General features: G+C 64.8%; 55 protein-coding genes and 1 pseudogene (1 of these 56 cut by a window edge). 23 read left to right on the top strand and 33 right to left on the bottom strand.

Going from position 1 to position 54,955, the window contains the following annotated elements; genetic code table 11:
* The 5 genes from VA602_RS01440 to VA602_RS01420 form a co-directional block, all read right to left on the bottom strand.
* Window positions 1-972: the 5' portion of an ABC transporter substrate-binding protein gene (locus VA602_RS01440; protein ID WP_065862624.1), read on the bottom strand. 96 nt of this gene lie to the left of the window's left edge; the window shows 972 of its 1,068 coding nt (coding positions 1-972); it begins with the start codon at window positions 970-972; the stop codon falls past the left edge of the window.
* Between the two features lie 20 nt (window positions 973-992).
* Entirely contained in the window at window positions 993-2,141 is a 1,149-nt protein-coding gene (locus VA602_RS01435; protein ID WP_323452283.1) for an LLM class flavin-dependent oxidoreductase, read from the bottom strand.
* A 206-nt stretch (window positions 2,142-2,347) separates the two neighbouring features.
* Entirely contained in the window at window positions 2,348-4,192 is a 1,845-nt protein-coding gene (locus tag VA602_RS01430; RefSeq protein WP_323452282.1) for an ABC transporter ATP-binding protein, read from the bottom strand.
* On the bottom strand, window positions 4,185-5,960 hold the full coding sequence (locus VA602_RS01425; RefSeq protein WP_323452281.1) for an ABC transporter ATP-binding protein: 1,776 nt from the start codon (window positions 5,958-5,960) through the stop codon (window positions 4,185-4,187). Before VA602_RS01425 ends, VA602_RS01430 begins: the two co-directional genes overlap by 8 nt.
* Before the next feature lie 70 nt (window positions 5,961-6,030).
* Window positions 6,031-7,248 (bottom strand): acyl-CoA dehydrogenase family protein, encoded by a 1,218-nt coding sequence (locus tag VA602_RS01420; protein WP_323452280.1) that lies wholly within the window; start codon window positions 7,246-7,248, stop codon window positions 6,031-6,033.
* 411 nt (window positions 7,249-7,659) lie between these two features.
* Between VA602_RS01420 and VA602_RS01415 the strand changes: the two genes are divergently transcribed.
* The 10 genes from VA602_RS01415 to VA602_RS01370 all read left to right on the top strand — a co-directional run bounded on the left by VA602_RS01415 (window position 7,660) and on the right by VA602_RS01370 (window position 19,701).
* Window positions 7,660-8,715, top strand: a complete 1,056-nt coding sequence (locus tag VA602_RS01415; RefSeq protein ID WP_125929672.1) for an ABC transporter substrate-binding protein — start codon at window positions 7,660-7,662, stop codon at window positions 8,713-8,715.
* Between the two features lie 15 nt (window positions 8,716-8,730).
* Window positions 8,731-9,453, top strand: a complete 723-nt coding sequence (locus tag VA602_RS01410) for a class II aldolase/adducin family protein (RefSeq protein ID WP_323452279.1) — start codon at window positions 8,731-8,733, stop codon at window positions 9,451-9,453.
* Between the two features lie 30 nt (window positions 9,454-9,483).
* Complete coding sequence (locus VA602_RS01405; protein ID WP_323452278.1) at window positions 9,484-10,671, top strand: LLM class flavin-dependent oxidoreductase; 1,188 nt, start codon at window positions 9,484-9,486, stop codon at window positions 10,669-10,671.
* 10 nt (window positions 10,672-10,681) lie between these two features.
* Window positions 10,682-12,250 carry an ABC transporter substrate-binding protein gene (locus VA602_RS01400; RefSeq protein ID WP_323452277.1) on the top strand — a complete coding sequence of 523 codons (1,569 nt, stop codon included), beginning with the start codon at window positions 10,682-10,684 and terminating at the stop codon, window positions 12,248-12,250.
* Window positions 12,243-13,322 carry an ABC transporter permease gene (locus tag VA602_RS01395; RefSeq protein ID WP_323452276.1) on the top strand — a complete coding sequence of 360 codons (1,080 nt, stop codon included), beginning with the start codon at window positions 12,243-12,245 and terminating at the stop codon, window positions 13,320-13,322. The genes VA602_RS01400 and VA602_RS01395 overlap by 8 nt, the downstream gene beginning before the upstream one ends.
* A complete protein-coding gene (locus VA602_RS01390) occupies window positions 13,315-14,142 on the top strand; it encodes an ABC transporter permease (protein ID WP_054891482.1) in 828 nt (275 codons plus the stop codon). The genes VA602_RS01395 and VA602_RS01390 overlap by 8 nt, the downstream gene beginning before the upstream one ends.
* Window positions 14,139-15,923 (top strand): ABC transporter ATP-binding protein, encoded by a 1,785-nt coding sequence (locus VA602_RS01385; RefSeq protein ID WP_323452275.1) that lies wholly within the window; start codon window positions 14,139-14,141, stop codon window positions 15,921-15,923. The genes VA602_RS01390 and VA602_RS01385 overlap by 4 nt, the downstream gene beginning before the upstream one ends.
* 206 nt (window positions 15,924-16,129) lie before the next feature.
* Window positions 16,130-17,629: a glycine betaine/L-proline transporter ProP gene (gene proP / locus VA602_RS01380; protein WP_323452274.1), complete on the top strand. Its 1,500-nt coding sequence runs from the start codon at window positions 16,130-16,132 to the stop codon at window positions 17,627-17,629.
* A gap of 126 nt (window positions 17,630-17,755) precedes the next feature.
* Window positions 17,756-18,592, top strand: a complete 837-nt coding sequence (locus VA602_RS01375) for a hypothetical protein (RefSeq protein ID WP_407682489.1) — start codon at window positions 17,756-17,758, stop codon at window positions 18,590-18,592.
* Window positions 18,593-18,756: 164 nt separating this feature from the next.
* Window positions 18,757-19,701 (top strand): ABC transporter substrate-binding protein, encoded by a 945-nt coding sequence (locus tag VA602_RS01370; RefSeq protein WP_323452272.1) that lies wholly within the window; start codon window positions 18,757-18,759, stop codon window positions 19,699-19,701.
* A gap of 15 nt (window positions 19,702-19,716) precedes the next feature.
* Here the strand turns inward: VA602_RS01370 and VA602_RS01365 are convergent, their stop codons facing one another.
* Together VA602_RS01365 and VA602_RS01360 are read right to left on the bottom strand one after the other, a co-directional pair.
* A complete protein-coding gene (locus VA602_RS01365) occupies window positions 19,717-20,421 on the bottom strand; it encodes an SDR family oxidoreductase (protein ID WP_054891477.1) in 705 nt (234 codons plus the stop codon).
* A gap of 109 nt (window positions 20,422-20,530) precedes the next feature.
* The gene (locus tag VA602_RS01360; protein WP_153773890.1) at window positions 20,531-21,424 is read right to left on the bottom strand and encodes a LysR substrate-binding domain-containing protein; all 894 of its coding nucleotides are present in this window, start codon (window positions 21,422-21,424) and stop codon (window positions 20,531-20,533) included.
* Between the two features lie 113 nt (window positions 21,425-21,537).
* Here VA602_RS01360 and VA602_RS01355 point away from each other — a divergent pair, with 113 nt between their 5' ends.
* Window positions 21,538-21,849 (top strand): c-type cytochrome, encoded by a 312-nt coding sequence (locus tag VA602_RS01355; protein ID WP_323452271.1) that lies wholly within the window; start codon window positions 21,538-21,540, stop codon window positions 21,847-21,849.
* 134 nt (window positions 21,850-21,983) lie between these two features.
* Here the strand turns inward: VA602_RS01355 and VA602_RS01350 are convergent, their stop codons facing one another.
* A complete protein-coding gene (locus VA602_RS01350; RefSeq protein WP_323452270.1) occupies window positions 21,984-22,616 on the bottom strand; it encodes a LysR substrate-binding domain-containing protein in 633 nt (210 codons plus the stop codon).
* Window positions 22,617-22,651: 35 nt separating this feature from the next.
* Window positions 22,652-23,206: pseudogene (locus VA602_RS01345) on the bottom strand (class I tRNA ligase family protein); the annotation flags it as partial.
* 19 nt (window positions 23,207-23,225) lie between these two features.
* Here VA602_RS01345 and VA602_RS01340 point away from each other — a divergent pair.
* Window positions 23,226-23,321, top strand: a complete 96-nt coding sequence (locus tag VA602_RS01340) for a hypothetical protein (RefSeq protein WP_323452269.1) — start codon at window positions 23,226-23,228, stop codon at window positions 23,319-23,321.
* 6 nt (window positions 23,322-23,327) lie between these two features.
* On the opposite strand, the gene VA602_RS01335 is transcribed toward VA602_RS01340, so the two are convergent.
* Window positions 23,328-23,681 (bottom strand): VOC family protein, encoded by a 354-nt coding sequence (locus VA602_RS01335; protein ID WP_323452268.1) that lies wholly within the window; start codon window positions 23,679-23,681, stop codon window positions 23,328-23,330.
* 183 nt (window positions 23,682-23,864) lie between these two features.
* Between VA602_RS01335 and VA602_RS01330 the strand changes: the two genes are divergently transcribed.
* A complete protein-coding gene (locus VA602_RS01330; RefSeq protein WP_323452267.1) occupies window positions 23,865-24,344 on the top strand; it encodes an isochorismatase family protein in 480 nt (159 codons plus the stop codon).
* 26 nt (window positions 24,345-24,370) lie between these two features.
* On the opposite strand, the gene VA602_RS01325 is transcribed toward VA602_RS01330, so the two are convergent.
* Window positions 24,371-24,838, bottom strand: coding sequence for a RidA family protein (locus VA602_RS01325; RefSeq protein ID WP_323452266.1), 468 nt, complete (start codon window positions 24,836-24,838; stop codon window positions 24,371-24,373).
* 69 nt (window positions 24,839-24,907) lie between these two features.
* Window positions 24,908-26,179 carry a beta-ketoacyl-ACP synthase II gene (gene fabF, locus VA602_RS01320; protein ID WP_323452265.1) on the bottom strand — a complete coding sequence of 424 codons (1,272 nt, stop codon included), beginning with the start codon at window positions 26,177-26,179 and terminating at the stop codon, window positions 24,908-24,910.
* Window positions 26,180-26,291: 112 nt separating this feature from the next.
* On the opposite strand from fabF, the gene VA602_RS01315 reads away from it, so the two are divergent.
* Entirely contained in the window at window positions 26,292-26,780 is a 489-nt protein-coding gene (locus VA602_RS01315; RefSeq protein ID WP_323452264.1) for a winged helix-turn-helix transcriptional regulator, read from the top strand.
* Here the strand turns inward: VA602_RS01315 and VA602_RS01310 are convergent, their stop codons facing one another.
* From VA602_RS01310 to VA602_RS01285, 6 genes are all read right to left on the bottom strand, one after another.
* On the bottom strand, window positions 26,781-27,032 hold the full coding sequence (locus VA602_RS01310) for a hypothetical protein (RefSeq protein ID WP_054891461.1): 252 nt from the start codon (window positions 27,030-27,032) through the stop codon (window positions 26,781-26,783). It abuts the gene before it with no gap.
* 117 nt (window positions 27,033-27,149) lie between these two features.
* A complete protein-coding gene (locus tag VA602_RS01305) occupies window positions 27,150-27,893 on the bottom strand; it encodes an ABC transporter ATP-binding protein (RefSeq protein WP_054891460.1) in 744 nt (247 codons plus the stop codon).
* Window positions 27,894-27,897: 4 nt separating this feature from the next.
* Entirely contained in the window at window positions 27,898-28,728 is an 831-nt protein-coding gene (locus tag VA602_RS01300) for an ABC transporter permease (protein ID WP_153773882.1), read from the bottom strand.
* Complete coding sequence (locus VA602_RS01295; protein WP_323452263.1) at window positions 28,725-29,714, bottom strand: aliphatic sulfonate ABC transporter substrate-binding protein; 990 nt, start codon at window positions 29,712-29,714, stop codon at window positions 28,725-28,727. Before VA602_RS01295 ends, VA602_RS01300 begins: the two co-directional genes overlap by 4 nt.
* Window positions 29,715-30,036: 322 nt before the next feature.
* Window positions 30,037-30,450 carry a GFA family protein gene (locus tag VA602_RS01290; RefSeq protein WP_125929690.1) on the bottom strand — a complete coding sequence of 138 codons (414 nt, stop codon included), beginning with the start codon at window positions 30,448-30,450 and terminating at the stop codon, window positions 30,037-30,039.
* A 99-nt stretch (window positions 30,451-30,549) separates the two neighbouring features.
* On the bottom strand, window positions 30,550-30,780 hold the full coding sequence (locus VA602_RS01285) for a carbon-nitrogen hydrolase family protein (protein WP_323452262.1): 231 nt from the start codon (window positions 30,778-30,780) through the stop codon (window positions 30,550-30,552).
* 234 nt (window positions 30,781-31,014) lie between these two features.
* Between VA602_RS01285 and VA602_RS01280 the strand changes: the two genes are divergently transcribed.
* From VA602_RS01280 to VA602_RS01265, 4 genes are all read left to right on the top strand, one after another.
* Window positions 31,015-31,833 carry a substrate-binding periplasmic protein gene (locus VA602_RS01280; protein ID WP_323452261.1) on the top strand — a complete coding sequence of 273 codons (819 nt, stop codon included), beginning with the start codon at window positions 31,015-31,017 and terminating at the stop codon, window positions 31,831-31,833.
* Window positions 31,834-31,918: 85 nt separating this feature from the next.
* On the top strand, window positions 31,919-34,108 hold the full coding sequence (locus VA602_RS01275) for an OsmC domain/YcaO domain-containing protein (protein WP_125929693.1): 2,190 nt from the start codon (window positions 31,919-31,921) through the stop codon (window positions 34,106-34,108).
* A gap of 165 nt (window positions 34,109-34,273) precedes the next feature.
* Entirely contained in the window at window positions 34,274-34,672 is a 399-nt protein-coding gene (locus VA602_RS01270) for an NUDIX domain-containing protein (RefSeq protein WP_054891454.1), read from the top strand.
* A 95-nt stretch (window positions 34,673-34,767) separates the two neighbouring features.
* The gene (locus VA602_RS01265) at window positions 34,768-35,625 is read left to right on the top strand and encodes a LysR family transcriptional regulator (protein WP_323452260.1); all 858 of its coding nucleotides are present in this window, start codon (window positions 34,768-34,770) and stop codon (window positions 35,623-35,625) included.
* Between the two features lie 12 nt (window positions 35,626-35,637).
* Here VA602_RS01265 and VA602_RS01260 read toward each other — a convergent pair whose 3' ends face one another.
* On the bottom strand, window positions 35,638-37,107 hold the full coding sequence (locus tag VA602_RS01260; protein ID WP_323452259.1) for an MFS transporter: 1,470 nt from the start codon (window positions 37,105-37,107) through the stop codon (window positions 35,638-35,640).
* A gap of 150 nt (window positions 37,108-37,257) precedes the next feature.
* Between VA602_RS01260 and VA602_RS01255 the strand changes: the two genes are divergently transcribed.
* The gene (locus VA602_RS01255) at window positions 37,258-37,770 is read left to right on the top strand and encodes a nuclear transport factor 2 family protein (protein ID WP_323452258.1); all 513 of its coding nucleotides are present in this window, start codon (window positions 37,258-37,260) and stop codon (window positions 37,768-37,770) included.
* A 121-nt stretch (window positions 37,771-37,891) separates the two neighbouring features.
* Here VA602_RS01255 and VA602_RS01250 read toward each other — a convergent pair whose 3' ends face one another.
* The gene (locus VA602_RS01250) at window positions 37,892-38,059 is read right to left on the bottom strand and encodes a DUF2986 domain-containing protein (protein WP_323452257.1); all 168 of its coding nucleotides are present in this window, start codon (window positions 38,057-38,059) and stop codon (window positions 37,892-37,894) included.
* Window positions 38,060-38,133: 74 nt separating this feature from the next.
* Window positions 38,134-39,390: a D-amino acid dehydrogenase gene (locus VA602_RS01245; protein ID WP_323452256.1), complete on the bottom strand. Its 1,257-nt coding sequence runs from the start codon at window positions 39,388-39,390 to the stop codon at window positions 38,134-38,136.
* A 102-nt stretch (window positions 39,391-39,492) separates the two neighbouring features.
* Between VA602_RS01245 and VA602_RS01240 the strand changes: the two genes are divergently transcribed.
* Window positions 39,493-40,362: a LysR family transcriptional regulator gene (locus VA602_RS01240; protein WP_323452255.1), complete on the top strand. Its 870-nt coding sequence runs from the start codon at window positions 39,493-39,495 to the stop codon at window positions 40,360-40,362.
* Between the two features lie 42 nt (window positions 40,363-40,404).
* On the opposite strand, the gene VA602_RS01235 is transcribed toward VA602_RS01240, so the two are convergent.
* The 6 genes from VA602_RS01235 to VA602_RS01210 form a co-directional block, all read right to left on the bottom strand.
* Entirely contained in the window at window positions 40,405-40,860 is a 456-nt protein-coding gene (locus VA602_RS01235) for a GNAT family N-acetyltransferase (RefSeq protein ID WP_323452254.1), read from the bottom strand.
* A 69-nt stretch (window positions 40,861-40,929) separates the two neighbouring features.
* Window positions 40,930-42,204: a PDDEXK-like family protein gene (locus tag VA602_RS01230; protein WP_323452253.1), complete on the bottom strand. Its 1,275-nt coding sequence runs from the start codon at window positions 42,202-42,204 to the stop codon at window positions 40,930-40,932.
* 40 nt (window positions 42,205-42,244) lie between these two features.
* Window positions 42,245-42,847, bottom strand: a complete 603-nt coding sequence (locus VA602_RS01225) for a hypothetical protein (RefSeq protein ID WP_186707750.1) — start codon at window positions 42,845-42,847, stop codon at window positions 42,245-42,247.
* A gap of 258 nt (window positions 42,848-43,105) precedes the next feature.
* Window positions 43,106-43,414, bottom strand: a complete 309-nt coding sequence (locus VA602_RS01220; RefSeq protein ID WP_323452252.1) for a hypothetical protein — start codon at window positions 43,412-43,414, stop codon at window positions 43,106-43,108.
* A 350-nt stretch (window positions 43,415-43,764) separates the two neighbouring features.
* The gene (locus VA602_RS01215; RefSeq protein WP_323452251.1) at window positions 43,765-44,742 is read right to left on the bottom strand and encodes a D-2-hydroxyacid dehydrogenase family protein; all 978 of its coding nucleotides are present in this window, start codon (window positions 44,740-44,742) and stop codon (window positions 43,765-43,767) included.
* Between the two features lie 70 nt (window positions 44,743-44,812).
* Window positions 44,813-45,217, bottom strand: a complete 405-nt coding sequence (locus VA602_RS01210; RefSeq protein WP_323452250.1) for an ACT domain-containing protein — start codon at window positions 45,215-45,217, stop codon at window positions 44,813-44,815.
* 181 nt (window positions 45,218-45,398) lie between these two features.
* Between VA602_RS01210 and VA602_RS01205 the strand changes: the two genes are divergently transcribed.
* Complete coding sequence (locus tag VA602_RS01205) at window positions 45,399-45,854, top strand: VOC family protein (protein ID WP_323452249.1); 456 nt, start codon at window positions 45,399-45,401, stop codon at window positions 45,852-45,854.
* Window positions 45,855-45,875: 21 nt separating this feature from the next.
* Here the strand turns inward: VA602_RS01205 and VA602_RS01200 are convergent, their stop codons facing one another.
* Window positions 45,876-46,763 (bottom strand): NAD(P)/FAD-dependent oxidoreductase, encoded by an 888-nt coding sequence (locus tag VA602_RS01200; protein ID WP_323452248.1) that lies wholly within the window; start codon window positions 46,761-46,763, stop codon window positions 45,876-45,878.
* 121 nt (window positions 46,764-46,884) lie between these two features.
* On the opposite strand from VA602_RS01200, the gene VA602_RS01195 reads away from it, so the two are divergent.
* Window positions 46,885-47,331, top strand: coding sequence for an Rrf2 family transcriptional regulator (locus tag VA602_RS01195; RefSeq protein WP_323452247.1), 447 nt, complete (start codon window positions 46,885-46,887; stop codon window positions 47,329-47,331).
* Window positions 47,332-47,361: 30 nt separating this feature from the next.
* Here VA602_RS01195 and VA602_RS01190 read toward each other — a convergent pair whose 3' ends face one another.
* The 4 genes from VA602_RS01190 to VA602_RS01175 all read right to left on the bottom strand — a co-directional run bounded on the left by VA602_RS01190 (window position 47,362) and on the right by VA602_RS01175 (window position 52,525).
* A complete protein-coding gene (locus VA602_RS01190; RefSeq protein ID WP_323452246.1) occupies window positions 47,362-48,612 on the bottom strand; it encodes an OprD family porin in 1,251 nt (416 codons plus the stop codon).
* A gap of 60 nt (window positions 48,613-48,672) precedes the next feature.
* Window positions 48,673-49,977 (bottom strand): CitMHS family transporter, encoded by a 1,305-nt coding sequence (locus VA602_RS01185; RefSeq protein ID WP_054891438.1) that lies wholly within the window; start codon window positions 49,975-49,977, stop codon window positions 48,673-48,675.
* Window positions 49,978-50,072: 95 nt separating this feature from the next.
* A complete protein-coding gene (dctA, locus tag VA602_RS01180; protein WP_323452245.1) occupies window positions 50,073-51,389 on the bottom strand; it encodes a C4-dicarboxylate transporter DctA in 1,317 nt (438 codons plus the stop codon).
* A 56-nt stretch (window positions 51,390-51,445) separates the two neighbouring features.
* On the bottom strand, window positions 51,446-52,525 hold the full coding sequence (locus VA602_RS01175) for a 4-oxalomesaconate tautomerase (protein ID WP_082430640.1): 1,080 nt from the start codon (window positions 52,523-52,525) through the stop codon (window positions 51,446-51,448).
* A 147-nt stretch (window positions 52,526-52,672) separates the two neighbouring features.
* Between VA602_RS01175 and VA602_RS01170 the strand changes: the two genes are divergently transcribed.
* The gene (locus VA602_RS01170; protein WP_054891435.1) at window positions 52,673-53,566 is read left to right on the top strand and encodes a LysR family transcriptional regulator; all 894 of its coding nucleotides are present in this window, start codon (window positions 52,673-52,675) and stop codon (window positions 53,564-53,566) included.
* A 36-nt stretch (window positions 53,567-53,602) separates the two neighbouring features.
* Here the strand turns inward: VA602_RS01170 and VA602_RS01165 are convergent, their stop codons facing one another.
* Window positions 53,603-54,538: a cyclase family protein gene (locus tag VA602_RS01165; protein WP_323452244.1), complete on the bottom strand. Its 936-nt coding sequence runs from the start codon at window positions 54,536-54,538 to the stop codon at window positions 53,603-53,605.
* Between the last annotated feature and the right edge of the window lie 417 nt (window positions 54,539-54,955).

Genomic DNA, 54,955 nt, shown 5'->3' with positions numbered 1-54,955 from the left:
GGGGATGAAGCGCCAGCGCTTGAGGAAGTGGACGAAGTCCTGCAGGGCGGCGAGGGCCTGCTCGTCCAGGGCTGTACGCAGGCGCAGGTGGGCATCGTTGCCATAGGCGACGCTGACCCAGTACTCGCTGCTGTTGGTTTCGCGGGCCAGGTAGCGGCGGGTTTCGTCAGGGTGTCGCTGGGCCCAGTCTTCGGCGCGCAACACGGCGGCGAGGATCGTACGGGCGACCTGCGGATGCTGGGCGAGCAGGTGGCTGTCCACCGCCAGGGTGCGCGGGGTGCCGTTGTTGCTGCGCACCAGCGGGTCGGGATGGGCACCGGTGTCGATCACCGTGTGCAGGCCAAAGGCATGGGCCAACTGTACGGCGCTGGCACCCTTGAGGAAGATCGCGTCGACCTCGCCACGCAGTAGCCCGGCCAACTCCAGATTGCGTCCGGCCGTCTGGGTGGTGGAGACCGGCGTGCCGGCCACGTTACGCACCGGGCGGTCGCTGAAGGTGCCGTCGTAGCGGTAGTTGACCAACTGCACATCCCCCACCTGCAGGCCCTCGAGGCGCAAGGCGTTTTCCAGCCCGCGCAGGGCCTGGGCGCGGGTGAAGTCGATCTGTGCCGCGGCCCAGTCGGGCAGGCCGAAGCGCCGCCCTGCAAGGTCCTTGACCGTGCGGATGCCACTGCCCGGAAGGCTCAGGATCAACTGCGCCTCGTCTGCCCACGACAGGCCGATCACGCGGGTTTCGCGGCCTTGGGCGCGGGCCCAGATCGCCGGGATGCTGCCGCCATGGCGCACCGAGTTGCGCAGGCTGTGGTCGAAGTGCGATTCGCGCACGGCCTGGTCGTCGGCTTCGCGCAGCGACTGGACCTGGGTGCCGAGGGCAGACAGGTCGGCCTGCAGCCAGCCTTGCTGGACGGCGATGCCAAGCCCGGTGGGAACCGGACAGCGGGTGTACCAGAGGGTGTCGAGGGGATGGCTCATGGTGAGGTCTCTGCAAGGATTCAGGCGCGGGCCTTGAAAGGGGTGGCGGCCGGTTGCTGCACCAGCGGCAGCACTTCCTGACCGATGCGCAGCGCCTCTTCAAGGTGCGGGTTGGCGGCCAGGATGAAGGTGGAGAAACCGGCATCGCGGTATTCGGCCAGGCGTTCTGCAATGTTCTGGTGGCTGCCGACCAGGCCTACGGTAGGGCCGGGCTTGGCCTTGGCGAAACCGGCCCAGAGGTTGCGGGCCAGGATCAACTCGTCGAAGCCTGCCAGGTGCTGGTGATAAGCGGCCTGGCGTGCGCCGCCGACAGAATCGGAGCCGGTGATGAAGCGTTTCGCCGTGCTGCTGGCCGTGCCCTCCAGGCGCTCGAACTGCTGGCGCAGCTCGCGCCAGGCCTGGTCTTCGGTCTCGCGGGCGAACAGGTCGACACGCAGGCCGAAGCGCACACTGCGCCCTTGCTTGTCGGCCAGTTCGCGAACCCGCTCAAGGTGCGGTTTGAGCTTGTCGATCGGCTCCGCCCAGTTCAGGTACACGTCGGCGTGACGCGCGGCGACCTCCAGTGCCGCGTCGGAGAACCCGGAGAAATACACCCCCGGCTTGCGCTCGTGCTGCAGGCCCGGCGGCAGGCTGCCGTGCTCCAGGCGGTAGATGTCACCCTGATAGGAGAAGCTGTCGTTGGCCCACAGGCCCTGGATCACGTCGAGGAATTCGCCAGTGCGCTTGTAGCGCAGGTCGTGCTCGAGGAAGTCGCCATTGGCGCGCTGGCTGGCGGGATTGCCGCCGGTGATGATGTTCCAGTCCAGCCGCCCACCGCTGAGGTTCTGCAGGATCGCAGCCTGTTGCGCAGCGTAGGCGGGCAGGGTCCAGGTGGCCTGGAAGGCGATCAGGAAGCGGATGCGTCGGGTCTCGCGCGCCAATGCCGCCGCCGCGATCCACGGCTCCGGCCCCGTGGGCAGCAGCGCCCCTTCGAAACCGGCCAGTTCGGCGGCCTTGGCCACCTGGGCGATGTAGTCGATGTAGCTGAAACCGTCGGCTTCGCCACTGGGCAGGCGCCCAGGCGCGATGTTGCCGGGGCGGTGCCGGGGGGCGCCACGGTTGTGGCGGTCGGTGGACAACTGCGGGCCGTCGGTGCCCAGCGGCAGGCGCCAGAAGAATTCGGTGGACATGGGGGCTCCTGTGAGCAATGAGCGAATGGATGCAGAGGTGCAACGGCTGTGCCATTGCCGCGGCGCACCCCGTGGGGCGCGGGCTCGGGCGATGCGAGGGGCGCGGGGTGCGTCTGTGGCAACACCCCGCCAGCAATGGTTGCTGGGGGAGCAGCAGGGCGCTGCGGTGCGCCGTTGCCATCCCCCGAGGCCCTGCACGTGCGACTTCAGGGTTGCGAGGGTGTTTCGAGCGCTGCGGCGCTGCGCATGTAGGCGTCATGCAGCGCTGTATAAGCGCCATCCAGGGCCAGCAACTGCCCGTGCGATCCCTGCTCCACAACCCGTCCATGGCGTACCACGGCAATCCGGTCGGCATCGCGGATGGTTGCGAGGCGGTGGGCGATGACGATCGCCGTACGCCCTTCGCACAGGCGTCGCAGCGCCTGCTGGATGCGCCGCTCGGTATGTACATCCACCGCTGAAGTGGCTTCGTCCAGCACCAGTACTGCTGGGTCGGCCAGGTAGGCCCGCACCAGGCACACCAGTTGGCGCTGGCCATGGCTCAGGTGCGAGCCCAGTGCGCCGACTTCGGTGTGGTATTGCTGCGCCAGGCGCTCCAGCACCTCGTCAGCGCCCAGCTCGCGCGCCGCGGCAATCAGCTGGGCGTCATCAGCCTGCGGTGCGGCCAGGCGCAGGTTGTCGAGAATGCTGCCGCTGAACAGTACGTTGTCCTGCAGCACCACCCCGACATTGCGCCGAAGCTCATGCTGCGACAGGTGGCGCAGGTCGATGCCGTCCAGCTTCACCGCGCCAGCGTGCACGTCGTAGAAGCGCGTCAGCAATTGCACCAGGGTGCTCTTACCATGTCCGGAGGGGCCGACGATGGCCAGCACCTGGCCTGCGGGCACATGCAGGTCCAGGCGGTCGATCACCGGCCTTGTGGCCTGGGGGTGATAGGCGAATTCGACCTGCTCGAAATCCACTTGCCCACGCGCCCGGCCCAGCGGTCGAGGGCGGTCCGGGTCGAGCAGTTGCGGGCGGGTGTCGAGCAGCAGAAAGATTCGCTGGGCCGAGGCGGAGCCTGTGGCGTAGCGTTCGAACAGGTCCGACAGCTCCTGCAGCGGGCCGAGGAACAGGAACACATAGAACAGGCTCTCGGCGACCTGGCCGACGCTGACCGTGCCTTGCGCCAGGCCATGGGCGCCGACCAGCAACAGCACGGCCATGCCGGCGGTGCTGAGCAGTGCGGTGAAGGGGGCGAACCAGCCTGCGCGCAAATTGCCGCGAATCAGCGCCTGGTTGAAGTCCTCCAGCAGGCGCCGGTAACGCTGTGCATTGGCCGTTTCCTGACCGCACTGCTGGATCAGCCGCACGCCGTTGACGCTCTCGACCAGGTGCGCCGTGAAGCGGCTTCGCTGCTCGGCAACCTTTGCCCAGTTGCGCTGGGAGATGCGCTTGAAGCGCCAGGTCGCCAGCACCAGCAGCGGCACCGTACCTGCCAGGCTGAAGAAGAAGCTGGGCTCGATGCGCCACAGCATCACCGAGGCCAGGCCGCAGCGCAGCAGGGCGCCGAGCAGCTCCGGCGGACCTTGTACCAGCAACGGTTCCAGGGCATCCACGTCACGGTCGGCGCGGGAGATGATGCGCCCGGCGCGGGTCTGGTCGAAGTAGCTCACCGACAGTGCCTGGACATGGCTGAACACCTTCACCCGCAGATCGTTCAGCACGCGGATCGCCGCGGAGCCTGCGATGAACTGCGACACCCCCGCGAGCAGGAAACGCACCAGCCAGCTGGCCGCCAGGGCCAGGCCCAGCCACAGCACCAGGCGTTCGTCCAGCAGCCAGTGGTCGCCGTCGTGGATCAGCCCACGGTCGAGCAGCTCGCGCACGAACCATGGCCGCAGAAACACGGTGAACACCAGCAGCAGCTCGATACCGATCACGGTCAGGATCGCGCTGCGGATCGGCCGCATCAGCGGCAGCAGGCGGTGCAGCATGCCGCGGTCCAGGGCCTGGCGGGCGAGGGTCTGTTCGATCTCGAGCTCGCTCGGGGTCTTGCGTGGCTCAGTCATGCTCGATCCCCAGCAGGTCGCGGTAATGGGCGTTGTGCGCGCTGAGTTCGGCGTGGCTGCCGCTGGCGGCGATACGGCCGTTGTCCAGCACCAGCACGCGGTCGGCGAGCAGCAGGGTGGAGAGGCGGCTGGTGATCAGCAGCAGGGTGGGGGCGTGGCCCTGATCGCCGCGCAGGCGGCGGATGTTGTCCAGTACCCGGCGCTCGGCGTGGGCGTCGAGGGCGCTGGTGGCGTCGTCCAGGCACAGGATGTCCGGGGTGCCGAGCAGCGAGCGGGCCAGGCACAGGCGCTGGCGCTGGCCGCCGGAGAGCGTTACACCACGGTCGCCCAGCGGTGTATCCAGGCCATGGGGCAGACGCTCCAGGATGTCCTCTGCCGCAGCCAGTCGCAGGCCCTCGCGCAGTTGCTGGTCGCTGGCGTTGGGGGCTGCCAGTCGCAGGTTGGCCGCCAGGCTGTCGGAGAACAGGAAGCTTTCCTGGGGCAGCACCTGCACGCGACGACGCAGTTCTGCCAGGTCCAACCCACGCACATCCTGCCAGCCGTGGTGCTCGGAGCCGATCAGCACGGCACCGCCCTGAACATCGGCCAGGCGTGGCAACAGGCTGGCCAGCAGGCTTTTGCCGGTGCCGGTGGCGCCCACCAGCGCGACCACTTCGCCGGGCTGCAGGGTGAGCGAGCAGTCGTGCAGGATGTCACGTCCGCCGTTCGGCGCGCCGACCCGTACCTTCTCGAACTTCAGGCCCAACGGCCCTCGGGGCAAGGCCTGAGGGCCGCTGCTGATCGCTGGCGGTTCGTCGAGCAGTTGCCAGATGCGCTCGGCGCTGGCACGGGCGTCGGCGAAGGTCTGCATGACCCGGCCGATGCCCTCGATGCGAAATACCAAGGTCGTGGCCAGCAGCAGCGAGGTCACCAGCTCGCCGATTGCCAGCCGCCCGTTCGCCACCAGGTGAGCGCCATGGACCAACACCCAGGCGTGCCCCAGCGCCACCACCGCCTGCGGCAGGGGAATGCGCGAGGCGGCGTAGGCGAGGGCGGCACGGGCATGCCCGGAGAACACTGCCACCTGCGCGGCAAAGCGTTCGATGCGTGTCTGTTCCAGGCCGAAGGCCTTGATCACCCGCACGCCGCCGATGCCTTCGGCGAGGTCCTGGCTGACCTGGTCATAGGCGGCACCTACGGCGCGGTCGAGGGTGACCAGGCGCTCGGTCTGTACCACGAACAACCACAGGCCGACACCGGTCAGCAGCAGCGGTACCAGGCCCAGCAGCGGGTCATACCAGGCCAGCAGGCCGACCACCGCCAGCACCACCAGGGGTGTTTCGACGATCTGCCGCCAGAAGGTGATCAGCGCATCGCGGACCTTGTCGGCATCGCGGGTGGTACGGGTCACCAGTTCGCCCATGCCATGCTGCCAGTGGTAGCCCAGGTGCAGGGCCTGTACCTGTTCGAGGATACGTTCGCGCAGGCGCGTGAGCAGCGCCTGGCTGAGCACCAGCGACAGTACGGCAGCCGCGTACTGCAGCAGGCCACGGCCGAGGGCGATGGCCAGCAGCAGCCACAGCCAGTACCAGGCGACACTGGCGTCGAGGCTGCCGTCGGCCTGGCGAACCACGGCGTGACCGGCGCTGACGTCGTTGACGGCATGGCCGATCAGCCATTGCTGCCAGACCAGGCCGAGGTTGCCGGCGATGTAGAGCAAGGCGACCAGAAGAAAGCGCCAGGGCATCTCGCGGTAGATGGCCAGGGCGCGCAGCAGAGGGTGGGGCATACAGATGTCCGAAGGGAGTGGATGTGTCGGCCACGGCACGGGCTTGCCCCGCGACGTGGCCGCTGCGGATTCAGCGGCGCGTCGCGCCCTGGGCCTCCTTGGCATTGAGAATGGCGGTGTACTCGCCGGGATCCGCGCCATTGAGGTAGTAATTGCCGACGTTGTGCAGGCGCCAGCGGATCGGATCGTGAGTGGTGTGCACCCGCGCGTTGCGCCAGAAGCGATCGAGGTTCCACTTGCTCAGGCTGGCGCTGGCACCCAGCAGCGAGAACAGGTCGCTGGCGATGTTCAGCGAGGCGCTGTCGGCGTGGGCGCGGGCGGTGGCCACCGAGAGGATCAGTTCGTCCTGCAACGCCTTGTTCTCCGGGTCGCGCTCGTGTTCGTCGAACACCCGTGCAGCATCGCGCAGCACCGACTCTGCCCCGCGCAGGGCCACGGCGTATTCGCCAATCTGGCGGATCACATGGGGCTCGTCACTGGCCCGTTCGACGCCGCTTTCAACCCAGGCCCGGGCATGCTCGCGCAGGTAGGCGGTGGCCGCCTGCAGGGCGCCGGCGGCGATGCCGGTGTCGATGGCCGCGTGGAGGATCTGCGGGAAGGTCAGGCCGGTGGGCTTCATCGGCCCGTTACGGCGCGAGAGATAGCGCTCGTCGAGGACGATGTCTTCGAAGTTGACGGTGCCGCTGACCGAGTTCTGCTGACCGAAGGCGTCCCAATCGTCGATCAGTGTCAGGCCTGGCGTATCGCGCTGCAGCAGCACGCCGACGCCGCCGTCGTCGCTGGCGGCGGTCAGCGAGATCCACTCGGCCAGATAGGCGCCGGTGGAGTAGAACTTGCTGCCGTTGAGCACCAGCTTGCCGTCCGCGCGGCGCTCGACGCGGGTCTTGAGGGCGAACTTGTTCTTGCCGCCGACCTCGGCCAGGGCATTGCCCAGGCGCTTTCCAGCCAGCAGGTCGGCGACCAGGCGATCGCGTACTTCATCCGGATAGCCGCTGACGACGCCGCGCAGCATGACGTTGTGAATCTGCAGCAATTGGCCCACGCCACCGTCGGCGACCGAGATCAGGCGTACGGTTTCGACAAGGGTGGCGACGGAGGCGCCGAGCCCGCCGAGTGCCGCAGGCACGCCGATGGCGGTGAGGCCGCTGCTGGACAGCAGCTCAGCCTGGCGGCGTGGGAGTTGGCCGTTGTTGCGTGGGTCGGCAGCGATGGCGGCGATTTCCTCGGCGACCTGGCGGGCGACTTCGATGGCCTCGGTTTCGTGGGTGATGCGGCGGATGTTGCTCATGGGGAACCTCGGTGGTGTGTCAGGAAGGGCGGTGGTGTGCGTTTCGCGGGCAAGCCCGCTCCTACAGGTACGGCGCCGTTTCCAATGACGGCGAGGTTCCTGTGGGAGCGGGCTTGTCCCGCGATGGGTCGCGCAGCGGCCCCACGCTCTGCCAGACCTAGAGCAACTTCTTTGCCACACCGCCGAAACCCTTGCGGCACAAGGCTTACAGCGCTACTCACAACGTCGATTGCTGCCCCAGCAACACCCCCATCCCGGCCACTGCTGATCTGGCAGCAGCCACCCCGCAATCCTGCCCGCCAATCAGCACTCGTCCCCCCGAAGCCTTGGCCTGGGCCCCGTGATTCGGGGCCTGCAGCCGTTGGCACGGGCGCTGCAATAGCGCTGTCACGACCCTCAAGGAGCGACCCCATGACCCTCGCCACTGCCCCTGTACTGCCAGCCGCCGACACGCGTCTGGAGCGCATCTGGTTCACGCGCTGCCCCGTCCCGACCGCTTCGGGTATCGCCTACAAGCTCGGCTGGCTAAACGAAGAATTCGCCGCCGACGGCCTGCCGGTGGAAACCCTGCAGGAGGCCCGTCAGCTCGGCCAGCATCACTATGATCACCAACTCCCCGGGCTGTTTCGCGAAGGCGGCAACCTGCCGGCGCTGGCGGCCCGTGCTGCCGGTGCACCGAGCCGGCTGATCGGCCTGACCTGGATCGAGGAATGGCAGACCATCCTGGTACGCCCCGACTCGGGCATTCGCAGCGCCGCCGACCTGCGCGGCAAGCGCCTGGCACTGCCGGCCTGGGGCGACAATCGCCCCGGCAGCATCGCTCGGGCCATGAGCCTGCATGGCTACAAGGGGGCCCTGGCCTCGGCCGGCCTGAGCCTGGACGACGTGCACTTCAAAGAGGTGGCGCTGCTCGACCAGACTCGGGCCGAAACTCCGCAACTGGGCCTGCAGCGCCTGTGGTCCGGCCTTGATTACCTGGCCCGCGGCGAGGTGGATGCGGTCTACGTCAAGGGCGCAGCCGCCGCCGATGCCGCGCGGCGCCTGGGCCTGGTGGTCGGTGTCGACCTCGACGCACTGCCTGATCCGCGCCACCGCATCAACAACGGCACGCCAAGGCCGATCACCGTGCACCAGAGCCTGCTCGACGATCACTTCGATCTGGTGGTGCGCTTTCTCGCCCAGACCCTGCGTGCCGCCCAATGGGCTGCAGGCAACCGCGATGCGCTCAACGCCATTCTCGAGGAGGAAACCCGCGCCGGCAGCCAGGGCGTGGCCGAGGCGTACCGCGGCGATTTCCACACCACCCTGGCGCCGGACCTCTCGGCGCAACGCCTGGACTACCTGGACGTGCAGAAGACCTTTCTCAACCTGCATGGCTTCCTCGAACGCGACTTCGACCTCGCCGACTGGGTCGACCATCGCCCCCTGCAAGCTGCCCATGAATTGCTGGCCCAGCGCCGCGCCTGATACCGGAGACCTGAGATGACCGTACTGATCAACGAGCAAATCGACCTGGACACCTTCGTCGACCACGTGGTGGCCGAGGCCGAAGCGGCCTTCACCGTGTTCCGTGAAACCCACACCATCACCGCCAATGGCACCGTCGGCTTCATCGAGCGGGTGCCTGGCCAGGAGCTGCTGGTGTCGGTGAACTATGGCGGGCCGTGGAAGCGCCACCAGCCGCTGCAGGCCAGTGTCAGCGACTTCGCCGGCAATGTGGTGCGCGGTAAGGCCAAGGGCGGGCTGGGCCGCTACACCAAGCTGTTCCAGACCCACGCCGATGTCACCACCGTGTCCCATGTGCACAGTCCCTACCTCGGCGCCTGGGCCCAGACCCACCGCACCTTGCCGTTCCACTACGTGCCGGTGCAGCGCTACCAGTTGGCCCGCGAGCTGCCGGTCTACATCGACCGACGCCAGGCCGAGGTGGACTTCATCCTCGACAAGATCGCCGAGAACCCCTTCAACCTGGCGATCCTGGAGGCCAACGGCGGCGCTACGGTATGGGGCAAGCAGGGCCTGCGCGCCACCGCCGAGTTCATCCTGCTGCTGGAGGAGGGCGCGCAGATCCAGTTGCTGGCCGACGCGCTCGGTGGCTCGCGCCCCTATGGGCCAGGGGTGCTGACCCAGCAATGGAAGATGAGCGGCCTGTACGAGCGCGCCACCGAGCTGGGCCTGGTGCCGGGCATCGACCGTCGCAACTGAGCCGTTCAATTTCTCGCAAGGAGCACGCCCATGGCGGTCAAGATCCTCTGGTACCTCACCACCCCCGACGGCCCCTATCCCTGGGAGCCCCAGGGGCGCTGGAACACCGATTTCCAGCACCTCAAGCAACTGGCCGTGGCGGCCGACCGCCTTGGCTACTATGGCGCGCTGCTGGGCTCGAGCCCGAACGAAAGCCTGGCGGTGTCGGCCGCGCTGATCGATGCCACCGAGCGCTTGCGTTTCCTGGTGGCCCAGCACCCCGGCGAGCTGTCGCCTGCGGTGCTGGCCAAGTGGGCGCTGACCTTCGACCAGTTCTCCAATGGCCGCCTGCTGTTCAATGTGGTCAACGGCAACGATGCGGGCCTGGCGACCTTGGGCGTGCATTACCCGCACGATGAGCGCTACGACTTCAGCCTGGAGTACTGGCGCGCGTTCCAGGGGTTCTATGCAGGCGAAACGGCAGGCTACCAAGGGCGTTACGTCCAGCTCTCGCCGCGCTCGCCGGCAGCGGCCAGCCACCCGCTGGGCGGCTGGCATCCACCCAAGCAGAAACCGGGCATCCCGCTGTGGGGCGCCGGCACCTCGGTGCCGGGGGTGGCCCATTCGGTGCAATTGCTCGACGTCTACCTGAGCTTTGCCGATACCCCGCAACGATTGGGGGACAAGTTCCGCCGCGTCGCCGCCGAAGCGGCGAAGATCGGCCGCGAACTCACTTATGGCACGCGCCTGCAAGTGATCGTGCGCGAAACCGAGGAAGAGGCCTGGGCCCACGCCGAACGCCTGCTGCAACGCACGTCGCTGGCCACCGCGCGGGCCTCCATCGAGCGCCAGCTACCGCCGGGGCAGACCCTGGAAAGCTTCGTCAGTGACGACCCACGCATCCAGCGCAACCTCGACAGCATTCGTGCCGGGCGCCTGCCGAGCGCGCGGGAGCTGGAGATTCATCCCAACGTCTGGCTCGGCCCGAGCCTGTTCGGCTTCAACATTCTCGGCCCGGCGGCCGGCACGTACCTGGTGGGCAGCGCCGAGCAGGTCGCCGAGCGTATTCGCGAGTACGAGGCGCAGGGCACATCGGCCTTCATCCTTTCCGGCTTCCCGCTGATCGATGAAGCGCAGCGGGTCGCCGACCTTCTGTTCCCGTTGCTGGACCTGGACCACGGCTTCGAAGTGCCGCGCCTGGGCGCCGCACGCCAGGCGGCGGTGGCGCAACCGGCATGAGGACTGAGCGATGACTGAGTTTTCCCGCCGGGTCTTTCTCGGCAACAGCCTGGCGGTCGGCGGTGGCCTGTTGCTTGGCGGCAGCCTGCTCGGCGGTTGCGATGCCGGCCAGCCAGCGACGATTGGTGGCGCACTGCCGGGTACCCCGGTACGCGGCGGTCGCCTGCGGGTCGGGATCATCGACGGTGACCAGGCCGGCAATCTCGACGCGCACAAGCCGGTGGGCGGTGGGATCATTCGCGGCTGGGCGCTCTACGCCAAGTTCTGGGAATGGAACCCCGATGTCAGCACGCGCCTGGCCCTGGCCGAGTTCGCCGAGCCCAATCGCGATGCCAGTGCCTGGACCATCCGCCTGAAGCCGGGGCTGGAGTTCCACCACGGCAAGAGCATCACCGCCGACGACATGCTGTTCTCGATCCTGCGCCTGACCGACCCGAAGCTGGCCTCGCCCTATGCCGGGCTGGTCGGTGCCATCGACCGCTATGCGTTGCGCAAGGTCGACGAGCGCACCCTTGAAATCCGTTTCAAGGGCGGCCAGAGCTTCTACCCGCTGGATGAAACCCTGATCAGCTTTGGCGGCATCGTGCCCACCGACTATCACCCGGTCACCAATCCGGTGGGCGCCGGGCCCTATCGGCTCAAGCGCTTCATCCCCGGGCAACGCTCGCTCTACACCCGCTTCGAGAACTACTACAAGCCCGAGCGCCCCTACACCGATGAACTGGAGATCATCGAATTCAAGGACCAGGTCTCGCGCGCCGCCGCGCTGCGCGCCGGGCAGATCGACGTCGCCAGCGGCGTGCAGGCCGAACACAGCGCATTGCTCAAGGCCGACCCGCGCCTGCGCCTGTATGTGTCGCCCACCACCTCGTTCAGTGGCTTCAACCTCAACCTGGCCAAGGCGCCGTTGCAGGATGTGCGCGTGCGCCAGGCTCTGCGCTTGCTCGCCGATCGTCAGGAACTGGTGGCCCGCGGGCTCAACGGCTTCGGTCGAGTGGCCAACGATCTGTATGCGCCGCACGATCCTACCTACAACCATGACCTGCCCCAGCGCCCGTACGATCTGGATCAGGCCCGCGCACTGCTGCGCCAGGCCGGCCACAGCGACCTGCGCCTTGAGCTGACCACGCCTGCAGGCTCTGGGGTGAATGCCGCCTTGGTGTTCGCGCAGCAGGCGCAGAAGGCGGGGGTGCAGGTCAAGGTCACCCAGGTCGATGGCTCGGTGTTCAATGGGCCGCAGCGCGAGCACTGGCAATTGTCGCCAGGCTCGACGCCAGCGCGCGGTTTTCTGGCCTCGGCGCTGCACAACGATGCGCCGCAGGCGATCTACAACCGCAGCAACTTCCACGATCCGCGCTTCAGCGAACTGTTCGGGCAGGCCTTGGCCGAGCCAGACCTTGCCCGACGCAAGGCCCTGGTGCACGAGGCCCAGGCGATCCAGCACGCGCGCGGTGGCCTGCTGATCTGGGGCTTCAGTGATGTGCTCGATGCCGCCAGCGCACAGGTCGGCGGGCTCACCCCGGAACAGACCACCTTCGCCTCCTGGCGCTTCGACGAGTTGTGGTTGAACCATGCCTGATCCTCATCACTGCACACCGCGCACGCCGGCCTGGCTGTCGTGGTTCATCGGCCGCCTGGGCTACGGCCTGCTCACCGCCTGGGTCATCAGCCTGGTGGTGTTCATTGCCACCCAGGCGCTGCCCTCGGACCCGGCGCGGGTGATCCTCGGCCCGGACGCGCCACTGGAAAGTATCCTCACCCTGCAGCGGCAACTGGGGCTGGACCAGCCGATCCTGGTGCAATACCTGCGCTGGCTCGGCGCCGCACTACGCGGCGACCTGGGCATTTCGCTGGACTCCCAGGTGCCGGTGGCCGACCTGTTGTTCGGCCGCCTCGGCCACACCCTGGCGCTGTTGGCCGGTGTGCTCGCGCTGGTGGTGCCGCTGGCGCTGCTACTGGGCGTGACCCTGGCGCTGCGGCGCGACAGCCGCCTGGACCGCTTCGGCCTGTCGGCGCTGATCCTGTTCAAGGCCACGCCCGGATTTCTCCTGGCCATCGGCCTGGTGCTGCTGTTCTCCATGCCCGGCATGGGCTGGCTGCCGGCGGTGTCGATCCTTGATCCGCAGCGGCCATTGTGGGCGCAACTGCAGTACCTGGTGCTGCCGGTCATTGCCCTGGGGCTTTCGGCCTTGCCCTACCTGACGCGCATGGTGCGTGCCGCGATGATCGAAGCGCTGGAGTCGGACTATGTGATCGCTGCGCGCCTGCGCGGCATTCCCGAGCGGCGCATCGTCTGGCGGCATACCTTGCCCAACGCGCTGACACCAGCGATCCAGGGCGTGGCCCTGACCCTGCGCACCTTGGTTGGCGGTGCGCTGCTGGCCGAGGTGATCTTCAGCTATCCCGGAATCGGCACGGCACTCAATGCGGCGATCCAGATGCGCGACCTGCCGATGATCCAGGGCATCGTCCTGGTCATCACCCTGGCGGTGGTGCTGATCAACCTGCTCGCAGACCTGTTCACCGTGCTGCTGACCCCCAAGCTGCGCACCGCGCGCCGGGTGCGGATGATCCGGCGCAACCGCCGCGGCATCCTGCCCTGGTGGCGCCGCTCGCGCAGCGTACCTGCCCAGGAGGCGAACCATGATTGATACCCCTTGGCATGCCGATCGGCAGATCCGTCGTGGTGCCCTCATCACTTTGCTGGTGGCCGGGTTGGCGCTGCTGGGGCCCTGGCTCGCACCGCATGCACCGACGGCCATGGTCGGTCCGGTGTACGGCCCACCGGCGGCCGGTGCGCCGCTGGGCCATGATTTCCTGGGGCATGACCTGCTCTCGCGGCTACTCAGCGGTGGGCTGTCGGTCCTGTGGATGTCAGTGGCGGCTGCGACCCTCGCGCTGCTGGCCGGTGGCAGCCTGGGCCTGTTGGCGGGTTTTTCGCGGCGACGCCTGGACCAGGCGATCAGTTGGGCGGCGGATGTTTCGCTGGCATTTCCCGACCTGATCCTGGTGCTGCTGATCGTGTCGATGCTGGGGCGTGCGCCTTGGCTGATCGTGCTCACCGTGGCCATCGCCTTCACCCCTGGGGTGATTCGCCTGGCGCGCGGCAGCGCGGTGGCGGTGGCCGGGCAGGAGTTCGTCGAGGCGGCGCAGATGATGGGCTATTCGCGCTGGCGCATCCTGTTCAGGGAGATCCTGCCGAACATTCTCACGCCGCTGCTGGTGCATTTCGGCAACATGCTGACCTGGGCCGTGGGCATGCTCTCGGGGCTGGGTTTTCTCGGTTACGGCGTGGCACCACCGGCCGCCGACTGGGGCCTGATGATCAACGAAAACCAGGCCGGCCTGCTGGTGCAGCCCTGGGCCGTGCTGGCCCCGGCGTTGCTGATCGGCGTGTTCGCCTATGGCACCAATATCCTGGCCGAAGGCATTGGTCGCGCCAGTGCGCGGATCGGGGAGAAACAACCATGAATGCGGTCGTGCAGAGCGTCGCCGAAGTGCTGCGGGTCAGCGACCTGCGGGTGGAACTGGCCGGTCGGGTGGAGGTGCTGTCGGGCGTGTCGTTCAGCCTGGCAGCAGGGGAGATCGTCGGGCTGGTCGGCGAATCCGGTTCGGGCAAGACCACCCTGGCGACGGCCTTGCTGCGTCATGCCCGCCAGGGCGCGCGGATCGTTGCCGGGCGTGTCGAGGTCGCCGGTCACTCGCTGCTGGAGCTCGAAGGCGAGGCATTGCGCCTGGCTCGTGGTGGGCTGGTCGGCTATGTTGCCCAGGACCCGGCCACGGCCTTGAACCCGGCGCTGCGCATCGGTGCGCTGCTACGCGAAACCGTGCTGGCCCATCAGCCGCGCCTGGCCCGCGAGGCCCTGCAACAGCGCATCGCCACGACGCTCGAGGAGGTCGGGCTGCCGTCTGACGCCGCATTCCTGCGCCGTTTCCCGCACCAGCTGTCCGGCGGGCAGCAACAACGGGTGATGCTGGCCCTGGCGTTCGTCCTGCGGCCGCGCTTGATCGTGCTCGACGAGCCGACCACGGCGCTGGACGTCACTACCCAGGCCCATGTGCTCGGCACCCTCAAAGACCTGTGCCGCAGCCACGGCGTGGCGGCGCTGTACGTCACCCATGACCTGGCCGTGGTGCGCGACCTGGTGGACCGGGTGATGGTCATGTATGCCGGGCGCCTGGTCGAGATCGCCGCGCGCGAGGCGTTGTTCGCCGCGCCAGCCCATCCCTATACGCGTGCGTTGCTCGGGGCGATCCCGGATGTTGCCCGGCGTCAGCCGCTGCAAGCCATCGGCGGTCATGCCCCGGCACCCGGGCAGAGGTCCGAGGGTTGTGCCTTCGCGCCCCGTTGTGCACGGCGGCAGGCGCAATGCAGGGTGCTGGAGCCCGCGCTGGTGCGCCTGGGCCGCGAGCAGCAGGTGGCCTGCCTGGTGCCGCATCAAGAGCCGCTGGTATTGATCGATAGCGCGGCGGGCGAGGGGCAGCTCGAAGCGCTCACTGCGGCGCCGCTGCTCGAGGTACAGGGTCTGGACGTGGCGTACGACCGCCAGGTGCTGTTCGACGTTGCGCTGCAGGTGGGGCAGGGCGAGTGCCTGGCATTGGTCGGTGAGTCCGGCTCGGGCAAGACCAGCCTGGCACGGGCCATTGCCGGGCTTGGCGAGAACGTGCAGGGGCACCTGCGCTACGCCGGACAGCCGCTGCCCTTTGCCGCCCGCCAGCGTGATGCCGGGTTGCGCCATCAGATCCAGTACATCTTCCAGAACCCCTACCGGGCGTTGAATCCTCGGCAGACGGTGTTGCAGACCCTGAGCGCGCCGTTGGCGCATTTCTTCGGTATTCGCGGCGACGAGGCCAGACGTCGGGTCGAGGCGGTGCTCGAGCGGGTATCGCTGCCGGCACGGGTGGCTGGCCTGTATCCGCACAGCCTTTCGGGCGGCGAGCGCCAGCGCGTGGCGATTGCCCGGGCGCTGGTGTGCGAACCTCGGCTGCTGGTGTGCGACGAGATCACCTCGGCGCTGGATGTGTCGGTACAGGCGTCGATCCTGGCGCTGCTGCGGCGTTTGCAGGGCGAGGGGCTGACCGTGCTGTTCGTCACCCACGACCTGGGCGTGGTGCGTGCGATTGCCGACCGGGTGCTGGTGTTGAATCGGGGCAGGGTGGTGGAGCAGGGCGCAGTGGACGCGGTGTTCGAGCGACCTCAGCAGGGGTACACCCAGACATTGCTCGCACATTCGCCGCGCTTGCACCCGTGACCTGCCGCGGTACCGGCGCACCTCTGTCGTAGCGGACTGCAGGAAAAAATCATCGAGCGCGGAATTATTTAGTGTCCATTTGTATCTGACCCCATAGGGCCCGTTGCCACCATTGCTTTGGCAGCGTGGCCGAAAACTGTTCGCCCGCCCGATCTGCCCCGGGGACAGCGGATTGTCACGACAGGTCAGCTACAGAGTAAGCACTTATGAAATCACGCAAGAGAGTCAAGCCGATCGGCTTGAAAGACATCACCATCGTCGACGACGCCAAGATGCGCAAGGCGATCACTGCCGCAGCGCTCGGCAACGCCATGGAGTGGTTCGACTTCGGCGTCTACGGCTTCGTCGCCTATGCGTTGGGCAAGGTGTTCTTCCCCAACGCCTCGCCCAGCGTGCAGATGATCGCGGCCCTGGCAACCTTCTCGGTCCCTTTCCTGATCCGCCCGCTGGGAGGGCTGTTCTTCGGCGCCCTGGGTGATCGCTATGGCCGCCAGAAAGTCCTGGCGGCGACCATCGTCATCATGTCGCTGAGCACCTTCGCCATCGGGCTGATACCGTCCTATGCCTCGATCGGCATCTGGGCGCCGATCCTGCTGTTGCTGGCCAAGATGGCCCAGGGCTTCTCGGTCGGCGGCGAATACACCGGTGCCTCGATCTTCGTCGCCGAATACGCCCCTGACCGCAAGCGCGGCTTCCTCGGCAGTTGGCTGGACTTCGGCTCGATCGCAGGCTTCGTGCTCGGTGCCGGCATGGTGGTGATGATCTCGGCCATCGTCGGCGAGGAAAAATTCCTCGACTGGGGCTGGCGCCTGCCGTTCCTCGTCGCGTTGCCGTTGGGCATCATCGGCCTTTACCTGCGCCACGCCCTGGAGGAGACGCCAGCCTTCCAGCAGCATGTCGACAAGCTCGAGCAGGGTGATCGCGAAGGCCTGGCCTCGGGGCCGAAGGTGTCGTTCAAGGAGGTCGCCACCAAGCACTGGCGCAGCCTGCTGACCTGCATCGGTGTGGTGATCGCGACCAACGTCACCTACTACATGCTGCTCACCTACATGCCCAGCTATCTGTCGCACAACCTGCACTACAGCGAAGACCACGGCGTGCTGATCATCATTGCGATCATGGTCGGCATGCTGTTCGTGCAGCCGGTGATCGGCTTCCTCAGCGACAAGGTCGGGCGTCGTCCTTTCATCGTGGTGGGCAGCGTCGGCCTGTTCGTCCTGGCGATCCCGGCGTTCATGCTGATCAACAGCGGCAGCCTCGGGGTGATCTTTGCCGGGCTGCTGATCCTGGCGGTGCTGCTGAACTTCTTCATCGGCGTGATGGCCTCGACCCTGCCAGCGATGTTCCCCACTCACATCCGCTACAGCGCGCTGGCCAGCGCCTTCAACATCTCGGTGCTGATCGCCGGCCTCACCCCGACCATCGCCGCCTGGTTGGTCGAAAGCACCGACAACCTGTACATGCCGGCCTACTACCTGATGGTCATCGCCGTGATCGGCCTGCTCACCGGGCTGACCATGAAAGAGACCGCCAACAAGCCCCTGCGCGGAGCGGCGCCTGCGGCCTCGGACCTGGAAGAAGCCAAGGAACTGCTGCAGGAGCACCACGACACCATCGAGCAGAAGATCGAGGACATCGACGAGCAGATCGCCGAGCTCGAGGCCAAGCGCAAAGTGCTGGTGCAGCAGCATCCGCGGATCGAATGAGGCCCCGCGCGAAGCCGTACGCGCGTGGGCTTATTAAGGTGATACGAAAGCGTTTCATGCGATGATGGCCAGCCGCCTCTAGCCAGACACCTCGGGCGCAGGGCGGCTGCCTTCGACCAACCATGGATGATCATCGTGTTCAAACCGCTACTCCCTCTCGCCCTGGGCGCCCTGTTCCTGGGCGGCTGTGCCGGCCACGCGCCGAGCAAGGACAAGGTTTCCCTGCGCACCGACAAGGGTGCGATCGTCGGTATCTGGGCGATGCTGCCGCTCAAGAGTGGCATCGCCAACGTCGCCGAATACAAGGCCGATGGCAAGGTGCTGCTGCACCCGTTCAACTGCGCCGAGCCCAAGACCCAGGCCGTCGAGGTTTCCGACTACAAGGTGGCGCAGGACGGCAGTTCGATCCACATTCAGTCCGAGGCGCGTGCGTTCGATCTGGAGGTGTTGGGTTTTGCCCCGACGGCCATGATGTTGAGCATGCCGGTCGCCGATACCCAGCTCACCTTCCTCTACCGCAAGGTCGACCAGGTGGCGCCGCTGTGTGACCTGTACGTCGATGTCATGGGTGAGGCGGCGCGGCGAACGCCGTTCCAGGCGAGTGACTTCGCCCCGGCGCCGGCAGTGCCAGCAGGCCATGCGGGGCTCGAACGCTATATCGGCAGGTGGGCGAGCAAGGCCGGCGCGGTGCAGATCGAGGTCGTTCGTGACGCCAGTGGCGTCTACCTCTATCACCGCCCGGACGAGAACTGGCGCTACCTGTACAACAACGTGCGCTGGACGGGCGATGCCCTGGCCTTCAACAGCTACGCCTACACCGAGAAGCCGGCGCTGTTCCGCCATCCCTATCACAAGACCAATACGCCCATGACCCTGGAACCGCTGGAAAACGGCCAGGCGCGCCTGACCTACCTGATCGACGGCAAGCGCTTCGACAGCCTGCTGCACAGGGCCAAGGACTGAGCCGAGCCCAGCAGAGACGGGCTTGCGTCATGGCGGCTCGTCCCTGCCGGGATATGGAATCTAAATTAATTTGCATATTAGGTTATTCCTAAAATCAATTTAATTTATCTATCGCGACTCGGTACAGTCAGTGCTCCAACGCACGTATCTTCCCGAGGAGCTCCATGCCGTTCCGTTCCCGCCTACTGTTGATTGCCGCCAGCCTGCTGCTGGCAACCCAGGCCTTTGCCGCCGAGCGCCTCACGCTGCGCGTCGGTGACCAGAAGGGCAACATGCGCGCCCAGCTCGAGGCTGCCGATGCACTGCGCGACCTGCCCTACCACATCCACTGGGCCGAGTTTCCGGCCGCCGCGCCACTTGCCGAGGCGCTCAACGCAGGCGCCATCGATGCAGGCATCATCGGCGATGCCCCACTGCTGTTCGTGCTCGCCTCCGGGGCGCCGGTCAAGGCCATCGCGGTGGACAAGTCCGACCCCTACGGCACCGCGGTGCTGGTGCGCCCGGAGTCGCCCCTGCGCAGTGGCGCCGACCTCAAGGGCAAACGCATCGCCACCGGCCGCGGGTCGATCGGCCACCACATCGCGCTCAAGGCTCTGGAGCAGGCCGGCCTGAGTGAGAAGGACGTGGAGTTTCGCTTTCTAGGGCCGGTGGACGCCAAGATCGCCCTGGCCAACGGCTCGGTGGACGCCTGGGCGACCTGGGAGCCTTACACTGCGCTGGCCGAGACCGGCGGGCAGGGCAGGGTGCTGGTGAACGGTCGCGGCTTGTCCAGCGGCAACAGCTTCCTGGCGGTCACCGACCAGGCGCTGCAAGACCCTGCGCGACACGCGGCCTTGCAGGACTATCTCAAGCGCCTGGCTGGCGCCCAGGTGTGGGCCAACCAGCACCTGGACAGCTATTCCAAGTCCCTCGCGGCGATCATCGGTTTTCCCGAAGAGGCCGCGCGGTTGCAGTTCGAGCGGCGCAAGCTGCACTGGCAAGGCATCGATGAGCACACCGTGACCCAACAGCAGGAGACCGCCGACTTCTACCATGCCCATGGCCTGATGACCCAACGGCTGGACGTTACCCCAACCTTTGCCAAGGGTTTCAGCGTACCTGCCGACTGAGGCACGCGGCGAGGTTCACACCCCGCGGGTCAGCCCGCCATCGACCTTGATGTTCTGCCCGGTGATGTAGGCCGCACCTTCGCTGGCCAGGAAGGCGATGGTCGCGGCGATTTCCTCGCTCTTGCCGTAGCGCTTGAGCGGCACGCTGTCGCGGCGTTGCTCGGTGGCCGGCAGGCTGTCGATCCAGCCGGGCAGAACGTTGTTGATCCGCACGTTATCCTTGGCGTAGGTGTCGGCGAAGATCTTGCTGAACGCTGCAAGGCCGGCACGGAACACGGCCGAGGTCGGGAACAGGTCGCTGGGCTCGAACGCCCAGGCGGTGGAGATGTTGATGATCACGCCACCTTGCTGTTTCTGCATGGTCGGGGTGACCAGGCGGGTCGGGCGGATGACATTGAGCAGATAAGTGTCCATGCCCTTGTGCCAGTCGTCGTCGCTGATCTCCAGGATCGGCGCACGCGGGCCGTGGCCTGCGCTGTTGACCAGCACATCGATGCGCCCCCATTTCTCCAGCACGGTGTCGACCAGGCGTTGCAGGTCGTCGTTGGACTGGTTGCTGCCGGTCACGCCGATGCCGCCCAGTTCGCGGGCCAGCGCCTCGCCCTTGCCCGATGAAGACAGGATTGCCACCTTGAACCCGTCTGCGGCCAGGCGCCGCGCCGCCGCTGCACCCATGCCGCTACCGCCGGCGGTAATGATCGCTACTTTTTCTACTGACATGTGACCTCCAATGCAATGCTTGGCTGATGTGAGGGGGTCAGCCTAGCACCGGTGCACCGCTGGCAGGGAGGCAGCAGGGGTTTGTCGATTCAGTAGAAAATCTATTGCCTCAGAGGGCTTCCACCTGCTCCAGCAGCCAGCCGCGAACCACGTCCAGTGCGGTCGGTGTGCTGCCCTTGCGGGGCCAGACCAGGTAGAAGTGCTTGTCCATCTCCAGCGCCTGCTCGAATACCTGCACCAGCCGTCCGGCCTGCAGGTCTTCCTGCACGAACAGTTCGCTGGACAGCGCCAGCCCTTGCCCGGCCACGGCGGCCTCGATGGCCAGCGAGGTCTGGTTGAAGCGTACGTTCTTCGGCATCGGCTGGGGCGGCTGGCCGAACAGCTGGGTGATGAATTCAGGCCAGAAATTATGCGCATCGTGCAGCAGCAGGAAATGCTGCAACTGCTCGAGGCTGTGCGGCTTACCCCACTGCGCCAGCAGTGCGGGGCTGGCCACCGCGACCACCCGCTGCCTGAGCAGCAGTTCGGTGTTGAGCCCTGCGCCGAAGGGCGGGTGGCCGTAGCGCACGGCAAGGTCCACGCCGTCGGCCTGGAAGCGCGACAGGCGATCGGTGGCCAGCACCCGCAGGTCGATCTCGCCATGGGCCTCGGTGAAGGAACTCAGCCGTGGGATCAGCCATTTCGAGGCGAAGGTCGGGGTGACGCTGACGGTGAGGTGACGGTTGTCCGGGCGCAGCGCCGCAGTGGCTTCGCCGATCAGGGCCAAGGCGTTGCGGATACTGTGGCTGTAGCCCAGCCCCGCATCGGTCAGGCGCAGGCCACGTGGCAAGCGTTCGAACAGCCTGATGCCCAGGCTCGCCTCCAGCCCCCGTACCTGCTGGGCCACGGCTGCCTGGGTGACACCCAGCTCCTCGGCCGCCAAGCGGAAATTCAGGTGACGCGAGACAACCTCGAACACGCGCAGGGCATTGAGTGGGGGGAGGGCGGTCGGGCCTTCGGTCATGATCGTGCCTGCTGGTGGAGATCGCTGGAGGATAACAGTTTGCGCCGCCGGCTCTGTTGCAGGATCGGTGTAACCGGTACCCTCGACGGCCCATCGTTTTCAGGACCATGCCCATGTCTCGAGGTGCCGTGATTGCAGCCGGGCTGCTGCTGTTCGCCAGTGTTCGGGTGTTCGCCGAGCCGCCCACCGTGATGCAGCGCTACGCCTGCAGCGCTTGCCACCAATTGGATGCGCGGGCCGTGGGTCCGTCCTGGCGAGAGATTGCTGCGCGTTATCGCGACGGCAGCAAGGACGCCGGGCAGTTGGTGCAAAGCGTCCGACAGGGCAGCCGGGGGCAATGGGGAGTGGTGCCGATGCCGCCACAGTTGCAAGCCCGCGAGGAAGATTTGCAGGCCATTACCCAGTGGATTCTCGAACAGCATTGAATGCTGGGTTCACTATCCTGAAATTCGCAATGGATCATCCTGATCTGTCCTGCTTATCGCGACGGACCTGAACGCATAACCTGTGCTTCACCGACATCCGGCGAGGCCGTCAGCCCATGCAGCAAGTCCCTGTCTCACGTGCCCTCGCGGCACGCCTGCTCCGCCACTTCCCGGGCCAGTGCGAGAAACGCGGTCATGCCTGCCGAGGGATTGCGCCGCCCGGCGTAGTACAGGCACAGCCCCGGCAACGGTGGCGTCCAGTCGTCCAGCACACGCACCAGGCGCCCGGCCGCGATGTCCTCGCGCACGTCCTGTTCCATGAAGTAGCCAAGGCCCACGCCAGCCATGACGGCAGTACGTGCCAGGCTGGCCTCGTCCAGAGTGATGGGGCCCTGTACGTCGATCTGCTGCGCGCTGTTGCCGTTGGCGAAGCGCCAGCGGAACAGCGCGCCATCCGGCAGGCGCACGCGGACGCAACTGTGGCGCTGCAGGTCGGCCGGCAGCCTTGGCGTTCCCCGCGCGGCCAGGTAGGCGGCGGAGGCGACCACGGCATAGCGCTGCGGCCGGCCGAGGGAAAGGCTGATCATGTCGCTGGGCACCAGGTCGGCGACTCGCACGCCCAGGTCGAAACCATCGGCGACGATGTCCACCAGGCGCCCCTCGGTGACCAGGTCCACCTGCATCTGCGGATAGCGCCGCAAGAACTCCAGTACCAGCGGCCCGATGATCTCGCGTGCGGCGAAGGCCGCAGCGTTGATGCGCAGCATGCCACTGGGCTGATCGCGCTGGGCGCGCACCACTTCCAGGGCGCCTTGCACATCGCCCAGCGCCGGGCGCGGTCGGCCAGGGCCATGATTTCGCGCATGGCACGGCCAAAGTCACGGGCCTCGTAGGCTTCGGCGATCGAGGGTGCGGCGGCAAGGAAGGCTTCGGTCAGCTCCGGTGCGGCGTCGCCAGCAACCATTACGCCTTCATTGCCCTTGTGGATGAAGCCTGCGCAGCGGCTGGCAATGTTGACCACCTTGCCGACCAGGTCGGAGTTGACCTTCTGCACGAAGTCCTCGAGGTTCAAGTCGAGATCGTCGACCCCACGGCCCAGCTTGGCTGCGTAGTAGTAACGCAGGTACTCGGGCTGCAGGTGGTCGAGGTAGGTGCGCGCCTTGATGAAGGTGCCGCGAGACTTGGACATCTTCGCGCCGTTGACGGTCAGGTAGCCGTGCACGTTGACGGCAGTCGGCTTGCGGAAACCTGCACCTTCGAGCATGGCGGGCCAGAAGAGGGCGTGGAAGTTGACGATGTCCTTGCCGATGAAGTGATACAGCTCGGCTTTGGAGTCTGCGTTCCAGAACGCGTCGAAGCCCGCCAGCCCGAAGGAGGTGGCCAACGTCATCGGCTTCGTGGCCTCGCCAGCAGCTGCGGCGGTGACCGGCACCGAGTTCGTGGTGGATGGCGGGACCGTCCCTACCGCTTGAACCGCGTTACGAGGCGGTCCACACGGCCAGTTCGTAGCCGTCCGGGTCGATGAAGTGGAAGCGCCGGCCGCCAGGGAAGGCGAAGGTGGCGCGGCTGATGCGCGCGCCTGCTGCTTCTGCACGTCGCTGGGTGGCTTCAAGGTCGTCGGCGTAGAGGATGACCAGCGGGCCACCGGGTCGTACCGCTTCGCCGGTGGTGAAACCGCCGCTCAGGCGGCCGTCGGAGAACTCGGTATAGGTGGGGCCGTAGTCGGTGAAGGTCCAGCCGAACACTGCGCCATAGAACGCCTTGCTGCGATCGATGTCGGTGACGTTGAACTCGATGTTGTCGATCTGTCGATCCTGCCCGCGAATACCCATGTGGCCTCCTTGCGTGATGGAGCGCGCAGTCTAGCGCATCAGCGCAAGCGCAGGGGCTTGATCACGGTCTCTCCCAGCGTATCGCCGGCTCACCTGCTCGTGGCTTGCCCAAGCTCCAGGGCCTGCAACGATCGTCCACGGACGATATACTCCGCGGCCTCATGTCGTCCCCCGGAGAACCCCATGCGGCAGGCTTTGCTTATCGTCGATGTCCAGTCCACCTTCAGCCCTCCTGAGTGGCTGATCGACGGAATCCGCGCGTTGGCCGCGAAACTCCCCGCCATCGCCTCGGTCGAGTTGCACGACGAGCAGGTCACGCCGTTCCAGCAGCAGCTTGGCTGGCATCCGGCGCGCGAGGACGAGAGCCTGATCGAGGCAGACGAAGTGTTCGTCAAGCACGGCTACGGGCAGACCGCCGAGGCCATCGACTACCTCACGCGACTGGGGGTGGAGCGCGTGCTGGTCTGCGGCTTGCAGACCGAAACCTGCGTACTGGCCGCCGGCTTTGCGCTGTTCGATGCCGGGCTGAACCCGACCTTGATCACTGACCTGACGGTGGGCTCTTCACTGGACCGCTCGGGCAAGCTGGGTATCGAGCTGTGGACCCATCACTTTCGCCAGGTGACCACGGTGGCGCAGGTGGTCGAGGGGCTGCAAGGCTGAAGGGGCTGCACGCCAGCCCCTTGCGCCTACACCACCGCGATCAGGTCAATCTCCACCGCGGCATTCTTCGGCAACTGATACACCCCCACCGAAGTGCGGGTATGCTTGCCGGCCTCGCCCAGCACTTCATGCAGGATCGCCGAGGCGCCGTTGGCCACTTCGCTCTGCTGGGTGAAGTCTGCCGTCGACTGCACGAATACATTGATCCGCGCGATACCCTTGACCGCGTCCAGCGAGCCCAGGCTTTCGCTCAGCAGCTTCAGGCAGCGCAGGGTGCTGATCTTGGCGGCAGTCTGCGCCTCGGCGAGGCTGACGTCCTCGCCCACCCGCCCCGGGTGCACCACGGTGTCGTTGACCCGCGGGATTTGCCCACTGATGTACACCTGGTCGCCCAAGTGCAGCACCGGCACGTAGTCGCCGCCGATCTTCAGCGGGCCATCGAACGAATAGCCCAGTGTCTGCAGAGCGGCTTCATAGCGGTCGTGTCTGGACATCGGTAGTGCTCCCTGTGTGCTCGAGGCGATGGCCAAGCCTAATCAAACGCCCGCGTGCCGACCAGTGGCTCAACCCTCCCAGCGCTTGAAAATCACGCTGGCATTGACGCCGCCGAAACCGAAGCCGTTGGACAGCGCGTATTCGGTATCCAGGGGCCGCGGCTGGCCTGCGGCAATGTCCAGTCCGGCGGCTGCGGGGTCAGGCTCGACCAGGTTGAGCGTGGCCGGCGCCTGTTGGTCGCGCAGAGCAAGCACGGTGAAGATCGCCTCGATTCCGCCGGCGGCGCCCAGCAAGTGGCCGGTGGCAGACTTGGTCGCGCTGATCACCGGTGAGGGCACGTCGGCGAACACCGCCTTGATCGCTGCCAGCTCGCCCTTGTCGCCCACCGGGGTCGAGGTGGCATGGGCATTGAGATGGCCGACCTGTTGTGCACGGATACCGGCCTGGCACAGGGCCAGGGTCATGGCGCGTCGCGCGCCGTCGCCGTCTTCCGGCCCCGAGGTGATGTGATAGGCGTCGGCGCTGGTGCCGTAGCCCACCAGCTCGGCCAGCGGCGTGGCGCCGCGTGCCAGTGCATGCTGCAGTTCTTCGATCACCAGCAGGCCGGCGCCTTCGCCCATGACGAAGCCGTCGCGGCGGGTGTCGAACGGGCGCGAGGCCTGTTCCGGATGCTCGTTGAAATCGCTCGACAAGGCCCGCGCGGCGGCAAAGCCGGCCAGGCTGACACGATGAATGGCCGCCTCTGCGCCGCCGCACAGCGCCACGTCCGCTTCACCGGCCAGGATCATTCGCGCGGCGTCGCCAATCGCCTGCACCCCGGCCGCGCACGCGGTGACCGGAGTACCCAGTGGGCCTTTGAGCCCGTGGGCGATCGACACCTGGCCGGCGGCCAGGTTGCCGAGGAAGGAGGGAATGGTGAAGGGTGACAACTTGCGTGGGCCTTTGCTGTCGGTGGTGCGCACGGCCTCGGCAATGGCCGGGAAGCCGCCCACGCCGGTACCGATGATGGTTGCCGTGCGTTCCTGCTGTTCGGCGCTTTGCGGTTGCCAGCCGGCCTGCGCCAGAGCCTCCTGTGCGGCGCCCAGGGCGAACAGGATGAAACGATCGACCTTGCGCTGCTCTTTGGCTGGCAGTACGCGGTCCGGATCGAAGCCGGCCTCGCTGTCCTGCTGCAGGTCCGGCACCTGGCCGCCGATGCGCACTGCCAGGTCGCCGATCAGCGATTCCGGCAACTGCGCGATGCCCGAGCGGCCCGCCAGCAGGCGTTCCCAGACCCGCTCCACGCCACACCCCAGCGGTGTGACCGCTCCCATTCCGGTAACGACGATACGCTTGTTCATGAAGGTCTCACTCCTATGGAGGTTTGCTACTATTCAGCTGAAGAGACGTTACTATCATTATAGAAGTAACATCCAGCCCGAATATTTCACAAACCCGTGGTGAGCCTGCCCGATGCAACGCAAGACGCTTGTGGATTCCGAATGCCCTATCGCCCTGAGCCTTGAACACGTGGGGGAGTGGTGGAGCCTGTTGATCATGCGCGATGCCTTGCAGGGCCTGAGCCGCTTCGACGATTTCGCCAAAAGCCTGGAGATCGCTCCGAGCATGTTGACCCGCAGGCTCAATGCGCTGGTGGAGGCCGGCCTGCTCGAACGTCATGCCTACAGCACCCGGCCCCTGCGCCATGAATACCTGCCCAGCGCACGGGGGCGCGACCTGCAGGGTGTGCTCTATGCGCTGATCGCCTGGGGCAATCGGCATTTTGCGCCTGAGGCCATCAGTGTGCAGGTGGTGGAAAAGGGCACGGGCAAGGCCTTGCAGCCGATGATGGTTGAAGTGGAATCCGGGCGCGTGGTGCCCTGGTCGGCGTGCGAACTGGTGCAGGGGCCTGGCGCCAGCGAGGGGATGCGGGCGCGGCTGCAGCGCAGTCGCGAGGGCTGATCAGCCGCGCAGGGCGGGTGCCTGGCGCAGGCCGTCGCCGGCCACTTCCACCTGGTCGGCACGCAGGATCGCAGCGCGCTGATGTTCGTATTCCTGTTGCGACAGGCCTCGGCGTTGCAGCGCCTCGAGCTGTAACTGGCGGGTTTCCTCGGCGGTATAAGGGCGTTGTTCGGGATGGCTGGCACAGCCGGCAAGTGCGGCGATACCAAGGGCGGCCAGGGCAGCGAGCAGCAGGCGGGCGGTGGCGTTCATCGGCGGGTTTCCTGGTTCGAGGAGTCGTCTAGCGAGTCGTTGAACACAGGTTATCGAGCACGGCCGCCGGGCAGAAATCGTCGTGCTCGATAGTCACTATCGATGAACGCGCCTGGCTCAGATCACCCGCGCACTGTGCAGGGCTTCCAGCGCCTGGCCGCGCAAACGAGCCAGGCGTTCGTCCTGGCGCTCGCGCGGGTAGCCGAGGCCGACCCTCAGCTCGCGGCAGACAGTGCCCGGCCGGTTGCCGATCACCAGCACGCGGTCGCTCAGGTACAGCGCCTCGTCCACGTCATGGGTGACCACCAGCAAGGCGATGCGGTGGCGGCGTGCGAGGTCCAGCAACAGGTCCTGCAGCTTGAAGCGGGTAAAGGCATCCACGGCGCTGAACGGCTCGTCGAGCAACAGCAGTTGTGGTTGGCCGTACAGCCCGCGGGCAATGGCCACGCGCTGGGCCATGCCGCCGGACAGCGCCTTGGGCAGCGCATCGGCGAAGCCGCCCAGGCCCACCTCGTCGATCAGGCCGTTGACCCGGGCACGGTCGTAGCGCCGGTCCTCACTGAAGCCGATATTGTCGGCCACGCTCAACCAGGGCATCAGGCGCGGCTCCTGGAACACGAAACCGACCTGTTCCGGGCGTTGCTGCAGATGGCCAACGAAGTCGCGGTCCAGTTGCGCCACCAGGCGCAGCAGGGTGCTTTTGCCGCAACCACTGGGGCCCAGCAGGCTGACGATCTCGCCGGGTTGCAGTTGCAGCTCGACCGCCCCCAGTACCGCAGTGGCGCCGAATGCCTTGTGCTCGACGCGCAGGTCGAGCAAGGGTGCAGGCGTCGGTGCGGCAACGCGCAAGGGTTGGTTCATGGATTCAGGCTCCTCGGTCCGTGCCGTCGAAGGTGTCGCGCCAGTTCAGCCAGCGCTGTTCCAGCCCGGCCAACAGGCCATCGCTGAGTTTGCCGAGCAGGGCCAGGACAATGATCGCCGCGAGCACCAGGTCCGGTCGTGAAGTCTCCCGGCCGTCGCTGAGCAAATAACCCAGGCCGCGAGTGGCGGCGATCAGCTCGGCGGCGACGAGAAACATCCAGCTCAGGCTCAGGGCGCTGCGCAGACCGGTGAATACGCCGGGTATCGCGGCCGGCAGCAGGATGCGCCGGGCCAGGCGCAATGGGCCGAAGCCATACATGCGCCCGACCTCGACCAGCTTGCGGTCGATGTTGCGGATCGCGGCCACGCCGTTCAGGTACACCGGGAAGAACGCGCCGATGGCGATCAGTGTCACCTTGGAGGTCTCGCCGATGCCCAGCCACAGCAGCAACAGCGGCACCCAGGCCAGGCTCGGGATCGCCCTCAGGCTGGCGAAAGTCGGTTCCAGCCACGCCTCGGCTTCACGGCTCAGGCCCACCCAGGCGGCGAACAGCAGCCCCAGGGCGGCGCCGATGGCAAAGCCGGCCAACACCCGCGACAGGCTGGCACCGATGTGTTTCCACAGCGCGCCGTCGGCCAGTTGCACCAGGGTCTGCGCCACTTCGCTGGGGGCGGGCATCTGGTAGGAGGCGATCCAGCCCAGGCGCACGACGGCCTCCAGCAGCAGGATGATCGCCAGAGGCAGCGCCAGGCCCTTGAGCCGACGTGGCCAGGGCGAGGCGGCAGTGGCGGGCGCCGGCGCGCTCACGCTGCGAGTGTGCGTGGAGAGGCTCATCGCTCGATGCTGGCCTTGCCGAAGGACGGGTCGATCAGCTGGTCGATCACGGCGTTGACGTCGGCGCCACGCTTGACCAGCTCCTCCGACACCAGGATCGGCGCCGCGGCCTTGGAGGCTGCTACGTCCTGTTCGGTCAGTTGTGGCGCCGAGAGGTCGGTACGCGACAGCTGCAGCTTGGCCACATCCAGCGGGAGCTTGGATTCATCGGCCAACAGGCGGGCGAACTCGTCCGGGTGTGCGACTGCCCAGTGGCGTGCCTGCTCGTACGCCTTGATCACCGTGGCGATGGTTTGTGGATGCTGCTTGGCGAAGGTCTCGGTGACACTGACCACGCCATAGCTGTTGAAGTCCTTGTTGCGGTACAGCAGGCGTGAGCCGGCTTGCAGTTCGCTGGCGGCCATGTGCGGGTCGAGGCCGGCCCAGGCATCGACATCGCCTTTCTCCAGTGCGGTGCGGCCATCGGGGTGCTGCAGGTGCAAGAGCTCGACGTCGTCCTTTTTCAGCCCGGCCTTTTCCAGTGCACGCAGGGTGAACAGGTACGGGTCGGTACCTTTTGTGGCGGCGATCTTCTTGCCCTTGAGGTCGTCAAGTGTCTTCAGCGGCGAGTCCTTGGCCACCACCAGCGCGGTCCATTCGGCGCGGCTGTAGACGTACACCGACTTGATCGGGCTGCCGTTGGCCCGGGCCAGCACCGCCGAGAGGCTGGCCGAAGAGCCGAAGTCGGCACCGCCGCTGTTGAGGTATTCCAGCGAGCGGTTGCTGCCCTGGCTGAACACCCAGGTGACCTTGGAGTCAGGCAGGGCTTTTTCCAACCACCCGAAATGCTTGAGCACCAGGCTTACGGGGGAGTAGTAGGCGTAGTCCAGGCGGACTTCCTTGGGCGCGGTTTCGGCGTGAGCGACAGGATTGAAGGCCAGGGCAACGAGGCCGGCAATAGACAGCGACTTCAGGGCGCTGGGCAGGGCTTGGGCAAACAGACGCATGGGGCGATCCAGTCGAGAAGAGGGATCAGGAGCGGTTGCAGGCAGCGTGCCATCTCGCCAGGCCCTGGTTTTGCGCAGGTGGGCGCGTAAACCGGGGCTGACAGCTGTGCTGAGTCGGGCAAAGTGTTGCCCTGCTGTTGCAGGGCGAACAGTTGAAGGGGCAGCAGGTCAGCGCTGCGCGCCGGCAGGCCGGATGGCCACGGAGACAGCGAAGGTGCTGATCGGCCATGTTGAGCCATGGCCTTGGCGGCCGAAGCCTTTGCCCGCGCCACGTCTGCCGAGGTCCAAGGGCCGGGAGGCACGGTGCGTGGGGACTACGCGATCAATCTGGGGTTGGGGTATCACTGGTAATGTCGGGGGCGCGCCAATACCACAGCGGTTCGTCACCAACATGCACATGCTTGTGCTTGGCGGCCTCGAACGGCGTGTCCAGTGTTGCCAGTGCCACGGAAACCCAATCACTGAACGCGCCTTGTGAGCGCGACCAGAACAGTGTCGATCCGCATCGGCCACAGAACTCGCGCAGTACCGAGGCCGATGAGGCATAGGCGCTGATATCCGTGGCCCCGCTCGATATCCGCAAGGCCTCCCGCGGCACACTGCCGTAGGAGGCGAACATCGCCCCGTGCGCCTTGCGGCATTGACCGCAATGGCAATGGCTCACGGCCTTGGGACGTACCAGCAGTTCATAGGTGATCGCTGAACACAGGCAGCTTCCTTTGTACACTTCGGCCATACCCGCATCCACCATCCTTGAAAAGTCCTTTGCTTGACGGCATGCGGCCGTTATCAGGCCATTGTGTCATTTCTCGTCCAGCCGTGGCGGCGATGGCGTTCAATCGACGTTCTGCAAGTAACAGGGGTATTCGCGTTTTTGTCGCCGAGCCTGCTCCAGGTCAATCCGTACGACCTGCAACAAACCGTGGTCGTCAGCCTTGGCGGCGACGGTCAGGGGCTGGCCAGAGGGGGAGTACGCCATGCCGTGGCCGCCAAAGCGCTGGCCCTGTGCAGCCTGCCCGGTGCGGTTGGCGCTGATGACGTAGGCGCCGGAAACGTTCGCGGCCACAGCACAGCCTACAGGGTCTGACCGTTATGGCCAGCAGGGCGGTGAACAATAGTCGCAGGCGCAGCCGAACGGGTTCGGTGATGGCATGATGCGCCGACGAATGGCATCTTGCAGCTACCATTGCTGGCAGCTGACGGTTTCTGGTCCAGACTGTGTTAAGCCTGTCGCTGTTCATGTCGCCTGTCGGTCAGTCATCGCTTTTTCCCTGCTGTTCTATTCAGACGAGGGCCATCAATGATCGAGCGCCGTTCCTGTCGGGCCTTGCTGCTGTCGCTGACCTTCGCGGTATTGCCGCAGGTGGCGCTGGCGGTCGATGACTGCACGCGCCTGACCGCCACCGGCAACCCCGAGTATCCACCTTACCTGTGGCGTGACCCGCAGGACCCGCAGCACCTCGTCGGGGCCAATGCCGATCTGCTCAAGTACCTGGCAGATGAGCTGGGGCTGGATGTTGAAGTGAAATATTCCGGGCCCTGGGGACGCGCCCAGGAAGAAGTGCGTACCGGGCGGGTCGATCTTCTGGCGGGCTACTTCCTGACCCGCGCGCGGCAGAACGAGGTGAACTTCATCGAGCCGCCGTTCCTGCACACCCCAAGCGTGGTCTGGGTGCGCAGCGACAGCGCTTTCGCCTATAAAGGCTGGGACGATCTGCGCGGGCTCAAGGGTGGGGTACTGGTCAACAACAGCCATGGCGAGCAGTTCGACGAGTTCGCCCGGACCAACCTCAACCTGGAGGCAGTGCCCGGCGCCAGGCAGGCGTTCGAGAAGCTGCTGCACAAGCGTAGCGACTATGTGATCTTCGAGCAGTTTCCAGGCATGGCCCTGGCGCGCGTGCTGAAGGTCGACGAGCAGGTGCAGGTGCTCGAGCCTCCGGTGTCCAGCGAGGGGCTGTACCTGGCGATGTCCCACGACTCGCCGTGCAACCGGCCGCAGTTGCGCGAGCAACTGGCCGCGAAGATGAGGGAGATCGTGTCCAGCGATTTGCCGCAGCGCCTGGTTGCACGAAACCTGGCGCTTTGGCGCCAGCAGCAGGAGAACGTGGCAGCGCCTTGATCAGGGCGGTGTGGCTGCGGCAAGACTTCCCAGCGAAAAACCCGGATAATGGCGCCCATTTCGTTTTACGCGCTGGTGTGCCCGCATGGAAATCAAGGTCAATTTTCTCGACAATCTCCGACTTGAAGCCAAGTTCGACGACTTCACGGTGATCGCCGATCAGCCCATTCGCTACAAGGGCGATGGCTCGGCGCCTGGTCCGTTCGACTACTTCCTGGCTTCCTCGGCGCTGTGCGCGGCGTACTTCGTCAAGCTCTACTGCCAGACCCGCGACATCCCCACCGAAAACATTCGCCTGTCGCAGAACAACATCGTCGACCCGGAAAACCGCTACAACCAGATCTTCAAGATCCAGGTCGAGCTGCCCGAGGATATCAGCGAGAAGGACCGCCAGGGCATCCTGCGCTCCATCGACCGTTGCACCGTGAAGAAAGTGGTGCAGACCGGCCCTGAGTTCATCATCGAGGAGGTCGACAACCTCGACGCCGATGCCCAGGCGCTGCTGATGCCGGTGTCCGACACCACCACCTACATTCCCGGCAAGGACCTGCCGCTGGAGCAGACCATCGCCAACATGTCGGCGATCCTGGCCGATCTGGGGATGAAGATCGAGATCGCCTCCTGGCGCAACATCGTGCCCAACGTCTGGTCGCTGCACGTGCGCGACGCGCAGTCGCCGATGTGCTTCACCAACGGCAAGGGCGCGACCAAGGAAGCTGCGCTGGCCTCGGCACTGGGCGAGTTCATCGAGCGCCTGAACTGCAACTTCTTCTATAACGATCAGTACTGGGGCGAGGACATCGCCAACGCACCGTTCGTGCACTACCCGAACGAGCAGTGGTTCATGCCTGGCCCGAAGGACGCGCTGCCGCAGGAGATCCTCGACGAGTACTGCCTGGAGATCTTCAACCCCGATGGCGAACTGCGCGGCTCGCACCTGTACGACACCAACTCGGGCAACAAGGCCCGGGGCATCTGCTCGCTGCCGTTCGTGCGCCAGTCCGACGGGCAGACGGTGTATTTCCCGTCCAACCTGATCGAAAACCTCTACCTGAGCAACGGCATGAGCGCCGGCAACACCCTGGCCGAAGCCCAGGTGCAGTGCCTGTCGGAAATCTTCGAGCGGGCGGTCAAGCGCGAAATCCTCGAAGGCGAACTGTGCCTGCCGGACGTGCCGCAGGACGTGCTGGCCAAGTACCCGGGCATCGTCGCCGGTATCCAGGGGCTGGAGCAGCAGGGCTTCCCGGTGCTGGTCAAGGATGCCTCGCTGGGCGGCGAGTTTCCGGTGATGTGCGTGACCCTGATGAACCCGCGCACCGGCGGGGTGTTCGCCTCGTTCGGCGCGCATCCAAGCTTTGAAGTGGCGCTGGAGCGCAGTCTCACCGAATTGCTCCAGGGTCGCAGTTTCGAGGGTTTGAACGATCTGCCGCAACCGACCTTCGAAAGCCATGCGTTGACCGAGCCGAACAACTTCGTCGAGCATTTCATCGACTCCAGCGGCGTAGTGTCGTGGCGCTTCTTCAGTGCCAAGGCCGACTTCGAGTTCGTCGAGTGGGACTTCTCGGGCCAGGGCGAAGACTCCAACGAGCAGGAGGCGCAGACGCTGTTCGGCATTCTGGAAGGGCTGGGCAAGGAGGCGTACATGGCGGTATACGACGACCTCGGTGCCACCGCTTGCCGCATCCTGGTGCCGGGCTATTCGGAAATCTACCCAGTCGAGGACCTGATCTGGGACAACACCAACCGCGCGCTGGGGTTCCGTGCCGACATCCTCAACCTGCACAACCTCGACAGCCGCTCGCTGAAGTTGTTGTACAAGCGCCTGGAACAGGTCGAGGTGGACGAATACACCACCATCACCACGCTGATCGGCGTCGAGTTCGACGACAACACGGTGTGGGGCCAGCTGACCATCCTCGAGCTCAAACTGCTGATCCAACTGGCGCTGCAGCGTTTCGAGGAGGCCAAGGAACTGGTGGAGATGTTCCTGCAGTTCAACGACAACACCGTCGAGCGCGGGCTGTTCTACCAGGCGCTGAACGTGGTGCTGGAAGTGGTGCTGGACGACGAGCTGGAGATGGACGACTACGTCTCCAACTTCCGGCGCATGTTCGGCAATGAGCGCATGGACGCGGCACTCGGCTCGGTGGACGGCAGCGTGCGCTTCTACGGGCTGACCCCAACCAGCCTGAAACTTGAAGGTCTGGACCGCCACCTGCGTCTGGTCGAGAGCTACAAGAAGCTGCATGCGGCGCGAGCCCGGGCGGCGGGCTGAGGCCCGCTTCAGCCCAAGAGAGGGTACGTAGCTACCCTCTCGCCTATTTTTTTGTACCAATCCCCTCAGCCATGTGTCCATTTGGCTGAACTTGGCGTCAGATTTGCCTGTCCATCATGTAACAAAACTGTCATATATCCGTGACAAGTGTGACGAGCTAATCCGATGCCGCTGACAACCCCTCCCGCCAAACACAGAGCGACGATCATCTGCTTCGACAAAGGAAGGGTCTTGCTCGTGCGCAAGAAAGGCGGCAAATGGAACTTCCCGGGCGGCGTCATCGAGCGAGGCGAACAGCCGCATGAGGCGGCAGCCCGAGAGTTGCATGAGGAAACCGGTCTGAGCGACCACGGTTTGCTGCATCTGTGCACCTTGGAAGTGGCCGGGGTTCTCCATTACATCTTCACCACCCACCTTCACCCCGGCGATCGCCCATGTGCGCGCAGAGAAATTGCCGCGTGTACATGGATCGAGCGCCGTGGGCTGGCGCGTGCGCCGCTCAATCCAGCGGCTGAGGCGTTGCTCGCCTGCCAGATTCCGGCGCTGTCGGCCTGGGCAGCCTGATACCGAACACCGCTTGGCTTGGCGATGGTAGCCGAGACTTGTGACGGGGCCCGCATTACTGCATCTTCACCGTTCATTTCTGTAGGAGGTATCCCATGGACTGGAATGACCTGCGCGTCTTCCTGGCGATTGCCCGCAGCGGCTCGCTCGGGGCGGCCGCCAAGCAGTTGGGCGTCAGTCATCCCACCGTAGGTCGGCGCCTGCAGGTGCTCGAACAGAGCAACGGTCATGCTTTTTTCCGTCGCACCAGCGAGGGCCTGGTACTCACCGCGGCCGGGGAGAGCATTCTTGACCTGGCCGAAGACATGGAACGCAGCGCCTTGGCCATCGAACGGCGTATCGCCGGAGTAGGCGAACAGCCTGAGGGCTTGCTGCGCATCGCCTGTGCAGACTGGTTCGCAGGATTCGTGCTGGCGCCTGTACTGCACGAGTTGCATCGCCGCTATCCGTTGATCGTGGCCGAGGTGATCCCCAGCCATCGATTGTTCGACCTGGCGCGCCGGGATGCCGAAATTGCTTTTCGCATCGTCCCGTTCACCGAGCCGGACATCGTTCAGCGTCGGCTCATGACCCTGCACTATGGGCTGTACCAGGCCGAGCACCAAGCCTTCGATCCCGGCGAGGGCGGTGAGGCGCTCGGTCTTGTCACCATGAATACGGCCCAATCCCATTACCCTGACGTCCACTGGTTGCAGTCGCACTTCCCCAAGGCGCGGACTGTATTCACCAGCAGTAGCCGCAGTGTGCAGGCGCGGCTATGTGCATCAGGGCTGGGTGTTGCAGTGCTGCCGCGAGCGATCGGCGACCAGTCGCCGTTGCTGCGCCGGCTGGATATCGGCGAGCCGCCACCAGACCGTGAGATCTGGATGGGCTATCACCAGGACATGCGCCAGATGGACCGGCTGCGGGCATTGGCCGATCTGGTGGTGGAGATGCTTGGCGATGCTGGGTGAGTGCAGGCACCGTTACCGGGCTGATGCGGGGCGGCGTGCCAGGGTAAAACTCAATCCTGCGCCCAACACCAGGCAAGCGGCCATGCACAGCAGCGCAATGGTGAAGGCATGACTGATGGCGGTCGGGTCGGTGTCGGTGCCTAGCACGCCATAGAATATGCCGCCGACCACCGCCACGCTGAGCGCCGTGCTCACTTGCAAGGTCGAACTGGTGACACCGGCCATCATCCCGGACAACGCTGGGGCGACGCGCCCTGTGATCATGCGCATCAGGGTCGGCATCGCCAATCCCTGGCCGAAGCCGATGACGAATAGCACGACGGCAAAGATCGCGGGCTGCGGGCCAGGGTTGCCCGGTGTGAGGGTAATGAGACCTGCGAGTGCGACCAGGCCTGCAACCATCAATGCCAGGCCAACGGCGTTGGTGTAGAGGCCCAGCACGCGTGTGCACAACGGTGCGGTCAACGGCCCGATGAGAAAACCCGCGCCGAAGGGCAGGAAGACCAGGCCTGCATGCAGCGCGCTTACATGCAATGCACCTTGCAGGTAGATCGAGAAAAGCAGGAAGAAGGCACCGATCGTGTAGAACGACAGGGCGACCAGCAATGCCCGGCGCAGCCCCGGCACGCGCAGCGCGGCCGGATCGAGCAAGGGCGCTCCCCCCGCGCTGGCCAGGCGGGCCTGGTGGCGCCAGAAGGTCCAGCCGAGCAATGGACAGGCGATCAGCGACAGCCACGCCCACAGTGGCCAGCCGGCCTCACGGCCTTCGATCAACGGCACGATCAGCGTGGCAAGTGTGAGCATCGACAGGCCCATGCCGCCGAGATCGAGCCTGCGCGCATGGCTGGCGCGAGTCTCCTTGATCAAGGGAATGCCGAAGAGGATGACCAGCAGCGCGACCGGCAGATTGATGAGAAAGATCATCCGCCAGCCAAGCCCGAACAGATCGAGCGAAATCAGGATACCGCCCAGTGCCTGTCCGATCACGCTGGCCAGACCGAACACCGCACCATACAGGCTCAGCGCCAGGGGCTTTTCCGCCTCGGGGAAGATCGCCTGTACCGAGGCCAGTGCCTGTGGCGCCATCACTGCCGCGGTGATGCCTTGCAGCGCACGGCCAGTGATCAGCATCCAGGGCGTGGCAGCGAACCCGCAGAGCAACGAGGCGGCGGTGAAGCCGACAAGGCCGATGAAGAACATGCGTCCGCGGCCATGCAGGTCGCCCAGCCGGCCACCGGTGATCAGCGTTACCGCATAAAGCGCGGCATAGGCGGAAATGACCAGTTGCTCGGCCGATGCCGAAGCATTCAGGTCGCTGCGTATCGATGGCAGCGCCACATTGACGATGAAGAAGTCCAGCGGTGGGAGGAATGCCCCGACAAGCAGGACCACGAACATCGCCCAGCGATGTTTGTCTGGCCCGGCTGCGTTGTCGTCAGGCGCCAGCGTAAGTGAGTGGTCGATATCAGGTGGGTTTTTCATGCAAGGCCCTCGCAAAAGAGGGGGCCATGCTAGGAAGCGCTTGCAGGTGGGGTCAACGCTTTACCCCCTTACAAAAATGAACGTTGAAACTGCAGAAATGACAGTCCCGTCAATGCCTTGCGACTCGCACAATGGCTCGGACAACCGGCTGTGAGCGCCGGCTCCATAGACCTGCAGGAGATCGTTGCAATGAACCTTGAAACCCTGGAAAAACGCCTGGACCGCATGGAAAGCCGCTTGGCGATCGAGTCGCTGATCTGGACCTACGCCCAGGCCTACGACCGCGTGGATGAGGCACTGCTGCAAAGCATCTGGCATGTTGATGCAACCCTGGATTTGCCAGGATTTGGCCACGGAACCGGGCGCGAGGGCATTCTGGCCATGGCTCGAGAATCGTGGCGGAAAATGCCGCACATGCATCACTGGATGGCCAACCCGCTGATCGAGCTTGATGGCGAAAGCGCCACCGCGATCTCACAGGCCGACTGTCTGTTCCATGACATCGAACAAGGCCCTGTGCAGGCCGCTGGTTTGTACCATGACCGCTTCGAGCGCCGCGACGGAGAATGGCGTTTTACTGAGCGCCGCTTCGAGCTGATGTTCCTGGTGCCACTGCAAAACTGGAAACCCACTGCCGGTTCGCAGGCGTTCGCTCGCTCCTGAAATCAATAGCCTTGCTCTGATGTGCAACCGCTCCTACAGGTGCGCAGACCAACTGTAGGAGCGGATCGCGGGCGTTCATTGGAACAGCAAGACAGCGCCCCGCCAGCTTGCGAAAACACCTTCAGTCCTTCGCCACCGCCAGCTCCGGCTCCTGGGCGGCTTCGGCCTCCAGCTTCAACCGGTCGGCCTTGCTGATGTACTTGGGCTTGTTGCTCTTGGGCGCCAGTTTGGCGTTGGCTTTCTTGGCGTGAGCCTTCAACAGTTGCTTGATCTTTTTCTGACGATTCATGTTTTTCGCGCCCCTTGAGCGCATCCACTGGCAAAACGCGGCGAGCTTAGCGCTGCCGGTCCTGATGGACAAGGTTATCGATGTGCCGCCAACGAGAAGGGCGCATCGCTTTCGTGCGGCCTGCCCTGAATGATCCGCCGGGCGATCATCTCGCCGCTGGCGCAAGCCAGAGTGAAGCCCAGCGCGCCATGGCCGACGTTCAGCCACAGGTTCTCCCACTCTGGCGCCCGGTCGATGATCGGCTTGCCCAACGCAGTGGCAGGGCGCAGGCCCGCCCATGCCTGGGCCCGGCGCAGGTCCAGGGCGGGGAACAGTTCCGACACTTGCGCTTTCAGCAGGTCGATGCGCCGCTTCGGCGCCTCGGCCGAGCGCACGCCCATATCCACCATCGCAGCGATCCGCAGGGTACTGCCTAGCGGTGCGTAGACGATCTTGCGACTGGCGTCGGTGACGCTGAGCCGGGGCAGGGCGTTGGCATCGGCGAGCTGCACGCTGAGGCTGTAACCGCGCAGCGCATAGAGCGGCAGGCTTATGCCCAGCGGTTTGAGCAAGCCGACACTGGCGATGCCCGAGGCGATGACGAAGGCGTCGGCCTCAAGGGTTTCGTTGCCCAGCTTCAGCGCAGTAATCCGCTTGCCCATCTTGGTGAAACCGCTCACGGCCTGGCCCAGCTTGAAGCGCACATTCGCCATGCCATCCAGATGGCGTTTGAGCCCCTCGCAGAACAACCTGCAGTCTGCGGTGGCTTCTGCGGGGGTGAAGATGCCGCCGGCAAGCTGCCCGACCACCCCTGACAGGGTGGGCTCAAGGTCGCTGCATTGACTGGGTGTCAGGAGGCGTTGCTGCGACCCCGCCTGTTGCTGAAGTTCGGCCAGCCTGACTGCGGCGCCCAGCGAAGCTTGGCTGCGATGGATGATCAGCTTGCCGGTCTGGCGCAGGTTGAAATCGATCGGTGTCCGTTGCAGCAACTGCTCCAGCAACATCTGGCTGCGTTGGGACAGCCTGAGCATCTCGCTTACCGTGCGCTCGACCCGGCTTGCCCGGCATGCCCGCAGGAAGGCCAGGCACCAGCGCCATTGCTGGAAATCCAGGCGTGGCTGCAGGCGCAGTGGCGAGTCGCTGGCCAGCAACCACCTGGGCAGGTTGGCGAACACCGAAGGGGCGGCCAGGGGCGCCACGTAGTTGTAGCTCAGCTGCCCGCCATTGGCGAAGCTGGTCTCCAGGGCGATGTCCTCGTTGCGTTCGACCAGCGTGACCTGAAGCCCTTCGCGCGCCAGGTACAGCGCACTCGAAAGGCCAATGACCCCACCCCCCACGACCACTACATGCATGTGCCTTCTCCTGAAATCGTGCCACTGCGCTCAGTATCCAGCCTTGCCGTTCACGTCCGCCAAGGCCTATAACTGCAGCTTCCATAACCTTGGGCTATGACCATGCGTATCCGTCACATCGAAGTGTTCCAGGCAATCCTGCGGACCGGTTCCCTGACGCGCGCAGCGCAGGCGCTCAACATCACCCAACCTGCGGCCAGCAAGCTGCTGGCCCATGCAGAGGCGAGCCTGGGTTTCGTCTTGTTCGAGCGGGTCAAGGGGCGTCTGCAGCTCACCCGCGAGGCCGAAATCCTGATCCCGGCCATCGACAAGGTGTTCCGCGACCTGGACGATGTGCGGCGGCTGTCGCGCAGCCTCAGGCATCAGTCCAGGGGCGCGCTGCGCATCGGCTGCATTCCGTCACTGGGCTTGAAGGTGCTGCCTCACGCCCTGGCTGCAAGCCAGCGCGCCAATCCCGAGCTGTCCCTGGACCTGATCACCGCCCACAGCGAACAACTGGCGCAGGCGCTGCTGGCGCGCGAGATCTCGATTGCCTTCACCTTCAATGGTCAGCCGCGACCCGGCTTGAAGGTCATTGCCTTGCACGAAGTCGAGCTGGTCTGCCATGACGGCACGCAAGACCAGGGGCCGGTGTCACTGGACGCCATCGACCCTGCACGAATCATTGGCCTGCCGGCCTCGGACCCCCTCGGTGAGCTGGTCCGGCCATGGCTTGGCGGCGTGGACAGCCGCACCCAGGTCCAGACCTACTATGTGGCTTGCGCCCTGGCCCAGGCGGGGGCAGGTATCGCCTTGATCGATGAGTTCACCGCCGACGCCTTGCTCCCGCCAGGGCAGCGCGCGCGACGGATCACGCCACGGCTGCCCGTGGTGCTGACAGCGCTGGTGCATGAGAATGCGGTGTTGTCGAAGCTTGAGAAAGACTTCATGGCCTCGGTCAGGCTCATGGCTGCCGGGGCAGCCATAACTTGAGCTCATGCTTTGCTGGGTTTGCCTGTTCGGGAAACGAGACGCTCAGCTCGTTGAGCCAAGCTTTTTCTCGAAGTACACCCGGTTGAAGCCGTCTTCGCTGCGCCGTGCGACCTCGACATAGCCGAGCCTGGGGTAGAGGCCCAGGTTGTCGGTCATCCGCTCGTTGGTGTAGAGCTGCACTGCATTCAGCCCGAGTTGGCGCGCGCGGCTTTCGCACAGCTTGATCAGCCCCTTGCCGACACCACGTCCGGCGGCACTGGGCAGCACGGCTACGTTTTCCAGAAGCATGTGGTTGTCGTGGGGGTAGAACACGATGAAACCCAGCAGGCTGGCCTGCTCGTCCAGGGCCACATGGACCCAGCCCGCCGCGATCTGGCTGGTGTAGTCGGCCAGCATGGGGGCGGGCTTGCGGCCCATCAAAGGGACGTAGCGGGCATAGGCCTGTTCGGCGCAGGCCTGGATGGCGGGTTGGTCGGTAGGTAGAGCGGGGCGGATCATCGTGCTCTCTCCTGGGGCTGGACATGGGCTGAACCCGAGGGCGCGATCAGGCGCCCGCAGGCTTGCAACCTAGTGAAGATCCTTGAGCAAGGCAACCAGGCCGTGCATCTGCTCCACAGCTTGGCTTGCAGCCTTGGCCGGTGGCAGGCTTTCGCTGCGACGGATGGTGAAATAGCCATCGTCTTGTGACGTTTTGCGAATGCCGCGACGTGCCCGTTCGGCGTTGGCGATTTCGATCAGTGGCTCACGGTACTGCGCGTGCACGCAGTTGAGGTAGATGTAGGAGTTGATACGGAAGTGGTCGCCTTCCTGGCGGATCAGCAGCGCCGCCGCAAACAGTGTGCCCAGATCCGGGTCAAGGAAGCGTTCGAACGCTTCCAGGCTGAAGTAGGTGATGACCCGGCGAGGATCGGTGGTGAGATCGTCGAAAGCTTCGTTCAATGCTCTGTGGAACCGAGCGAACTTGCGTTCTTTCAGGCACCTGTCCCACACCTGCGGCCGACGCGCATAGAGCTGGAACAAGCGCACATTGGCCTTTGCATCATTGCCCGTCGGCCCGTTGACCAGGGCTGCCAGGTCCTTGGCGCGCGAACTCGGTGCATTGGGGGTGAGGATCTTGTGCAGGGCGTCGAGTGCCTCCTGATGCTTGCTTGCCACCGTGGTGACCAGCTTGCCCAGGCCGTCGCCTTCGGCGATCTCCTCTTCTTCCTGGATGGCCTTGCGAAACTGCGCCAGGGTGGATTTCACGTGAGGCGCGGTCCACTCCAGTTGTTCGATCTGGGTGAGGAATTCGGTCAGCCAGGTGTAGCCGACCGGAATCCACTGGTCGTGCTCCGGGTCGTTCTCGTGGCCGTCGAGGAAGATATGGATGCCGCGGTAGTTCGGGTAGAGATTGTTCAGGGCTTCGTAGTAGGTCTTGGTCTGGTCTTCCCCCTCGTGATGACCAAACTTGTTCTCGATGGCGATGTAAATCTTGGCCGCGGGGTCCAGCGCGAGCACGTCGATATAGCGCTTCTGGTTGCGCAGGCCCAGTTCGGCCTCCGTCATCACCATGAGCGAGGAGAAGGCCAGGGTCTGTACGTTCGAGGCGGCCAGGAAGCGGCGGTCATTGAGGCTCAGGTTTTCGACATGGCTGGATTGTCCTGCCCGGGTCAGCAGCGACTTGATCGCCTGGTCACCCAGCCCGTGGCCCTGGGTCGGATCGATCAGCCAGGCGAGGAAGCGCGAGACGTTCACTTCCTTGGGAAAGCAGATCTGAAGCGCGTCGCTGTGGGTGGAAAGCGCGAGCATCCGTTGCACATCCGAGTCGGCGTAAAGAGCGTCGACCAGGGATTCCAAAGTCATACGAGTCCTGCAATGAGGTGGGTGTTGGGGTGGGTTACGCTCAGCAGGCCTCGATCGGGCTGCGCTGTTGCTTGAGGAAGTCCAGGCAGTTCTTGCCTGCCTGCACGTCGATGTCACCGCGCTCGATATCAACGCACACGTGGTAGACGAACGGCTCATGTTTGGCGGCATAGCGCGCAGGGCGGGCGTCGGCATTGAACATCAGGATGCGATAGCGTGCGGGTGTTGACGCCTTGCGCAGTTTCTGCAGCGCAGTGGCTTTCTTACCCTGGAAGAAGGATGGCGCCACGTTGAAGGCCTCACCGATCAACGTCTCGGTCGGGGAACTGGCACGAATGTCGTAACCGTTCTTGTCCTCGTTGCCAAATTCAACGGTGTATTCGGTGAACGGGAAAGTTGCTTCGCGCAGAAGGCCGGCGACGCCATTGAGAATGACCAGATCGGACATGATCCTGTTGGCCGCTTCGAACAGCGTGACGTCGGGGTAGGGGCCTGTACCGACCTTTACCCGCTTTATCGAAGTCAGCAACTGCACGCCGCTTTGGCCTTGTATCGAGGCACCGATGCAAGCGAGGCTGTTTTCGAACTCCTGCTTGATCGCTTGGATGTTGGCGGCGTTGAGTGTTCTGACCGGTTGTTGCATCGGCGGGTCCTGTATCCGATTGTGGAAAGCTGACTTAGATGGTGGAGGCATTGTGCCACTAATTCTCTGTGGCTTGCCATTTGGGCGGTTGCGCTGCCAGGACCTATGGCTGCATCGATGATTGCGTGATACGTATCACGGTACGTTATCTGGCTCGTGGGAGCGCTTGTTCGCCGTGGCGGCTTGCCCGCGAAGCAGAGACCGCGGTGTATTTTTCGCGGGCGAGCCCGCTCCCACAAAGCGTCTGTGCTGGGCGGTTCAGTGAACGGCGCTGAACCCCGATCCTGGTACTTGCCGCAACGCTCCGACCAGGGCATCTGCCTGTCCGAGCGCGACCTCAAGGCTGCGCATGCTGGCACTCATCAGCTGGCGCACTTCGACATCGGCACAGGTATCGTGGGCATGGTACGCGTCGGTATAGGCGTGGAGCATGAAGTGGCAGGCGTTGGACAGCACCTCCTCGATGGGGACCAGACCTTCGAGAATGGCGGTTGAGAGGGATTTGCCGGCGGGGACTGCGAATTTGCGGAGGAGATTTTCGGGTGGGTCGGGGACGATTTTTTTCATGACAGCTCCGTGTAGGTTGAACTGCATCCTTTCGTTTCCACACGTTAGGGTGGCAGCTGTTCACGGGGTGGAAAGCCGGGTACACGGAAAACCCCGGTAGGTCCGAAGACCTCCCGCGCACAGCTGCCATAAAGGGCTGCCGCTTTCCATGTATCCGGGTTTCCACACCCGGTCGCTGAACATCAGCGACCGAGGAAGCCTATGGGCCAGGCTTCCCCGGGACAATCAGACGGGAGTCGACAGGTTGCGTAGGGTATTTCCCTGTAACCATTGCTCTCTGTCAGACGCGGAGTAGTCCGCTGTAGGAATCAGCCCTTTATCAAGGCGCTTACGGCAAGTCCAGGCTGTGCTCAGCGGCCGCGCTCCAGCGCCTCCGGATTGGCCACGTTCATCGGCGCACCCTCGAAAAACGCCAGCACATTGTCGAACGCATCACCGAAGTACAGCTCGTAACCCGCCTTCTCCACATACCCCAGGTGCGGCGTGCACAGCACGCGCGGGTGCTGGAGCAAGGGGTGGGCAGGGTCGAGCAGCGGTTCGCTCTCGTACACATCCAGGGCAGCGAAACCCGGGCGCCCATTGTCCAGTGCCTCGAGCAGGGCACCCGGGGCGATCAGCTCGGCGCGGCTGACGTTCACCAGCAAGGCATCGGGCTTCATGCGTGCCAGGTCTTCGCCGGTCACGAGGTGGCGAGTGCTGTCGGACACGCGCAGGTTGAGGCTGACAATGTTGGCTTCGGCGAAGAACGCCTCGCGCGAGGCTGCAGCCTGGTGGCCATCGGCCTGGGCAGCCGCGCGGCTGCTCTCGCTGCCCCACACCAGCACCGGCATGTCGAAGGCCCGGGCGTAGCGCGCCAGGCGTTGGCCGATCTTGCCGTATCCCCAGATCCCCAAGGTCTGCCCCGCCAGGGCCTGCCCCAGGTTGACCTGCCAGCGCCCTTGCCTGAAGGCATTGATGGCCGGCACTAACTGACGGCGGGCGTTGAGGATCAGCGCCCAGGCCAACTCAGCCGGCGCTACCGGCGAGCCGCGGCCTTCGGTCACGACAACGCCGCGTGCGGTGCAGGCAGCCAGGTCCAGGTGGCTGGATACCTTGCCGGTCTGGCTGATCAGCTTGAGCTTGGGCAACCGGTCGAGCAGCGCTGCGTCGATGCGCGTGCGTTCGCGGGTGAGCACCAGCGCGTCGGCATCGGCGAAGCGCTCGACGAGCTGGTCCTCTGTGGCCGGTTGCAGTTGGTGGAGCACAGTGACCTTGTGGTTGCCCAGGCGGGCGAAGCAGTCGAGCGTGCTGATCACATTCTGGTAGTCGTCGGGGATGACAATGTGCATGTGCGGCGGTCCGAGCGGGTCTGGGGAGGTCAGACGATAGCCGAATTCGCCAGCGGTGCACGAGCCCTCTTCAGGTATCGCCACCGCGCGATAGCGCCTGGAGTACGGCCATCGCCTGTGCGGCGTCGTCACTGGCGACAAAGATATGGTCGTGATAATAGGCGGCGATCACGTTGCAACTGATGTCCGCTTCCCCAAGTGCGCTGGCGAAGGCCGCAGTGAGGCCGACGGCATCGAGCGCGGAGTGGATGGTCAGGGTAATCCAGGCCGCGACGAAGCTGTACTCCAGGCCCAGCGCATCGGCGCGTGAGCGTTCGAGGATCGCGGTCAGACCTTCCTGCTCGCGGAAGCTGCCGAGCACTTCGCTGCCCTGCAGCACTGCGCTGTCGGCCACGGTGCAGAACACGTATTCGCCGGGGTTGAGTTTTGGGCTCATGCCGCGCAGCAGCGCGGTGATGGATTTTTCGCCTGACATGGGGGAGCTCTGCGTCTGAAAAGTTCGCCAGTGTGCCTGGCCGGTATTGATCAGTAGAGCGAATGTTGCTGATAGCCGATTAGCCTGGCTTATGTAAACAACGATGGACGCAGGGTTGCGGCCTGTGGAAGATTGATCCCCCCTTTGGCGCCAGACTGTTCCCCGCAAAGCGAGTGAAGCAATGGATCTGAAATTCAGTCATGTCGATGTACTGGTCAGCGACCTCGAGGCCGCGTGTACGTATTACGCACGGATACTCGGTGCGCGGTTCTCGAAAACCCAGGTCTGGGAGCGCGGCGGCCTGCATGTGCGCTACGCCGTCGTGCTGATGGGCGCGGAGCGTTTCATGCTGGTCCAGCCGATTGCAGGCAATCTCAAGACGCTGCTCGACACCCAGGGTGAGGGCACCATCTATCGTCATTGCTATTCGACCCCGGACATCGAGGTGGTGTACGACCAACTGATGGCGCAGGGCGTTCAGCCCGAGGACGAAAATGGCAATCCGCTGGCCCGGAGTAACCTGCAATCACCGGGAGGCGGGCGGATCATCTGGTTGCCCAAGCAGTTCGGGCACTTTTCGATCGAGATCCTCGAGGCCGAGGGGCTGGAGCGCTTCATCGAAGAGGTGTTTGCCTGACCTGGCATCGACCTCGATCGATCAACGGAAGATCAGCGACTGATGCGCTGCACCGCCAGTGCGGGCACCATCACCCACTGCAATCGCCACGTTCCCAGCGGCCACTGCCGCATCGCCGCAGGCGAACACACCCGGCACGCTGGTTTCGCGCAAGGCATCGACCTTGATGAAGTCGCCGGTCGGCCCGGCCTCCAGAGCACAACCCAACTGCTGCGCCAGCGGGCTGGCGATACGCGTGCGTGGCTGGGTGAACAGGCCGGCCAGGGCGATCACTCGGCCGCTGGCCAATGTCACCTCGGCGTGTTCGCCACTCACCGATATCACCGCCTCGCGCTCGACCACCACACCGCGCTTGTCGAGCAGCGCCTGCTGTTCAGCATCGGGCTCGAAGACCTGATTGAGGAACAAGGTGGTCGGCCCCCAGTCGGGGACCAGCAATGCGTGGTGGATGGCCAGGGGTGAGGCGGCCAGAACGCCAATCGCCGCCCCTCCCATTTCATACCCATGACAGTACGGGCAATGCACCACGCTGCGGCCCCAGCGCTCCTGCAGACCGGGTACATCCGGCAGTTCATCGACCACACCGGTGGCCAATATCAACCGCGCACCGGTAAAGCTCTGGCCATCGGCGCAGGTGACCGCGAAGCCTTGGTCGGCCTTGCTGGCCGCGACGGCTGCTTGTGCCAGCCACTCGACGGTCGGGTAGGCAAGCAACTGCTCGCGTGCCTGACGCGCGATGAGGGCGGGGTCGGTGCCGTCCTGAGCGAGGAAGCCGTGGGCGTTGCGGGCGAAGCGGTTGCGCCGCTGCCCGGCATCGATCACCAGGACCTTGCGGCGTGCCCGCGCCAGTTGCAGGCCGGCCGAGATACCGGCGTAGCTGCCGCCAACGATGATCACATCGAATTGCATGGGAGGTTCTCCGTGAAAGTCTCGACACAACGTAAGTTGCGTGAATGAGCGCGTCAAGTTTCTCGTAACTTTTGTTGTGTCGGGCGATACTGCGCGCACCTCCCTCGACGATTGCCCTCCCATGAGAAACGACACCCGCCTGTCCCGCATGCTCCATGTGCTGATTCACATGGCGCGGCACGAACAGCCTGCGACGTCCGAAACCCTCGCGCAGATGCTTGGCACTAACCCGGTGGTGGTGCGGCGCACCATGGGGCTTTTGAGAAAGCAGGGCTATGTGCAGTCCGAAAAGGGCCACCGCGGCGGGTGGACATTGGCCCGCCCGCTGGAACAGATCACCCTGCTGGATATCCACGAAGCACTCGGGGCTTCGACGTTGTTCGCCATTGGTCTTGCGACCGATCACCCGCAATGCCTGGTCGAACAGGCAGTGAACGCCGCGCTGACCGACGCCTTCGATGCAGCCCAGGCGCTGCTGCTCGGGCGCTTGGGCAGCGTGACCCTGGCGCAGTTGGCAGAAGATTTCGAACGGCGTTACCAGGGCCGTGTGCCCTTGGCCAAAGCGTGATTTGCCGGTATCGATCAATACCGGCACCAGTCACCAAAGCACGATATCGTAGGTCAGGTAGAGCCGATTGCTATCGCGGCCACGGGCGAAATCCGAGCGGTACACGTAGTTGCGCAGCTTGGCGCCCAGCCCCTTGAACGGTCCGGATTGCACAACGTAGGCCAGTTCCGCGTCGCGTTCCCATTCGCGCAACCCGTCTTCGCCTGAGCGGTGGTTGTCGCCACTCAGGTAGCGGGTCATGAAGGTCAGTCCTGGAACTCCTGCGGCAGCGAAGTTGTAGGCATAGCTGGCCATCCAGGTTTTCTCGTCTTCCTCGATGAATTTTCCGATACCGACGTTGCTGAACGAATACACGGTCGCGCCGCTGATGTAGGGCAGGCCGGCGTCGCCGCGCAGCACCTGGTAGCCGGTGCCGAAGGCATGGCCACTGTGGCTGTAGGTCAGTTGCCCGCTGAGCATGTGGTTGTCGATGCGTCCGGCCTGGGCCGCGCCCTCGTCGCGACTCCTGAAATAGCGCAGGTCGCTGGCAAGTGTGCCACCGGCCAGCGGTAGGTCATGCTGGATGCCGGCGAAGTCCTGGCGGTAGAAGTCGCTCAACTCACCGTGGAAATAACTCAGGCGCAGTTGCTTGCTGACCGCGTAGTCGGCGCCGCCGTAGCTGAAATCGCCGGATTCACGACCGCTGTAGCCGTCCACAAACAGCCCGGTGCTGTTCGATGAGTCGCGCTGCTTGAAGCGATCCAGATGCCCGAACGTGAGGGTGAGGTTGTCGAAGTCGTTGCTGACCAGTTGGCTGCCCTGGTAGGTCTGCGGCAGCAGGCGGGCGTCGTTGTAGACCAGTACGGGTGTCTTGGGCAGCAGTGTGCCGTGCTTGACGACTGTCTTGCCCAGGCGTGCCTTGGCAGTGACGCCGGCGCTGGCGAATTCTTCGGCGGCGTGGCCGTCGTCGTGTACCGGCAGCAAGCCGGTGCCACTGCGTCCGGGGCCTGAGTCCAGGCGCACGCCAAGCAGGCCCGATGCGTCGATGCCAAGCCCCAGGACACCCGGGGTATAGCCGGATTGATAATCGAGCAGAAAGCCTTGCGCCCATTCCACTCGCTCGCTTTTGGCGTTGGCGGCGCGGCTGCTCATGCCCTGTTCGTCACGGAAATTCTCGTTGAAGTAGACGTTGCGCAGTTGCAGCTTCAATGTGCTGTCGTCGATGAAACCGGCAGCGTCGACAACAGGCATGCAACCGCAGAGCAGGGCACAGCCGGCCCCTCGCAGAACGATTCGAGACATGATCGGTACTCTAATGTGGGACGCGCAGAAGGCGGGTGCCAGTGGGCGCCGCGCAGTGGTTCAGACGAAGAACGACAGGGCGCCGGTGAGCAGCGCCAGTGCGGTGATCACCAGTGAGGTCAGCACCGCCCATTTCACCGTGGCCTTCTGAAAGTCGCCGATGTCGCGGTCGACCATGCCCACCAGCAGCAGGGTCGAAGCCACCAGTGGGCTCATCAGGTGCACCGGTTGGCCGAGTACCGAGGCCCGGGCAATCTCCACCGGATCGATGCCGTAGGCTGCCGCAGCGTTGGCCAGGATCGGCACCACACCGAAGTAGTAGGCATCGTTGGAGAGCACGAAGGTCAGCGGCATGCTGGTCAGCGCCACCACCAGCGGGAACCAGTGGCTCCAGGCCTCCGGGATCCAGTCCACCAGCGTCTGGGCCAGCGCATCGACCATCTTGGTGCCGGAGAAGATGCCGGCGAAGATGCCCGCTGCGAACACCAGCAGCACCACGGTCATGGCGTTGCCGGAGTGAGCGAGGATGCGTGCTTTCTGCACCTCGAGTTGCGGGTAGTTGATCATCAGCGCGGCGACGAAGCCAATCATGAACAGGATCGCGGCGTGCATCAGGCCCATGACCAGGGCGCTCATCACGATGATGACCAGCACCAGGTTGACGTAGGCCAGGCGTGGGCGCTTGTGCGGGTTATCGCCGAGGATCTCCTTGATGTAGCAGTTGCCGCCCCCGGACTCCAGCGCCACGTTGCCGATGCGTCGGCGTTCGGCACGACCGAGCAGGAACGCGGTGAATACCACCCAGGCGGCACCTCCGATCACCGTCGGCAGCATCGGGATGAAGTATTCGGTCGCATCCAGGCCAAGTGCGGCGATGGCGCGGGTCGCCGGGCCGCCCCAGGGGCTCATGCCGCTCATGATGCTCAGCGACAGCATGGAAATGGTGGCCAGGATCATCGGGTTCATGCCGATGCGCTTGTACAGCGGCAGCATCGCCGCGCAGGTGATCATGTAGGTGGTGGTGCCGTCGCCGTCGAGGGCCACCAGCAACGACAGCAGCGCGGTGCCGATGGCGATCTTGATCGGGTCACCATTGACCCGCTTGAGGATCTTGCGAATCAGCGGGTCGAACAGGCCGGCATCGATCATCAGGCCGAAGAACAGGATGGCGAACAGTAACAGGGCGGCCGATGGTGCGACCATTTTCAGGCCGTCGAGCATCATCTTGCCCAGGTCCGGGGCGAAGCCGCCGATGATGGCGAAGACGATCGGCACCACGGTGAGTGCGACGATCGGTGACAGGCGTTTGCTCATGATCAGGTAGGTGAAGGTCACCACCATGACCAGGCCAAGGAGTGCAAGCATGGGTCGTTTCTCTTGTTTTTATTGTCGTCATGGTCGCCTGGCGCGCAGGCGTCCGCCAGCCCCCGCCCGAGGCGGGGGATCAAGTTAGGTGAATGTCAGTGAGTACGATGGGGTGGGGTTGCAGCCTGGGTAGGCTGCCAGGCCTGCTCGGCCGGGGTGTCGGCTTTGCCGCTGGCCAGGGTGCGCATGAGCGTTTCCCGGTCGCAGGCGTTCTCCGACAACGAAATGACCACGGTGGCCACCGCGTTGCTCGCCAGGCTGGTGAGGGCTCGCGCCTCGGACATGAAACGGTCGATACCGATCAGCAGTGCAAGGCCGGCCAGCGGGATGTCGTGGATGACCGTAAGGGTCGAAGCCAAGGCGACGAAGCCACTGCCGGTAACACCTGCAGCCCCTTTGGACGACAGCAGCATGATCGCCAGCATGGTCAGGACCTGGCCGAGGCTCAGGTCGATGTTGCAGGCCTGGGCGATGAACACCGCGGCCAGCGACAGGTAGATCGCGGTGCCGTCGAGGTTGAACGAGTAGCCGGTCGGTAGCACCAGGCCCACCACGCCTTTCTTGCAGCCCAGAGCCTGGAGCTTTTCCATCATGCGTGGCAGCACCGGCTCTGTGGACGATGTCCCCAACACCACCAGGAACTCTTCGCGCAGGTATCGCAGCAGCTTCCACAGGCTGAAGCCATGCGCCCGGCAGATGCCGCCCAGCACCACCATGACGAAGAAGGCGCAGGCGATGTACAAGGTGCCGATCAGCTTGGCCAAGGCACCGAGCGAGGTGATGCCGTACTGGCCGACGGTGAAGGCCAGTGCGCCGAAGGCACCGATCGGGGCGAAGCGCATCAGGTAGCCAAAGATGCGGAACACCATCTGCGACGCGGACTCCAGCACCTCCAGCACCGGCCTTGCGGATTCGCCCATGGCTGAGAGGGCGAAACCGCAGAGCACGGCGATGAACAGCACCGGCAGTACTTCGCCTTTGTCGAAGGCACCGATGAAGGTCTCGGGGATGATATGCATGAAGAAGTCCACCACGCCCAGTTTGGCGGCGGAGGTGGTGTATTGGCTCAGGCCCGCAGTACTGAGCGTTGCCGGGTCGATGTTCATGCCCACGCCTGGACGGAACAGGTACACCGCGACCAGGCCGATGATCAGGCTGACCACGGTCAACACCAGGAACAGCAACAAGGTCTTGCTCATCAACCGACCCAGCGAACGGCGGTCGGTCATGCCGGCGATGCCGGTGACGATGGTGCAGAACACCACGGGCGCGATCATCATCTTGATCAGCTTGATGAAGGCATCGCCCAGCGGCTTGAGCGCAACGGCCTGTTGCCCCCAGAAGTGACCGACCACCACGCCTAGCAGGACGGCGCAGAGAATCTGAAAGTACAGCGATTTCATGAGTTTCATAAGGCATCACCCATTATTGAAGTTGTGCGGATGCGCTGGATGGAGCTGGATCGGGCTTAGCCCGCGAGTCGCCGCGTGGACGGTGCGTAGACGAACCCCGAGAACAATCGGCGTGCGGTGCGTACCACCGAGGCTTGCAGTGTCTGGCCATCGGCACCGGAGCGCGACAGGGCGATGTCGATGGCCCCGCTTGGATGCTCCAGACGGACCTCACGCAGGGTCAGGGCCTGTTCACCGAGCAGGTCGCCGATCACTGTGCCGGGGCTGACACAGGCAGTGGCCAGCCCGATCGCACCGGTGATCGCCAGCGCCCGGTGGCAGCTGTGCGGCATGAAGTAGCGAACCTGCAGAGTGCCATCGAAGCGTGGTGCGGATACCACGACCGGCTTCGGGATCACCATGTTGCTTACATCTCCCAGGCCCATGGCCCGGCCGGCCTTCAGCCGCAGGGCTTCGAGGCGTTTGAGCAGCTTTGCATCGGCGTCCAGTTGAGCCGGGCTCTCGCTGCCCTCAAGCCCCAGGTGACGGGCGTCGACGATCATCATCGGCATGGCCATGTCGATACAGGTGACCGGTACGCCATCGATTACCTGCTGGGACTGGCCAGTGGGGAACAGGCTGCCGGTCTTGCTGCCGACGGCATCGAGGAATGTCAGGTGCACAGGGGCCGCAGTCCCAGGAACGCCGTCGATGGCGGTACGGCCCTCGTAGCGCACGATCCCGCCAGGCGTCTGTACCAGAGAGTTGACGAATGTGCCGGTATTGAGGTTGCGGATGCGCACCAATGTCTGGCCGTCGTTGCCCTTGACCAGCCCTTGTTCGATGGCGAAGGGGCCGACCGCGCAAAGCATATTGCCGCAGTTGGGCGCAGTATCGACACGGCGCTCGGCGACCATCACCTGCACGAACAGATAATCGACATCGGCATCGGGGTGCAGTGAGGGGCTGATGATCGCAACCTTGCTGGTCTGCGGGCTGCCGCCGCCAATGCCGTCGATTTCCAGTTCATGGCCCGAGCCCATCAGGGCGATCAGCATCTCGTCGCGCTCGACGATATTGGACGGCAAGTCCCAGGCATGGAAGAAGGGGCCCTTGGAGGTCCCGCCGCGCATCAGCACACAAGGAATTCGTTGCATGAAGTCTAGCTCTTGTTGATCAATGGACATCATTGATGTGTATGGGACAAGAGTGACAGGGGTGGATAAATCAATCCAATGCAAATATCGTCGCTATTATTGCGCTATACACATAAATTGTCGGCCAGTGTCTGAAAGAGAATCAGCATGGAATATGAGCTTCAAGACATACGATCTTTCGTGAAAATCGCCGAACTGGGCAGTTTCCACGAGGCAGCAGAGGTTTTGCACTTGTCGCAGCCAGCCTTGAGCCGCCGCATCAAGAAGCTTGAGGATGGCCTTGGGACACCCCTGCTCGAACGCACCACGCGGCGCGTCGGACTGACCAGTGTCGGGCGTGACTTTCTGCCCAAGGCCCGGCGCCTGCTGGACGATTTCGAGGATTCGATCCTGAGCATTCGCGAGCTGGCCGAGCGCCAGACCGGGCAGGTAACTTTGGCCTGCATCCCTACCGCAGCGTTCTACTTCCTCCCCTCGGTCATTCGCCTCTACAACGAACAGTACCCCAAGATTCGTATTCGCCTGCTCGACCTCAGTGCCAACGATGGCCTCGAGGCGGTGCTGCGTGGCGAGGCCGATTTCGGGATCAACATGATGAGCGGGCAGCACCCGGACATCGAGTTCGTTCCACTGGTGCAGGAGCAGTTCGTGCTGGCCTGTCGGCGCGACCATGTGCTGGCTGGGCGCGTGTCGGTGAGCTGGACGGAACTGGCCGAGCACCGGCTGATCGGGGTAGGGCGACTCAGCGGCAACCGCATGCTGCTCGACCACGCGCTGTCGGGATTGGGGCTGCGGCCAAAGTGGTTCTACGAGGTACAGCATCTGTCGACCTCGCTGGGCATGGTCGAGGCCGGGTTGGGGGTGTCGGCGATGCCGAGCCTGGCGATGCCGGCGGCCGATCACCCGACCCTGGTCAGCGTGCCGCTGATCGAGCCCGAGGTGACCCGCACGCTGGGCCTTGTGTATCGCCGCGGCGCTTCATTGTCGCCAGCGGCGGAGAAATTCGTCTCGATCCTGCTGGAGCAGTGGCCGAACGTGTGAGCCGCCCTGTAGACAGGGCGGGCTGTTGCGTCTCGGTCAGCGAATCGCCACCGGGTTGATGTTCACCTGGGTCGAACCTTTGTAGAGCGGCTGGCCAAGCACGAACATGAACTCGAAGGCCTTGTCCTTGACCAGCGCCCGAGTGTCGATCAGCTCGAGGTTGTAGATCCCGCGCTTGGCCAGCATGAACTGGTTGACCGGGAACTCTTCGCCCGTGGGGTTCGGATACACCTCCGAGGCCCAGGTATCACCGCCGAAGGCGACGATGCCCTGGTCGGCCAGCCATTGCGCAGCCGGCAGGTCGATGCCGGGCTCGGTGGCGAGGAACTGCGCGTTATCCTTGCCGATCAATTCCAGCCAGCCGGTGTTGAACAGCACGACATCGCCTTTGCGCAAGGTGATGTGCTGCTTCTTCAGCACGGCCTGTATGTCGGCGACGGTGAACGCGGTGCCGCCGGGAACGATGGCCTTGCCGTAGTGTGCGGTCATGTCCAGCACCACGCCGCGGGTCACCATCGGCGGTATCTTTTCGATCCCAAGCTTCGTCACGCCTTCGACCGTGACGAAATCGGCAGCCTTGTTGCCGTTGTAGTAGACGTTGTCGATGCCGATATGGCCGATGCCGTTGAGCTGGGTGCCGACGCCGGTCCATCCGTTGACCAGTTCATCGTTGAAGGTGAACTTGTTGCGACCGAGGGTCTGGCCGGCCTGTTCGCCGGGCTGGATGTTGTAGAGGTGGAAGCTGCGGTGGCGGAAGGCTGGCAGGTCCTTGCTCACCGGCACGGCCAGGGGGTAGGTCTTGCCGGTCTTGATCAACTCGGCGGCCTGCTTGACCACGTCGGGTGTGAGCAGGTTGGCCGCGCCGATTTCATCCTGGGCGCCATAAGGCGAGGCGTGCCAGTCGGCGGCCAGTGCACTGTGTGCAGTGGCGGCCAGTGCGGTGGCCAGGAGCAGGGGTTTGAACGCTTTCATGGAATCTCCGAGGTGCGAAATGCAGTCGGGAGATTCTCGGCAGCGGGCGGCCTGGGAAAAAGTAGCGGTCGGGACAATCACTTTTGTCTGTGGGGCAACAGGGGGGCCATCGCGGGACAAGCCCGCTTGTGTCTTGATAGGGGATTAGAATCTGGAGTGAGAGCGGTGAATGGCAAGCTGAATGCCGCGTGTGCCTTGAGCACGAGTGGGAGCACAAGCTGCCATTCACCGTTCCACTTTGGCGAGAGCCCGAACAGTTGGATGCGGCCTTGATCTCGAATCACAAGCGTGGGCCAAGCCAAAGTCCTCTCACTCTGTTGAGTCTAGGAGATTTTGGTGATGGTTTCCTTTGTGGGTATCGATGTTTCTAGTCGCACGCTGGACATAGCGGTCCGTCCCCAGAGCCTCAAGATCAAT

Origin of the sequence: Pseudomonas machongensis (genome assembly GCF_034961125.1) — a bacterium.
Taxonomy (GTDB): domain Bacteria; phylum Pseudomonadota; class Gammaproteobacteria; order Pseudomonadales; family Pseudomonadaceae; genus Aquipseudomonas; species Aquipseudomonas machongensis.
The sequence above is the reverse complement of the archived record's forward strand: the minus strand, read 5'-3'. Positions and strand labels throughout refer to the sequence as shown.

What these genes read in the sequence shown, in the direction of transcription:
- VA602_RS01435 (WP_323452283.1), bottom strand. Translation starts at nt 2,141, where the DNA reads ATGTCCACCGAATTCTTCTGGCGCCTGCCGCTGGGCACCGACGGCCCG.
- VA602_RS01430 (WP_323452282.1), bottom strand. Translation starts at nt 4,192, where the DNA reads ATGACTGAGCCACGCAAGACCCCGAGCGAGCTCGAGATCGAACAGACC.
- VA602_RS01425 (WP_323452281.1), bottom strand. Translation starts at nt 5,960, where the DNA reads ATGCCCCACCCTCTGCTGCGCGCCCTGGCCATCTACCGCGAGATGCCC.
- VA602_RS01420 (WP_323452280.1), bottom strand. Translation starts at nt 7,248, where the DNA reads ATGAGCAACATCCGCCGCATCACCCACGAAACCGAGGCCATCGAAGTC.
- VA602_RS01415 (WP_125929672.1), top strand. Translation starts at nt 7,660, where the DNA reads ATGACCCTCGCCACTGCCCCTGTACTGCCAGCCGCCGACACGCGTCTG.
- VA602_RS01410 (WP_323452279.1), top strand. Translation starts at nt 8,731, where the DNA reads ATGACCGTACTGATCAACGAGCAAATCGACCTGGACACCTTCGTCGAC.
- VA602_RS01405 (WP_323452278.1), top strand. Translation starts at nt 9,484, where the DNA reads ATGGCGGTCAAGATCCTCTGGTACCTCACCACCCCCGACGGCCCCTAT.
- VA602_RS01400 (WP_323452277.1), top strand. Translation starts at nt 10,682, where the DNA reads ATGACTGAGTTTTCCCGCCGGGTCTTTCTCGGCAACAGCCTGGCGGTC.
- VA602_RS01395 (WP_323452276.1), top strand. Translation starts at nt 12,243, where the DNA reads ATGCCTGATCCTCATCACTGCACACCGCGCACGCCGGCCTGGCTGTCG.
- VA602_RS01390 (WP_054891482.1), top strand. Translation starts at nt 13,315, where the DNA reads ATGATTGATACCCCTTGGCATGCCGATCGGCAGATCCGTCGTGGTGCC.
- VA602_RS01385 (WP_323452275.1), top strand. Translation starts at nt 14,139, where the DNA reads ATGAATGCGGTCGTGCAGAGCGTCGCCGAAGTGCTGCGGGTCAGCGAC.
- proP (WP_323452274.1), top strand. Translation starts at nt 16,130, where the DNA reads ATGAAATCACGCAAGAGAGTCAAGCCGATCGGCTTGAAAGACATCACC.
- VA602_RS01375 (WP_407682489.1), top strand. Translation starts at nt 17,756, where the DNA reads ATGATCATCGTGTTCAAACCGCTACTCCCTCTCGCCCTGGGCGCCCTG.
- VA602_RS01370 (WP_323452272.1), top strand. Translation starts at nt 18,757, where the DNA reads ATGCCGTTCCGTTCCCGCCTACTGTTGATTGCCGCCAGCCTGCTGCTG.
- VA602_RS01365 (WP_054891477.1), bottom strand. Translation starts at nt 20,421, where the DNA reads ATGTCAGTAGAAAAAGTAGCGATCATTACCGCCGGCGGTAGCGGCATG.
- VA602_RS01360 (WP_153773890.1), bottom strand. Translation starts at nt 21,424, where the DNA reads ATGACCGAAGGCCCGACCGCCCTCCCCCCACTCAATGCCCTGCGCGTG.
- VA602_RS01355 (WP_323452271.1), top strand. Translation starts at nt 21,538, where the DNA reads ATGTCTCGAGGTGCCGTGATTGCAGCCGGGCTGCTGCTGTTCGCCAGT.
- VA602_RS01350 (WP_323452270.1), bottom strand. Translation starts at nt 22,616, where the DNA reads ATGCTGCGCATCAACGCTGCGGCCTTCGCCGCACGCGAGATCATCGGG.
- VA602_RS01335 (WP_323452268.1), bottom strand. Translation starts at nt 23,681, where the DNA reads ATGGGTATTCGCGGGCAGGATCGACAGATCGACAACATCGAGTTCAAC.
- VA602_RS01330 (WP_323452267.1), top strand. Translation starts at nt 23,865, where the DNA reads ATGCGGCAGGCTTTGCTTATCGTCGATGTCCAGTCCACCTTCAGCCCT.
- VA602_RS01325 (WP_323452266.1), bottom strand. Translation starts at nt 24,838, where the DNA reads ATGTCCAGACACGACCGCTATGAAGCCGCTCTGCAGACACTGGGCTAT.
- fabF (WP_323452265.1), bottom strand. Translation starts at nt 26,179, where the DNA reads ATGAACAAGCGTATCGTCGTTACCGGAATGGGAGCGGTCACACCGCTG.
- VA602_RS01315 (WP_323452264.1), top strand. Translation starts at nt 26,292, where the DNA reads ATGCAACGCAAGACGCTTGTGGATTCCGAATGCCCTATCGCCCTGAGC.
- VA602_RS01310 (WP_054891461.1), bottom strand. Translation starts at nt 27,032, where the DNA reads ATGAACGCCACCGCCCGCCTGCTGCTCGCTGCCCTGGCCGCCCTTGGT.
- VA602_RS01305 (WP_054891460.1), bottom strand. Translation starts at nt 27,893, where the DNA reads ATGAACCAACCCTTGCGCGTTGCCGCACCGACGCCTGCACCCTTGCTC.
- VA602_RS01300 (WP_153773882.1), bottom strand. Translation starts at nt 28,728, where the DNA reads ATGAGCCTCTCCACGCACACTCGCAGCGTGAGCGCGCCGGCGCCCGCC.
- VA602_RS01295 (WP_323452263.1), bottom strand. Translation starts at nt 29,714, where the DNA reads ATGCGTCTGTTTGCCCAAGCCCTGCCCAGCGCCCTGAAGTCGCTGTCT.
- VA602_RS01290 (WP_125929690.1), bottom strand. Translation starts at nt 30,450, where the DNA reads ATGGCCGAAGTGTACAAAGGAAGCTGCCTGTGTTCAGCGATCACCTAT.
- VA602_RS01280 (WP_323452261.1), top strand. Translation starts at nt 31,015, where the DNA reads ATGATCGAGCGCCGTTCCTGTCGGGCCTTGCTGCTGTCGCTGACCTTC.
- VA602_RS01275 (WP_125929693.1), top strand. Translation starts at nt 31,919, where the DNA reads ATGGAAATCAAGGTCAATTTTCTCGACAATCTCCGACTTGAAGCCAAG.
- VA602_RS01270 (WP_054891454.1), top strand. Translation starts at nt 34,274, where the DNA reads ATGCCGCTGACAACCCCTCCCGCCAAACACAGAGCGACGATCATCTGC.
- VA602_RS01265 (WP_323452260.1), top strand. Translation starts at nt 34,768, where the DNA reads ATGGACTGGAATGACCTGCGCGTCTTCCTGGCGATTGCCCGCAGCGGC.
- VA602_RS01260 (WP_323452259.1), bottom strand. Translation starts at nt 37,107, where the DNA reads ATGAAAAACCCACCTGATATCGACCACTCACTTACGCTGGCGCCTGAC.
- VA602_RS01250 (WP_323452257.1), bottom strand. Translation starts at nt 38,059, where the DNA reads ATGAATCGTCAGAAAAAGATCAAGCAACTGTTGAAGGCTCACGCCAAG.
- VA602_RS01245 (WP_323452256.1), bottom strand. Translation starts at nt 39,390, where the DNA reads ATGCATGTAGTGGTCGTGGGGGGTGGGGTCATTGGCCTTTCGAGTGCG.
- VA602_RS01240 (WP_323452255.1), top strand. Translation starts at nt 39,493, where the DNA reads ATGCGTATCCGTCACATCGAAGTGTTCCAGGCAATCCTGCGGACCGGT.
- VA602_RS01235 (WP_323452254.1), bottom strand. Translation starts at nt 40,860, where the DNA reads ATGATCCGCCCCGCTCTACCTACCGACCAACCCGCCATCCAGGCCTGC.
- VA602_RS01230 (WP_323452253.1), bottom strand. Translation starts at nt 42,204, where the DNA reads ATGACTTTGGAATCCCTGGTCGACGCTCTTTACGCCGACTCGGATGTG.
- VA602_RS01225 (WP_186707750.1), bottom strand. Translation starts at nt 42,847, where the DNA reads ATGCAACAACCGGTCAGAACACTCAACGCCGCCAACATCCAAGCGATC.
- VA602_RS01220 (WP_323452252.1), bottom strand. Translation starts at nt 43,414, where the DNA reads ATGAAAAAAATCGTCCCCGACCCACCCGAAAATCTCCTCCGCAAATTC.
- VA602_RS01215 (WP_323452251.1), bottom strand. Translation starts at nt 44,742, where the DNA reads ATGCACATTGTCATCCCCGACGACTACCAGAATGTGATCAGCACGCTC.
- VA602_RS01210 (WP_323452250.1), bottom strand. Translation starts at nt 45,217, where the DNA reads ATGTCAGGCGAAAAATCCATCACCGCGCTGCTGCGCGGCATGAGCCCA.
- VA602_RS01205 (WP_323452249.1), top strand. Translation starts at nt 45,399, where the DNA reads ATGGATCTGAAATTCAGTCATGTCGATGTACTGGTCAGCGACCTCGAG.
- VA602_RS01200 (WP_323452248.1), bottom strand. Translation starts at nt 46,763, where the DNA reads ATGCAATTCGATGTGATCATCGTTGGCGGCAGCTACGCCGGTATCTCG.
- VA602_RS01195 (WP_323452247.1), top strand. Translation starts at nt 46,885, where the DNA reads ATGAGAAACGACACCCGCCTGTCCCGCATGCTCCATGTGCTGATTCAC.
- VA602_RS01190 (WP_323452246.1), bottom strand. Translation starts at nt 48,612, where the DNA reads ATGTCTCGAATCGTTCTGCGAGGGGCCGGCTGTGCCCTGCTCTGCGGT.
- VA602_RS01185 (WP_054891438.1), bottom strand. Translation starts at nt 49,977, where the DNA reads ATGCTTGCACTCCTTGGCCTGGTCATGGTGGTGACCTTCACCTACCTG.
- dctA (WP_323452245.1), bottom strand. Translation starts at nt 51,389, where the DNA reads ATGAAACTCATGAAATCGCTGTACTTTCAGATTCTCTGCGCCGTCCTG.
- VA602_RS01175 (WP_082430640.1), bottom strand. Translation starts at nt 52,525, where the DNA reads ATGCAACGAATTCCTTGTGTGCTGATGCGCGGCGGGACCTCCAAGGGC.
- VA602_RS01170 (WP_054891435.1), top strand. Translation starts at nt 52,673, where the DNA reads ATGGAATATGAGCTTCAAGACATACGATCTTTCGTGAAAATCGCCGAA.
- VA602_RS01165 (WP_323452244.1), bottom strand. Translation starts at nt 54,538, where the DNA reads ATGAAAGCGTTCAAACCCCTGCTCCTGGCCACCGCACTGGCCGCCACT.